The organism is Microvirga massiliensis, assembly GCF_001006805.1.
Taxonomy (GTDB): Bacteria; Pseudomonadota; Alphaproteobacteria; order Rhizobiales; family Beijerinckiaceae; genus Microvirga; species Microvirga massiliensis.
On the sequence record NZ_LN811368.1, the window covers coordinates 1 to 44,085 of the forward strand.

Consider the following 44,085-nt stretch of genomic DNA (forward strand, 5'->3'; position numbering starts at 1 on the left):
GGGGGGGGGCCATTAGCTTGGCCGTTCCCTGCCGGGTTTGCCGGCGGTTGATCGTACCCGCTTCTGAGCGCATGCCCCAGCTGATGGAGCTCGAGCACCAAGCCGTCGGCGGTTGATCGTACCCGCAGAGCCCATAGGAAGCCCAAGAAGTGCCTCAGACGCCGGCGCGGCTCCATCGGGCCAGGACGGCAACGGACGGCCGCCAGAGAGCCCCGAAATCGGGGTTTCCCAAGGATCTACAGAGGATCAGCCGCTCGGACCGACGCGATCGGCCGGAGATCCACCTGGCGAGCCTCCAGGAAGGCCCAGAAAGGACCAGGACGGCCAGAGACGGGTTCGGACGTCCAGAACTACCCGGATAGCGACGGAGCCCGTCAGAGGCTCCGAAATCGAGGGTTTACAAGGGGTTGAGCGGCGGCGCTTCAGTGTGGGTACGGCTCTAAATCCCATAGGGGTCGTGAGAGACGGCCTGCCCTCGAGGACGGATTCCTACAAAGGACGGCAGCGGCCCAGGACAGACCCACGGAGCTGCTCCCAGAAGGACGGCAAGGCGGATCCGAGCAAGGACGGAGCTCCCTAGACAGACGCCTGGTGCCCAGGATGCCCCACGGAGCCGCTCCCAGAAGGATCACAGAAGGCCCAGGAGGACGGTCCGCGTGGATGAACGGACGAAGCCCCATCCAGGCCCCGAAGAGCCTCCCGGAGAGGACGCAGATGGCCCCCGAAGTTGGACGAAAATGCCCCAGCAAGACCGGACGATTGCCCAGCGAGGCGGCCCGGACAGGCCGCAAGGGGTCCCGAAAAGTTGGAGGCTCAATACCGTAGTTTTTGTGGGTCCCCTCGGACGCCCCAAAAACTACTCGGATCCGAGATCCGTATTTCGGTCCCTGACCCACTTCCCGTTGCATCCCTTCCAGAGGTCATTGAGCCCGCCTTCGTGGTTTCATGACCCCGCCCACCTGCGTGGCGTCTCCACCGGCGTGTCGACTGGCTTCTGGAACCGTCCTGTCCGACCTTCGTCGGCCTGCCGGGATGCTTGACCCTCTCGGGTCTCGGTTGGTGTGACAGGGACAAGCTGACCAGAATTTAAGGCACAGAAAATACTCCCGAGCCGGCACCCTGCGGTGCCTCGATCAGACGTCGGCCGGCCTGCGCCTGACCCTCTCGTCTTGGGCTCTCCCCGACCCTCGGATCTCTGATTTTTGGTGCCTCATCGGACCTCTCGCGAGGTCCTCCCCTGGTCAGAACGACCGCACCGCGGTCGCCATATGAGCAGCGTCCGGAGCCACGCTGTTCCCCAAATTCAATTCGAAAATCCGAGGGATTTTTGCACTCCATTTTTGGCCCGTGCTGGCCTGAGGAGTCGCGGCCTGATAGAATACGGTCTCAGTCACCCAGACCTCTCATTATGTCCGTCACTACAAATCCCGGCCCGATCGTCCTCCTGACGCTGCGCGACCTCTCGCTGGCTCTGAACCGCGCGACGGCGCTTAATCCCTCGAAGGATTTTACGCGGGTTATTCCAAACCCATCCAAAGGCTATGTGCTCGGTGGCCTCGGCATCGCCACCGCCGGAAAATCCCTGCCCAGCCCGGTCCGCTACGGCGCAATCACCCTGACGCCCCGTCCGCAGGTCGCCCACATTGGCCAGTCGTCGGGGGTCAACCAGGCGCTGGGGCGCGCCTACGACCATCCCGGCGTGAGGTTCGGGGATCGCAGCAAGGGATCTGCACGACCTCTCTCAGCCGACGGGGCTCAGACCTTTCATTTCTCGCATTCGTATATCTCGAAGACCTCACCCATTCTCGAGCTGATCAAAGCGGCCCGGGGTGGCCGACGCTATTCGAACTCGAAGGCTACAGAGCATCTCCTCTACATCGAGCGAGACGGGGCGGCCGAGAAAATCGGCAAGGACAAGGAATTTCTGGAATTCGACCTTGACACCGAAGGAGACGAATTCGAGAAGCTCGCGAGAGCCGCAGCTGGAAGAAGCGCCGGGGGCCAACAGGACTACCTTGAACGTCCTGGCGCGGTCGAGCGCACCCCGGTCCACAATCTCAGCGACGACGAGCTCGACAAGCTCGAATATGCCTCATTTGGCAATATCGGCGACACGCTCGAGGAGCGCCGGCATTTTTGGAATGCCCTTGAAAGGTTCGAACAGGAACCGCAGGGCGATCAGGTCTCGATCAAGTTCGTCGATCATCCGGAGTGGTGGGAACTGGCTGTCCAGAACCTGCAGGCAGCGCCGACACATCTGAGGAGTGAGCTCGAACGGCAGGCTGCCGCCGGCGAGCCTGCTGATTTCAGGAAGAAACTCCCGACCCAAGCGGCTCTCGCGATCCATGAATGGGCTGTGGCGTTGGATCATGAAGCTCCTATCACCATTACACCTGGTCGTGGCGGCCGTATCCAAAATCGCATTATCGCGGAACTCCCCTGGGAGTTGGATGGCCGCGAGCGCCTCGAGATCGTCCGAAACTTCACGAACAAGCTGGCCGAGAAAGGTCTCCCATTCTGGGCCGTGATACACGCCCCGGACGACAACAACGACAAGCGCAACTTTCATGTCCATATCGTCTATTCCGATCGCCCCGCCGCTCGGATGAAGGACCCGGACAAGCCCAATGGCCCTGAGCTATGGGATTTTGAGATCCGGAAAGAGAAGGTTTACAAGAATTACACCCGAAGGGTCGTCCACCCCTATGCCCAGAACAAGTTGCCTGAAGTCAGCGTAGGCAAGGAGAGTGACGCCTGGGTTCCAATCCTCCGCGAGCACTGGGAGAAGGTTTCAAACGCCGTCATGGAGCGGGTCGGGATCGCGAAGCGCTACGATGCCAGGTCCTACGAAGCGATGGGCATCCAGTTCGACCCGCTGAAGCACATCCCGTCCAAGACCTTCAATAAGGAGCGAAAGGGAGAGTTGACGGAGGATGGAGTCGCCCTCGCCCGGCGGCAGTGGCAGATCATGCAGGATCGTCTCGTCGCCGCTCATCAGAAGCGGGCTGCCCGGCGGCAGCGCCTCCTCGACGATATGGCTAAGAAGGCCAAGGCCGTTCTGGCTGAGAAAAGCCCGTACAAGGACATAGCGCTCACCGAAGCTGATCGTCTGATCAAGCTCATGAATCGGGTTGGCGCGCGGCTCACCTACGATGAGTTGCATCAGGACCTCGGGCGGCTGATCGTGGACCGGATTGCCTCTCGCCCCAAGCTGATCATTGATGAGGATAGGAGAAAGGCTGAGAAAAGCCCGGGCCGGACCAAATTGAAAGGTGGCCAGGGCCACGGTCAAACCACCCGGGCCCCTGAGGACAAGGGTGGTGCGACACAGCCGGTCGGGCCGGCCGCTCGAGAGGCCATGACGTTCTTGCTGGAGGTCTTTGGCCGGGCAGTTTATTTGGACGGGCAGTCCCGGACCCAGGTTGATCAGACTCAGAGCCAGCTGAACAACATCCTGAAAAGGCTCGATCACCTGATCGCGCATCCGACCCGGCATCCGCTGGATCGCCGCGATCCCGGCTTCATTGACTGGAGCATCGTGGATCCGGCCCCAGAGGTCATCGCCGAGCGCAAGCAGGAGAAGATGGACAGGGTGATAGCTGGCATCCAGTCCTATGTTGAGGCGGCCCTGCCGAGGATCCAAAGCCAGTTCGATGCGCCCTCCCCGGCTCCCGCGCCTGGACCTGTCTCTGCCCCTGCCCCGATCAATAAGGACAATGCTCCGCAAGGGCCGGCACCTCTGCGGGCGACCAGCGCACCAGTGCGGAATGATCCGGCGAAGAGTTCGTCGACCCGCTCTGCTGCTCCCGCGCCGACTTTGGCTCCAGCCCCGGCGCCTTCTGTGCTTCGTGACCCAGTCCAGAAACCGGCAGACGTTGGAGCCGCCCAATCCCCTGCCCTCGGATCGCCTCCACCGGCCGCGCCGGCGAGACCTCTCGACCGAACCGAGCGGCCTCGCAAAGCCCGATTCCGGCCCGAGCCATTTTACAAGCCCGCGGAGAAGGAGCGGCCGCCCGCGGCTGCTCAGGCGAGAAATCCTGGCGCAACTCCAATTAATTCACCAGCCGCTGCGCCCGTTGCTGCGCCCGTTAATTCGGCAGTCAAACCCCCTGCCCCGAATAATTCGAAGCCGGCTGACGGAATTAAGGCGGGTGAACCAGGAAATTCCCGGAGCGCCTCCGGAGTTATTTCGAATAATTCGCCCGGTCAGGGAAATTCCGCGCCGGTGAACATTCCTGTCCGCGATAATTCGGCTGCTGCGGCCGCCACTCCGGGCTCGAGGGCCCCTGCCCCACAGACCGGGATCAATCCTAAAGGCCCGGCTGCTCCTGCAGCATTGTCGAGCACTCGACCGGCACCCGTGACCGCCCCGTCATCGGCGCCAGCGGCCAAGCCTCAGGTTCAGCTCACGCCCGAGCCCAAGGCCCAGCCGGGAGCCGCTTCGGAGCCCAAGAAGGAGCCTGCTCCGGTCAGGACTGCCCCGGCGCCGACACCTCAACCCGTGCCCGCGCAGCCAGGCCGCCCGGCCGGCAAGGACGATGCGCGACCCGCATCCGCGACGAAGCCAGCTGTTACCCCGGCGCCAGTCGCGCCTCTACGCCCAACGCTCAATCCGGCTCCTGTCGCACCCCAACGGCCGGCTGCCCCAGCACCCGCCCCTACGCGAGTGCTCGAGCCTTCCGCGGCCAGACCGCAGCCGCAAGGCACGATCGTGGTCGGCAAGCCCCTGAATCCCGCCCCTAAGCCAATTGAGCCGATCGTGATCGACGCCAGGAAGCTGCCGAAGAAGAAAAAGGGCCGGGGCAAGGGACGGGACGACGGGCCCGAAATCTAGTCCAAGCAGGCATCCCAGGACCGGACCGCTCTGTTGGAGGCACAACACTGTGCTCCCATACATGGTCACGGCTCGGTACTGGGAGTCTGTCAGATGCCGGAAATCAGAACACGCCTGACGGCCGGCCACGGATCAGGAGCCGTCGATCCGGTGCAGTAAATGCGGACCGAGGTAGAGTTACCTCAGGGTTCATCCATCTCGGTTTCGGGGCTGTTGAACTCTCGGGATATTTCCTCGGGCTCGACGTCGGCGGGTCTTGTCTGGACGTTTCCAGTCTCGCCATGGCCGACATCTCCCCTTCCGGCCCCTTCCGCTTTTCCCTCGTCAGCTGTCTTCGTGCCTTGGCCTCCCTCCAGAGTTCCCGACCTGGGATGTGCCTGGTCATCCCGAGCCGTCAGAGGGAGTTGCGCGTCGATCCCGGCATCCGTCGCTGAAGCACCCGACCGCCCGGCGGTCGCCCTGTCCGCTGGGGTCGGCGTACGGTTGCCGCTCCGGTCCGTTCCGGCCGAGACGTCCACGGCAGCGCCTCCGGCCGTCCCTTCAGTGCCTTCGCGGGGCTTGCTCAGCACGTTGGCGACGGCGCGCAGGACCTCGGCCATGAGTTCCCGGCCCTGCTGAGAGGTCATCATGGACTCGATGGACTGCATCCAGTTCGCCAGGGTGCCGCCCTCGGACCGGGTGCCCGATGCAGACCGCGGCCGGGAGGCCGCTCCCGCCCGGGCTGTTGCCGATCGTGACCGGGATGATGCCTGCTTCGATGCGACTGTTCTTTTCGAGGCGGCAGGGGAACGGGATCCGGACCGGCCTGACGTCGCGGTGCGGGACTGCCGCCCCGCGGCCTGGGACTTGGTCGCCGAACGGGAGGTTGCAGCCCGCTTCGTGCTGGAGCCCGACCTCTTCGATGCCTTGGATGATGACTTCCCAGGGGCCTTCCGGCCCCTCGAGGGCTGTTTTCCTCCGCTCCTTGGTGTTCTCGCCATTGTTTCCTCCCTTCAATTGGACGCGCTGGATGCCGGCACGGGCCCGCCGTGCCATAGCGCAGAGATACTCCGGCACGGTCGAGTGACAACTCCGTGCCGGATGACGATCGCCTGGTATTAGGCCGAAGAAGTGAGACACGGGGTGGCGCGGAGCACCCGCTCAAGAGACGGCGGATATTTCTCCAGCAACCTGGCGGGGCGGATCGGACGCGGCACGAGATTGCCGCCGCAGTTCGGACAGATCCCACCCAGAGTGGCCTCTGCGCAGCCGGTGCAGAACGTGCATTCAAAGGAGCAGATGCGCGCCTCCTCGCTGTCCGGCGGCAGATCGCGGTCGCAGCATTCACAGTTCGGCTTCAGGATCAGCATGTCAGCCCTCATGCGATTGGGGATCCGGGAGACGGGTCTCGATCACGGTTTTCACCGAGTTCGCGAGGAAGCACAGTTCGTGCGCCCGATGATGCAACTCGGCCTCGGTCGCGCGATCCGGGCCTTCGCCCGCATAGGTCACACGCGGGTTCAAGACGACACGCGTGACCTGCTTCTTTCCGCCGACCTCCTGCAACACGCCCTCCGCCACGTCCAAGTAGCATTCCACGACCAGACCCTGCTTGGCTGCCAGCGTGAGGAAGAACAGCATGTGGCAACTCGAGAGCGCTGCAACATAGGCCTCCTCGGGATCAACATTCTCGGCAACCGAGTAGGGCAGCGGCACGATGTGGGGTGACGATGATGCGGGGATGACCTGCCCGCCATCGAAGATCCACCGGTGGCCACGACTATAGCGGTTGTCGGTGAAGCGGGCCTCACCCCGCTCCCAGGCCACCTCAGCGCTGAAGGTGCTCATCCCGGCTCTCCTCCCTGGTGCTAGGCACGTGTCGTCACGTGAAGCGCGCAGTGTCGCGCCCACTCCGTTGATGGGCAAGATGACCATAAGACATGACGAGACGGTGTGCCATCCGGCGAGATCGGTGAGTCCAAAGTGGTGTTCCTGCCGACCGGTGTGCCCTGATCGTTGTTCGACTCCTCCTGGCTCATGCTGCTATAATAAACTAAGGTCCCGCAACGTCACCAGGCGATCGCTGGCTTGGTCCGTGCCCTGGACCAGCAGCTTTCGGTTAACTTGGTGACCGTCTCAGCCCTGCATACATTCCGGGAGGCGGTTGATACTTGAGTCTGTGGGAAATGCCGAAAGCGGTGCACAAGCCGGAAAGCCCGCTGCGCGTATAGTCATGGTGAAGCGTTCGCGCTCTCCGGCGCCGAGGCCCGGTTTTAAGAGCGCAAATCCTTCGATCGAGAGGTTGGGGAACTTGGTAAGGGCTTCTGAAACGACTTGGTGTGCTTCTTCGACCTGCCCAAGCTGCGCATAGCTGCCCGCGATAATCACGAAATCATTCCGGTTCCAGTCTTTGCGAGGCATTCTCATTCGATGTTGGAGAGCGCTCTCGTAGCGACCACCCATGAAGAATGCATACGCGTAATCGCGGTTCGCATAGTTCGGGAAGTTAGGGTTGAGCTTGATCGCGCGTTCCGCCGTCGCAACCTCCTCCTCGGATTTCCCGAAGCAGGCCGCAAAGCTGCTATACCATGTCAAGATGTCGGCGGAGCTGGGATTGAGGGCCAGTGCTCGATTCAACTCGGCTTCCGCGCCTACCAGATCGCCGAGTTCACCGACCGCGTGCCCGAGGACAGGATGCGCGTCTCCATCCGACGGATCGGTTTCGACGGCGCGCTGGGCAGCGGCAATGGCCTTCTCGCGCCATGGCCGTTCATCGTCAGCCCACATTGCCTCCAGCGTGTACGCCCAAGCGAGGCAGGTCCACGCGCGAGAAAAGCCTGGATCCTTCTCCGTTGCCTGCAAAAGGAGAGGAGTCGACTCGTCCACGCCTTCTCGTATCAGCTGGTGTTTCTTCTCGGTCGCAAGAAGAAACAGTTCATACGCGTTCAGGTCGGTTGGCCGCTTCCGCTTCACGTTCGCTCGGTCGGCGCTTGTCAATGCGCCACGATAGCTGGAAAGATTGTCGAAGGGGAGCACCGCAAGGACGGGCTTCTCCGTAGCTTGCGAGACAGGCCAGAGGGTCCACACTCCTGCTGTTATAGCGGCCGCGGACCCGATCGCCGCGGCTATCCGCCACCAATAACGTTACGGGCTCGATCGCCCATTATGTAACGGCATCCGACCAGGCGATCCGACACGATAGGTGCGAACGGGACGCTCGATGTTTTTCACATGCTGCTCGCCCGCGAACGTCAGAGGCACATTGAGCTTGCCTTGCAGATGATCGAAGGCCGTGCCGGAGATGAGGACTCCACCCGGTTCAGAAAGCTGTTCCAGGCGCGCGGCGATGTTCACCCCGTCCCCGAGTAGGTCCTCTCCTTCGACAACCACATCACCCAGATTGATTCCCATTCGTAAGACGATGCGATGCTCAGCCGGCACTTTCTCCTGTCGGGCTGCAACGCCCGCTTGAACCGAGAGAGCACAGGCGACCGCATCGACGACGGAGGCGAACTCAACGAGCGCGCCGTCGCCCATGAGTTTGACGATGCGACCCTCATGCTGCGCGAGGAGCGGGTCGATGACCTCTCGCCGGAGGTCTCGCAGGCTAAAGAGGGTGGCCTCTTCGTCTCGCTCGACCAGGCTCGAGTATCCAACCACGTCGGCAGCCAGGATCGCCGCCAGTCGACGCTGCGTGCGTGCGCTCGGCATGGTGGGCTCCGTCGCAACCCCCATGTAGAAGACCATAATAAGAAGAAGCTGCTGGTCGACGCCGCCAAGGGCCGGATAAACTGTTCCGACCTGCGGATGAGCGACTTGGCCGTGGCATTGCTCAAGTGCGCCTGCCCGACAGGTGCTAACCCTAGTGCCCCCCCAGAAACCGAGCCTGGATCCCTATTTCCGAACGACCTCAGTCCGATCGCGAGACCGGCCCCCAATGGTCGTCAGGGAAACATGGTCGTTTTGACCCGCCATAGGATCCCGTCCAGGGCCCGCCCCTCCTGATCTCGGACAACCCCTCCCTCAAGCCGGCCGAGTCCGACTGTCCGGAGCTCCTCCATGACCAGCACCAAGTCGCCCTGTTCCGGAGGCTTAGCCCGATCGACGAGCAATTGAGCGCCCTTGATCAGGAACGAATCGACATTCGCGATCAGGGAGGCATCAACAATCCGCTGGGTGTCGGTGAGGCCGTAGCTCTCTCCCGAATTCAAAACGAGATTGCTCGCCTTCAGGACCAGTTTGCCCGGGTTGGCCTGTTCGCGCTCCTTCTTGAGCTTCGCGGCCGCCCTCTGGCGGGCTTCCTGCCGGGCAGCCTCGTCGAGAGCCTCTTTAAGGGCCGTGACAGACGGCAGGCCAAAAGCCTTCGCGAGCGTCTTCAAGTCATCGGGCTGAGGCAGCCGGCTCCCGAGCTCGAGCTCCCGGACGAGCCACGCCTGCAGGTTCGCCTTTTGGGCGGCCTCTTTCTCGCAAAGCTCCCTGACGGACATATTCAAACCCTGGCGGTAAGCTTTGAGCTTCTGCCCGAACATCACCGCCGCGACCTCAGACGGGCGAACTTGCCCCATCAACGAGCGCCAGAGCTGAAAATGTCTCCTTATTGTGCCGAACCTGCAGGTTCTCTACTGAGGCTAGTAGCCAGAAGCGTTGAAGTGCGAAACACTTGTGTTGTGGCAAGTGCCGCGCCGCCGTTGGAGTTCCAGGATCCGATCTGTGGTCCGCCCTCCAATGAAAGTGGGTACTAGGCCACGTTCCCGTACCAAGGCTTCCTTGGTTTCGTCACTTGGCTTCCGATACCGATGCGCGGCTCTTTTCCCGCACTAGGTCTGTAAGGGCGTGGACCTTCTCACCACGGGTCACACTTACCCCTAATATCGCCTACCGCCCGGGCGATCTTTATGAGGGAAAGAAGCTCGACGGCACGACGGCTTACGCGTGGTTCGTTTGGGATCAAGATTACAGCGGCCCTACGACCGTAGATTGGATTGGACCTGAGCTGATCGAGCCCTTTATAGACGAGTCACGACAGCTTTCCCGCCTCATCGAGGCCAGGGCGGCCCGAAATTCGAACTCAATACACTTCGTTTGAGACAGCCATGACCGACGTTCCAATGAAAGATCTTGTCGCCGAGATGCGGCGGTCTCTTTACGATACCAGCCTTCGGAACAGGCTCGTAAATCTATCGCTCGATCGGCGAGCCAGAATTATTCGCTTCACAGGGCTTGCATCCGAAATTCGCGATCAGCTGAGCCGGGGAGACATTCTGGAGTTAGGTTCCGACCTGCTTAAAACCACGGGATCTGCCGAGGAAGCGCGCAGCAAGCTCAAGGACGTGGTCGTCGCCGACAATGCGTTGCGGGACGAGCAAGGTATTTCCTCTCTTCAAATCGGACTAGGGCTCCTGAAGTGGATTGATGAAAGTGGAAGTGATCCTCGGGAGCGCTACGCGCCCCTTCTTCTTTGGCCCGTCCAGGTGATTATCGGCCGAGATCGCATCACCATCAGGGCCACCGACACAGTCGGCGAGATCAACGAGACTTTTCTTGCCAAAGTGGGAGTGCCGATCGAGGCAATCCCGGAGGATCCCCTGGCTTATCGCCCCAAGGCAACCCATGCGCCGATCGTAGAGCTGCGAGACGACGCCTCACTGAGCTTGTTTAGCCAGGCACGCCGCGCCATGGCCCGCCGTATGGACCATGAGGCAAATCCGCGGCTGATTGAGCACCTAACCTTTGTAGCGCTGGTGGCTGCATCTCGGCGGCGTCCCGGGGCAAGCCCCCAGATGCCAGCCCCGTCTCGCGCGCCCTCCGAGCTCAGCCCCGAAAGATCCGCTAACGTCCACGTCACGCCGCCCGACACATCGCAGGATCGAGCCGTAACGATCACTCGGCAGGGGTCCGACCTCCTCATTCAAGGACCTCCCGGAACCGGTAAGACCCAGACCATCGTCAATATCATTGCCAACGGCATTGAAGACGGAAAGAGAATCCTCTTCATGGCCGAAAAAATGAATGCGATTGACGCGGTGTGGCAGCGCATCAAGTCGAGTCGGTATGCCAAGCGGATTCTGATGCTCCAAGGCGACGCACTAAACCGGAAAGCAATTGCCGAGCAATTGGACGTACCGGACGTCTCGGGGATCATCGACATTCTGCGCTCATGTCCGACGCAGAGATTACCTTCCGTCATCATGACCTCGCCGGCCGCTTATGCGTTGCACGTGCCCGAGGAATGGCAGTTCGACATGCTGATCGTCGACGAGGCATCCCAAATGCACCTGTCTGCAGCTGCAGCGGGCATTGCATCGTCACGCCAGATCGTCGTATGCGGCGACAGCCAGCAGATGCCGCCTAACAAAACGTTCCAGGCGGCCCTCGACGCTGTGGTGGACGGCAATCCCTCGACCAGTCTTCTGACGGCGGCAGATCTGGCGGGCATGCCGACCACGATGCTCGAACGCCACTACCGGTCGCGGCACCCGTCGCTAATCGATATGTCGAATCGGGTATTCTATAAAGGTCGCCTGCAACAGGTGCCCTCGCCGTGGCCCGCTAGCAATATCGGACTCAAGTATTACTACGTGGGAGGGACCTACGGGCGCGGAACGGACAATACCAATCCGACGGAGGCCCAGGCCGTTGTCGAGGCTGTGCGTCGCCAAGTTAAAAACGGGTCCTTATGGTCGATCGGCATCATTGCCATGAATGAGCGTCAACGTAGCCTCATCGAGTCCATGCTTCAGGATGAAATCAATGCTCATCGGGTCTCGGCGTCGGAGCCATTGTTTGTACGCACGGTTGAGAACGTCCAGGGCGAAGAGCGTGACATCATCTATATCTCGATGACCTACGGCCCTGATCACCGCGGCATCAGTCATTCCAATTTTGGTTCTTTGTCCGATCTCGGAGGCGAAAAGCGGGTCAATGTGATGATGTCCCGCGCCAGGTACCGTATGGAGATCTTCAACTCGATCGATTTCACGATCGCGAGAAAATCCGGAAACTTTGCCACCGAGATCCTTTGCAATTTTCTCTGGGCGGCCAAAAAGGGCTCGATATCGTTCGTTGGGGCATCCCACGATAGCCCACTTGCGAGAGTTCTTGGCGCCTATGACTACACAACGGAACAATACAACCAAGCCATATGCGTCCGCGATGGCACGAGACGTTACATCGGGGCAGTATACCTAACGGGAAAGTCGCATCCACTCGACGAGCTATCGGAACGATCTCAGCTGAAAGCTGCAGGCTGGAAGCTCGCCCGCTTTCGTGCGGAGTGTCTTGACGCCGATCACCCAGGCCATCGAGATGCCGTCGAGGCCCTCATCCAGGAACTCGATGGATTCAAAAGACCCAGTTTATCGTAACTTGCAGATACGATTATGGCCCGCGATCTCTCTCGACCGCCAAGCCGCCGGCAGATCCTGAGCGGCATTCTCGGCCTTGCATGCTGCGCTGTTCTAGACCAGTGCGTGCCGCTCCCGACGCCACGGCGGAAATAGCGCTTGCTCGAGTTTATACTAGACAAATCGGGAAAGACCTATTGGAACTCGATCGGACCGCGAGATCAACTACAGCGGGACTGCCAGACACTCGAGGGTTGTGGCTTCGTAACCTCCACACAGGCGAGGAGGTCACCACGCTGTTCTCGGTATCGGGGCTCTACGACAATGTCGGCTACACTGCAATCTGCACGCATATGCGCGACTAGCGCGAGAACGAGCGGGTCGCTATGGACCCGAAGCTACTCCATCTCCTATGGGCCGTTCAAAGGGGTAGTGGGTTCACCCGTCCATTGGTCATTAACTCCGGATACCGAGCCCCAAAGACGAATGCCAAACTGTGGGCTGAGGGCGCTGCAATCAACTCCCTCCAGATGCGCAAACAAGCTTGCGACATGGTACTCGATGGGATCTGCCGCACAAAATCGCAGAGTATATTCACTCTACGGAGAACGGGGGGCGTAGGGCATTATAATACCTATACCCATATTGATCCCGGCCGCGTTAGGACATGGCGAGGTTAATGCGCGGCCGTGAGATCAATAAGGTGAGACTAACGTTTCTATTTATCTTACTCCCAGTAAAATGCTCTTGTAAATGGTACCAGCTTCTGGCGTCACTCAGTCTCCACTCACACCCAGTCTGACGGTGCAGGCTATCAGCCTAAAGTGCTTCGATCGCAGCAAAGCTTGGTTTTCGCGATACCTTCGCTCCATATTCGCCCCTGTTTTCGATAGGTGAGAGGCCTCACTCGCAAACTCGTCGGGCTCTGGTCGATGCGGCGCGAGGCATTCCTCGCGCATACGCCTATGGCGCTCGTGGGAAACGACCCTGATCCGCTCCAGATCGCCGAACGTTTCAGTAACTCGAGGCACAATTAGGCCGCAGCAACTGCCTGAACGGTCTGCTTTGCCTTTGCACCTTCATCTTGCTTCTTAACCTCTGGCGGAACGAGCCCGGCGGAAACGAATGCTTTGAGCGAACCGCTGAGCCATTCCGCAAATGAGGCCTCAGCTCCAGATGCCGCAAAGAGATCGATCCCGAAACGATCGACATAACTGTCGAATGTAAGTTCAGCCATTTCGGCCAGCGGAATGAAATCGGCCTCAATTCGCTCCCAGACCTCGCAATCGCATTTGCGCAGCGAGATGACCGTAACCTGGCCGTCTTTCTCCATCCTTTGAAGATTGACAATTTCGGTCGGAGTGCCTCGGCCAGAGAATGAACCGTGGTACTCGTTCAGGATCGCAAAGCGCTTTTGCACCGGAAAATGGTCTTTCGCTTCAACTGAGCGCCGCAACATGTCGAGACCATCCATCATGGATTGGCGCTGCGCCGTGATAGGTACAACTAGCATAACGGGCGAATTCACAAGAATGCGTCCAGCTTTACGCTCGACGGCCCAGTCGAATACCAACGGCAGAATATTTGCGCCCAGATCGATGATTGATGACCCGTTACGCAGGTAGGTTCCAAGCCGATCCCAATACTGCACCGCTAAGTGATGGTTCTCCTTGATATCAGACAAGCGAGCACCGGTGCCGAGCTCGTCGACGCCACTCTGCAGAATCCTTCCAAGCTTCGACTTCTTAGCCTCCGCCGAGGTGTCGGCAGCAACGGCCTTCATGCTCACGCCAGCCAGACTGTAGCCGTAATGAAGCATCTGGGAAATAAGCGTTTTGCCCTGCCCGCCGGTACGGTTGCCGACGAGGATTGCTGGATGGTTCATTTAAATATACCTCAGACCTTGGTTAAGCGTGGCTACTGCCAATAATCCAGTCAGCAGTATTAGATGTGGTCACCGCCTGTTACACCAGTTTTCGGCATTTCGCCATGAAATTTTGGGTGCGCTAGATCCGAAAGGTTTTCGCCGACATCCTATCGTTCAAAATGACGGCGTCGCCTGGAATTTGACCATGAAGAACGTGAATTAGCGACGAGTCGATACGAGCCGATTGCGCGATCACGACCTTCCGGCGCCCTTGGGTCTCTGTCGCGTAATGATAGAAATAGAGCGACACCAATCGGGGGAACGGTCGAGATAGAGGATCGCACCCAGAGAGTCGCGCTCTTCAACCGGTCGCTCAGATCAGTGGCGAAACCCGGCCGTCAGGCCTGCCGACAACCTTCCGGGAGAGCAGGTTCGCTCGCTGGCACGAAGTATAAGTAAACCGAACCTCCGCAACAGCGCCACAAGCAGGTTTTCGGAGTGGCTACCAAGCGTGGGATTTCAATCACCCGGACATCCCTTAAGCCGATTACAGCTTCGGTGCCGGGGAGAGCATCTCACCATTGACCGTAATTCCGGCCGGCGTGAACGCGCAGGTCCAGATGGAATCACTGTCACCGGCCTTGCTCGCCAGAGCGTGGAACAGCGCGAATGCCTCGACGCCATCGCCGATCGTCGGATTGATGTCCTGGACAGTCTTCAGACGGTCCAGAGCGGACGAGCAACCCGAGCATCGGAGTGTGATCGTGCCGTCGGGTCGGTCCTCGCCGACCCGCAACTCACCTTCTATGATGAAACTCATCGCCTCGGCCGCAATCCGCGACGGCAGGATGCGCACTTTGAGGTCCTTCAAGTTCAAGGCATCCGCGATCTTACGGCTTTCATCCTCGGATAATCCCCCCTCCCCATTTAGGTCGACCAGCGTCACGGTCGTTCGCGCGGCCTCACCGACATTCAGGCCGTCGATCTGCACCGACAGGGATGCCGTATCCGGGACGAACTCCGACAGCTCGGAAGGAAGCAGCAGCGAGACGAGGCTTACTCCCGACAGGTCCAACCCTATGCGGAACGAGCTGCGATCCGATGCGTCACCGGATTGTAATGACGCAGAGACATTCGAGACCTTGAACTGTCCCACAGCCGAGGTCACCTGGAAGTTGCTAACGCTGCCCGACGCTCCCATTCCGGACCAGAAAGGCAGAACGTTCAGGAGCTTTGCTCGCAGGGTATCCTGTTCTCCGGCTAATGCCACCTTGTCAGCGTGAGCAACCGCAAACGACCAAAGATCGAGGACACCTTTTAAGGGCAGACCCGCGACCGAGAACTGGCTCCCAGCCTGGTCAAAGCCCGCCGTCACCATCGGTGCGCTCCCTTCAGGCGACTTGACCGAATAGCTGAACCGGCCCGCGGAATGGCTGACCTTCCCGGACACTAGATCGCTGTTCGCAGGATCCGGGGCAACCTCGAGGCTCAGGTTTTGACCGCTGTCCTCTACTGTTGCCACAAGATCGTTGCTGAGCTCGACCACGTCGGCCTTCTCATAAGCATAGCGGGCAGACCCGAAGCCACCGAGCCGCGGATCGAAGACACCCTGGAACCGATGTCCCTCGTAGGTCTGCCTGTAGCTCAGTGAGCCCTCGTCTGTTGTTGCCATGATCGCAAGCTTTGAGGGAAGTTCCACCCGAACCAACCAACGACCGCCCGTGAGCGGAGCCAGCTTCGCGACGAGCGGCTGAGGCTCCAGGACCACCTGAGCAACGACTTGTCGGTCCGAGAAAAACTGGGACAAGAGGTGGTTGGAATTCAACACCACCTCGTATTCCTTTCCCGCAGGCCGCACGACGATGGTCTTCTCAGCAAGGACTGTCCGACCAAAATAGGCTGCAAGCACGTTTGAAAGCCTTTCCGCCTCTTCAGCTGTGGCGTCGGATGTCACAAGCGATAGCGGCAGGTCGGAGCTGCCCTCGGGCTCGCCCGCCGCAAAGGTGGGCAAAGCTGCCATACCGCATAGAAACGCGGCAACCAGGATTGAACACTTCATAGGCTCCCTTCGGAAGCCTCCCGTCATCGCGCGATCCATTTGCATACCAAGTCTCAAGCTGGTGCATACCAAGTCTCAAGCTGGCGGAAGCCCTGCTCCGCTGGTCGAAACGCGAATTACCACGAAAAGATAATTCGTGTCATAGGATTTTTCGAATCTGCATCAACCCGAGACGGAAATGCGCCTCAATCTTGAGGGGCTACGAAGTCTCCTCAACCTCAGCGGGCTTTTCATCCGGTCAACTGAGCGCCGATTACCGTAACGACAAGCAGCCTCCTCCATGAAATTTAGATGGTGCGTCTCCAGCTTGACTCTATTACTCCAACCCGATGCCTGGACAGGATAGAATAAAACCCGGACTTGGGACGTGTGCCCCGAAGCGTACCACTACCTTGTTGATGGCCAGTGCGCTCTCTGCTCGCGCTGGGCTCAGTTCCTCACCAGATCCGACCGCCAATATCTTCTGTGGCTAAAAATCCTGATGCGATTCACACCATCGTCGAAAATCATCGCCTCAGGAACGCTACGCTGGATCGCGAACTCCTGTGCGACGCCGCTGGAACCCCTGGCGCAAAGAACGAATAGGGTCCGGGCAGGTCATCTTTGGAACGCATACTTCACAAAGCGGCTTAAAATCACGGTTTTGGGACGGGCTGGCCTTCCCCGATGAATCGAAAAGCCATATACAGGTTGCGGCTACTTATTCCAGTTGGCCGCAACCCGAAGTTTGATCCAGGAATTGCCTGATGTTCCCCCGCGAGCGCGTTGCGCTATTAATTGACGGCCCGAATTTTCATAACAGTTTCAAGGCCCTCAACATCACCATCGATTATTCCAAGCTGCTCGAGTATTTTTCGCAGAACGCGACCCTGGTGAGGGCCTACTACTACACGGCCCTCCGGGAAGACAACGAATACAACTCCCTGCGACCGTTGATCGACTGGCTTGACTATAACGGCTACAAGGTCGTGACAAAGCCCACGAAGGAATTTGTCGACCCCGAGGGCATCAGGCGTGTCAAAGGCAACATGGATATCGAGATCGCGGTTGACGCTCTCGAGATCACGCCCTTTGTCGACCGGATCTATCTCTTCTCGGGCGACGGCGACTTCCGCTCCCTCGTTGAAGTCGTGCAGCGCCGGGGAAAACAGGTCACGGTTGTCTCGACGCTCGCCAGCCGGCCTCCCATGTTGGCCGACGAGCTTCGCCGTCAAGCCGATGCGTTCATCGACGTCGCGCGAATCGCGGATTCCATCAAGAAGGACCGGGATCCGACAGTCCCGCAGGTTGTCCGGGCCGCCTAGGCCGCCGGCCTCCCTGTCCGGATCGGGCGCCTCGACGCCATCCTTCTCCGACGCCCGGGTGGAGAAATCACAGCCTCGACGAGAGACAGGCCGCTTCACAGCGGCCTTTTCGTTTTTGTTCCCCCATTCCCCCAGGCGATTCCATGCGACTCTACCGCAACATCTCGAACGACGGTCTCTGCAAATACTCCCTGATCGACAACCGCACCGGCAAGGTGACCCAGGCCCGGGTCGGGGATCCGGATGAGTTTTTCGCGATTAAGCTCAAGGATGAGTTCGCCGAGGTGGCCTTGCGCGCGATAGCTGAGGCTGCCCGGTCCTGGGACCCGGAATACGCCGCGGATCTCGACGCCCTGGCGGACTGCGCCGGGCCTCATCACCCCCTCTGCAAAAAGCCCGACCGACCGACCGCAACGCTCCAGATTATTTCGGTGTTTATTCCAAATCCCCAAGGACCAGAATATGGCCCAGACGCAAGAACCTTCACCGATTTTTTCAGCCCAGGCGATCCTTGCCTACGCGAACACCCTTTTGGCCGGACCCGGCTCTCGCCTCCGGGTGACCACGATCGCCGAGCAGGGTCATAACTATATTGCGTTCGATGCGCCCAACCCACGTTCCGGAACAACGAGGGTCGTCGCGCCCTTTTGCGAGCCCCGGCCTGGATTCCTGTTTTTCAGGTCTCTCCTCAAGGTGAACGACCCTCGCCGGGGCGGCAACGGGCAGGCGTCTCGGGGGACCAAAGAGATCAGATTTTTCGGAGAAGACGGCCTGTGGCTTGTCGCCGACAGAGCCTCTCTCGAGCGACACTTTCGATCGGTAGGCTCGGGCATCCCGGAAGACCGGCGCGCGGCGTTCGATCAGTTCGTGGAGGAGCGAATTGCACGCGCCCAGTCGTGCGGACAATTCACCGATCGGATCGAGATCATGGATCGCGGGACCGACGGCGATCGCCGCCCTCTCGAACAGCCGTAAGGCCATTACGCGACGGAACCATTCCGGGCAGCATGCTTTATCCGGCCAGAACGATCGATAGGCCGGTTTCGCGCAGCTCACGGGCCGACGCGCAAGCGGCGTTTCGGCGCGGCGGCTGTGGCCGCTCGATCGCCTCATCGATGGAGCGATTTGCCCCATCACCCACTTTGCCTGAGAGTTTCAGAACGATCTAATCTCAAATCAGCCATTTTTGATCTGCCGCGTTGGAAAGTTCTTTCATGCAGTCGCAATTGCGCACCACCCTGCCCGTCTTGCTGTCGCTTCTGTTGGGTTACGGTCTTCTCCAGATGGGGAACACGCTGCAGGGCACGCTCCTCAGCGTCCGCGGCGGCATCGAGAGCTACTCCGCGTTCGAAATCGGCCTCGTCGGAACGGGCTTCTGGATGGGCCTCGTGCTCGGGTCCTTGTACGCGGGCACCCTGATCAGGCGGGTTGGGCATACGCGGGTGTTCGCGGCACTCGCCTCGCTCGCATCAGCGGCGCCGCTCCTGCACGTCTTGTATGTGAATCCCGTTCTCTGGGTTCTCGAGCGGGCGCTCACCGGGTTCTGCTTCGCGGGCCTGTTCATGGTCGTCGAGAGCTGGCTCAACAGCGCATCGAGCTCCCAGATCCGGGGACAGGTCCTCAGCATCTACGGCATGGTCGGCCTGATCGCCGGAATTTCCGGCCAGATGTTGCTGCCGACTTATGATCCATCCCGATTCCAGCTCTTCTGCGTTGTCTCCGTCGTCATCTCGCTCGCGCTCGTGCCTGTCGCCCTCTCCCGGGCTTCGGCACCGTCCACCGCGACGGGTGAGGCACATATCGACGTGTTCCGGCTCTACCGCCAGTCGCCTTTCGGAGTCGTGGCGGCGTTTCTGTGTGGCATCTGCACGGCCTCATTCTTCACCATGGGCCCGCTGCTTGCGCAGCAGATCGGTCTCAACGAAACGAACACGGCCCTCTTCATGGCCATCGGGACGCTCGGCGGATTCGTGATGACCTGGCCGTTCGGTTGGATCTCCGACCGGATTGACCGCCGCGGACTCATCGTGGGCGTGGCCACTGTTGCGACAGTCATCCTGACGGTGTTCGTGACCATGCTCCCGGATGGCTTGCCCACGTGGGTGATCTTCGGGATCGTGGCCATTTTCGGGGCCGTCATCATTCCGACCTACGGCATTGTCATCGCCCACGTGAACGACTTCGTCCCCTCCGGGGAATTCGTCTCCGCATCGGGAGGCCTGCTGATCGTCCAGGGGATCGGCGCCGCCACGGGACCGCTCGTTGCAGGAGCCGCCATGTCGTGGGCCGGGCCGGCTGGCCTTGCCTATACAACGATCGCAGCCCAGGTCCTGATGGCCGTCTGGGGGATGTACCGGATGACGATGCGCTCCGCCCCGACCGCCGAGGCCAAGGAACCGTTCGTCGCGATCCCGACGGCGCCTGTCGGCACGTCCCTGACCCCTGCTCACGAGGCCGCCTAGCGCGGCCTTCGCGAACATGGATTGTTCCCGAACGGGGCCGACACCGAGTGACCGGGGCCGTCCGCCCCGATTACCCCGTCAACTCCCATACAGCTCTTTGATGGCGGTTGTCCGAGAACTGAGTTTTCGGACAGCGCTTCGGCGCGCGCATGTACTCATCGACCTCGCTGCACGCCACAACGTCATGGCCGCTGGGAGCCAAGGGCAGGCCCTCAGGCGCGCCGCTCGTCGTCAAGAATTGCGCACGCGTTCCACGTCAATCTCGCCGCAGCCTCTGGCGCACCACGACCCATTCCGCTCAGGAGCCCCTAAGATCGTGACCTCTCAATACGACACTCTGTCGGTTCTTCGCCAAGTCGCTCAATCGCCAGACCTTTCAACCGCGATCGCCCTGATACCCGACTGCTGGAATCTCGCAATCGTTGGGCCATCGCTCTATGGGCGCCCCAAAGCTTGTGCCTCGATCATTCCTGCTGGCCTGCCGGCCGATCACACGCTGATCCGCCAGCACGAAGACCGCGGCCGAATGCTCGGCCGTGGAAAAACGCGCCACGAGGCCATCGTCCAGGCAGCCGAATACGCGATCCGGACCATCGAGTTCCAGCGAGAACAGCCGTGAAGGCAAACGTCGCTTCGAGTCGCCTCCTGTTCGTGTCCCCCGGCATGCGTCTCGACGCCGAGTATTGGGACGTCATCTGTGCGGAAATCCGGGCGCTCGGGCTCGATCCCGCGACGGCCGAGCCGGAAGAGATCGCCCAAGCACTCGAGCAGGGCCATTCGAAGATCACTGCCAGCCACGGGCAAATTCGGGCCATGCGTGCGGAAGCCAGCCGGCTCTATCGCGAAGCAAAGGATCTCGAGCGAAGCACGCTGCACCACGTAACCCAGTTTGCCGGCGTCCTCAAAGACACGAAATAATCCCGGTTTCCACCAAACGTTCAGGTGGCGCACCCATCCTTGCGGCGACCCGCGGTGCGCAAACGAGGGGGGACGAAGAGCTTAGACGCCACGGTTTCGTCTTAGGGCGCCCGCAGCGTCGCTGACATCAAAATGGATCCCGCCTCTCCTGAGACGGGATCCTGCGGTGTAAGGCGATTACTCGACGATCGTCACCACCTTGCGTGTCGATGGATCGACCAGAACCACATCATCGTTATAGACGAAGTAGCGATAGCCCTTCACGCTGGGGAGGTCGGCCACGATCGTGTCCGGAACCGCTGAGAGTTCAACGTCCTGGGGCACCGTCCAACCCACCGTGACCTTTTCCTTCACGATCACGGGCTTGGTCGTCGCCAGCTTCTGGCGAATGATCGTCCGCTGCTCCGGCGCAAGCGAAATTGACCCAGTCGTTTCCGTCGTGGTCTTCGTGGTCGTCACCGAGGTAGACTGAGCGGAAGCCACAGAAACCAGTCCGAGAGCGGCCACTGTCGCAAGAACCATACGCTTCATCAAAATCTCCTAAACAGATTGCCTCTGCGACCCTCTAACGGCCGTGTACAAAGCTCGTTCCACATTCTCGTTAAATATTTTCGGCCCGAAACTCCATTGCCGGCAGCCTTGGATTCGCGATTCGGTCGTGAGATAATTGTCCCATGGGGCCGTAGCTCAGCTGGGAGAGCGCCTGATTTGCATTCAGGAGGTCGTCGGTTCGATCCCGATCGGCTCCACCAGAATATCAGAGCAAAATATTTCAGTGAATTGATAAGCCAAAATCCCCGAAAGTGGACAATTATCCGCCCAATCGCTTAAGCCTTTTATTTTACACACAGGCTTATATCCCGGTCAGCTGGAGGTCTAAGCTTCTGGTCACCAAAACCAGCCACGGTGGTTCGAATCCGCCTCAGGGTGCCATTTCGGAAGCCAAGAATCAATCAGGCGGAGAATACCCCTTTTCCGCCGCCGAGAAGGGAATTTTATTAACGGCGAGGCTCATGGTCCTGAATTGCGCTCTACGGAGGGTAAGGCCGCCAGCGATGCCGTTTCGTGAACAGAATGCCGCGAGCACCTGACCCGATTGCTCCTGATCGGGAACCGTGCCGGGGAGAGGGCTCAGGTCTCGCGTTCCCTCACCCGCCTTTGGCAGGATGCGAAACCGTCCTGTCACCTGAGCCCGTTGCCGCTGCGTCAGCAACGATGGCGGACCGAGCTTGGTAAGGTCGCGCATTCTGCCCATTTTTTCTCCAGAAACCGTCAGCACTCGTCAACAGTTGGACGATGCATAGTCACAAGCTCGGCGGTATTTCTCTCGCTGCGCGAACGGGACCGCGCTACGATCCGCGGACGTATGGAGACACACCTGATGAACCCGAGACGCTTGACCTTCGTCGCGCTTAGCCTTGCCCTGACCGCCAGCCCGGCCCTGTCGCAGCCGACCGACTTGCCTCCGCGGATCACGATCACGGGAACCGGAAAAGTAACCGCAACGCCCGACATCGCCTCGGTCTCGATTGGGGTCGTCACCTCGGCCGAAACGGCAAGTGAAGCGCTCAGGGCCAACAACTCGGCGATGGGCGAGACAACCGACATGCTGGTGCGGACCGGGGTCGAGCGCCGCGACATGGTGACAAGCGGTTTCTCGGTGCAGCCGCAGTATGACGGCCGTAGCGGCAAGCCCATTCAGGTCGGATTCAGCGTCACAAACTCCCTTTCCGTGCGCCTGCGGGACATCAGCCGCGTCGGCGATGTTCTCGACGCCGCAGTCAAACTCGGCTCGAACCAAATCGGCGGGATCGCTTTCGATATCAGCAACAAGGAACCTTTTCTCGTGAAGGCTCGCGAGGCTGCGGTCGCTGATGCAAAACAGGCGGCTCAGACCTTTGCCAGGGCAGCCGACCTGAAGCTCGTTCGCATTATCTCGATCACCGAATCGTACGACACCGGGGGGCCACGCCCGATGGAAATGCGAACAATGGCGGTCGCTTCCTCTGTGCCGATTCAACCAGGCGAGAATACCGTCAAGGCGTCGGTGACGATTGCCTGGGAGATCGAGCCCGCGCACTAGCGCGCTCATCGTCACCCTACGTCGTCGACGGAGCTATTCCGCCGGCGACTGCATCGGGCATCAATCGGACCAGCGTGCAACTTTCTGGCGACACCGACTCGGGGGCGGATGCAACAGATCCACCGCGATCCCACATCGTGCCGGTGTCCTGGAATTCACCTTAACCCAATGCGCTCAATACAAAAACCTCAGTCCGGCCGCACCACTCGTAAAGCCCGATACCGGAACTCGGTTGCGCAAATTTGGTTTCTTCATCAAGCGCGATTATTAATCGCCCCATTTTTTAACCGACCGGTCTCACGCAGTGCCGACCGAACTGGAGAAAGCCTCCCATGACAACAGCCAAGAAAGCTGCTCCTGCACCGAGATTTAAGGTGGGCGAAGCGGTGGTTTATCCCAGCCGGGGCGTCGGCCGCATCACCGCGATCGAGGAACAGGAGGTCGCCGGCTTCAAGCTCGAGATGTTCGTCATCTCGTTCGACAAGGAAAAGGCGGTTCTGAAAGTCCCGACCGAACGGGCTGCCAAGCAGGGCTTGCGCAAGGTCGCCGACGCGGCCGGCATTGACGCCGCGCTTGCGACCCTGTCCGGCCGCGCCCGGAGCAAGCGCGGGATGTGGTCCCGTCGGGCCATCGAGCTCGAAGCAAAGATTGCCTCCGGGGACATTTCGACGATCGCCGAGGTTGTTCGGGATCTTCACCGCGGCGAAGGCCAAGCTGATGCATCCTTCAGTGAGCGAGGCCTCTATGAGGCGGCCCTCAGCTTCCTTGTGAGCGAGATTTCGGCCTCGAAGGATATCAGCGAAACCGAGACCCTGAGACTGATCGAGGCCGCCTTGGCCAAATCGCCGCGGCCGGCAGCGAAAGCGCTTGTCGCCCCCGATGATGACGATATCGAGGATCAGGTTGCCTGATCGCTCGTTTCCATCCGCAGAGCGGTGGAAGGGGTCTACGGCTTCCGTAGGCCCCTTTTTTCAAGACAAGCCGCAATTGATTGCCGGATTTCGGCACCTTTGGTACGAGGTACCGTACGATTTTTGGTCCGCGAGGGTCGGGATTTTGCAAAAATTCAAATCGCCTCATTTGTGAAGGACCCTTATAGGCAGCAGGCCGATGCCCAGCATAAAAATTCCCAATATTGGGCCCGCTGTTTTTAGACGTTTCGGGGCTTTCCTGGTTGTCGGCCTTGCATCCTGCGCAGCTTATTTTGCCGTCCTGACCATCTCGATCGAAATTGCCGGCCTCGGCACGCTTCCGGGAGCCAAGGCGCCCACCTGTTTCGATCGAACGAGACCCGGGCGACAATGGCCGATCACCTTCGGCGCATCGCTGACCTGGCTTCCGTTCTCGGTGCCAGGGCCTGCGTGTTCGGCGCTCTGGGCCTTCGTGACCCCGGCGAGACCGCTCCACCGAAGGCACTGGAGATTGCCAGGCCCTTCTTTCGGAGCATCGCACCGCATTTTGCGAGTCGCGGCGTCAGCCTTTGCATCGAGGCCAATCCAGCCATCTACAACTACCGATTTCTGACACATACGCAGCAGGCTCTCGAGTTCGTCAGGGCAGTCGATCAGGACGGCATCACCCTTCAGTTCGACACTGGCACCGTCTTCGCAGATGCCGAAAGCCCTTCACTGGCGCCGGAGCTCGTTCGCCACATCGAGCATGTTCACGTCAGCCAGTCGAACCTCACCCCAGTCGAAGAAGGTGGGTTCAATCACGAAGCGATCGGCGCCGCCCTCCGATCCAGCGGCTACCGAGGCTGGATCTCGGCGGAGATGAAGGCGACTGGCGACTGGCGCGCTGCTCCGTCGAACGCTTACGCATTCGCCCATCGGTTCTACCTCTAATGATTTTCACGGAAGTCCTGTAACGGAGAGGCCACCGTGGTGAAAGAAGTCTGTGATCATCTCGGGTTGGCGCTGCAGGCGGCGAAACCGCGGTGGGCCAGACGGTGCAGGTCGGCAACCGATTGGGGCGGTGCCGCGCCCAGGTCGCACCCGGCCGGTTCGGAAGCTGTGGCCGGTTTCGTCCCAGAGGAGCAGCGTCCGATCCTCCCGCCGCGCTTTTCTGAGCGCCGCCCAGTCCCGCTTGGGCCAGACCGCAATCACGAGTTCATCGCGCTTCTCGGCACGGGTGGCGGGGCGCTGCACGCTAAAACCATGTGCCTTGCGGGGGCGTCCCAAATAACGCGGGTGATAGCGCACCCCGAACTCACGCGCGATCAGGGCTGCGACGCGCGTGAGGTTTCAGCGCGCGGTGGCAAAGCCCGCGGCCACCGTACCTCGGTCTAGGAGCCGCCCTGCCGCAAAAGCCTCGCGGCCGCCAGACGACACTCCTCCAACTGGGCCGGCGTCAGGTGCGAGGGCCGCCATATCTGCCGTCCATTGAGCATTCAACTTTGCACGGTCGCTAGGCGCTTTCACGCGTGGCGTGATCCAGCACACATGTCGTTGCCTTGGCCTGCACTATGCTGGCTCACGATGGCCGGAATTCTTGATTCGCTCGACCTCGGTGTTGCGAGGTCTGGATAGGGCAGCTTCATTCCGATCAGCCTCGCGTTTCCCATTAGGTGTGCAGTGCCGATCCTGACGAACTATGCAACTGTGACAGCGGGCCCAATCATCGCAAACGACATAAGCGCCCCGGCTCACGAGGTCGCACATCGCTGCAATCTCTGGCACTTTGATCGCAAGGGCAATCTGCTTTACCCAAAGAACTCGCGAACGCATCCCTATTGGCTAATGCGGTGGCAACGCAATTATCTGCGGGACTCACGGCATGTCATTTACCTGTTCTAAGATTTTGCTGTGGGCCCTCCGTCGGAGATCTCTGGAACCGCATCGCGGACCATTTCGATGCCTTCACGGCCCTCGGAATGCATCAATCACTTCCGCAATGCCGGATATATCTCACAATAGGTGAAACTGCTCTCGAATTTAAAGAGTATGACAATCTTTGTCGTGGTTCGGAGGCAACATGCAGCGACGCGAAGCTCCAACGTTCGAAGAAATACCGAAGGTAAGGACAGACGAGGCGGCCCGGCAGCGCCTCAACGTGTACGAGCCAAACTTCGGGCTGCTCGCCTCCGATTCGAGCTGGCGCAGGAGTTGGGAGCACATCCTCCCCGGCAAGTTCTCGCGCTCGCTCTACAGCGGTCTGCTGTTCGTCGAGCATTCCACAGGCTACGGCGAACTCTACGAAACGGACGGATATGGGCGCATCCGCACGCCGTTCCTGGGGCAATACAGCCCCCTCGGTGGGCGCGCTACATGGACGCACATAGTCCCCGGCTACTTTGGTTTGTCCGGCTTCACTGGGCTGTTGCTGTACGACCGCGCGGCGGGGTACGGCCGTTTCTATGACAGCGACGGTGAGGGCGGCTTCCTCCCGCGTAGTGAATACTCCGGCTGGCGCACGTCGTGGACGCATATCGTCGCCGGGCGCTTCGTCGAATCGTCGCCGTATAGTAGTGTGTTCTTCTATGACGCCAACGAGAGCTTCGGCGAGGTCTGGGCGACGAATGGAACGGGACTGGCAGGCGATGCGCCGCAGCACACGTTCAGGCACGACGCGGACGCATCGTTTACGCATGTTCTTGCCGGCGATTTTCACTGGACACCCGGCTTCATCGAAAACGTTCCGACGTTGAGTGATCTATTCTTCTACGACGCCCGCTCGGGGCGCGGCGAGATGTATCGATGTGACAGGTTTTCCGACGGTGTCGTGTTCGAAAAGACGGCCTCGGCCGACACGTTGCCGCGCCACGTGAGCAGCGTCATCGCAGGAAATTTCGGCGGGCTCGGCAACACCGACGTCGCGTTCTTCGACGGATCGACAGGGACTGTGGCCTTCGTTGCCTTCAAGGACACTAGCGACACCACGGCCGATATCATCGTCCGAGAAACGCAATCGGGGCTGCGGCGCGGCCCGACGATAATCGCCGTCGCAGGCAACTTTTGGATGGCGAACGAGGAGGATCACTGGTTCAGCGACGGGCCACCGGTGTCGTCGCCGCCGCAATTCGATCCCAACTGGCGTTTCGGTACCGGCACATTCTCCGATCTGCTGATCTACGATCGTGTCGCGGGCCGAGGCGAATTCTACTTCCACGAGCCACTCGCGCCTCCGCCGGAACCGCTCGAGGGCTATATCACATCGACCACGTCGCACAATGGATCACCCGCGCGTTCGACGGGAAGCGTGTTGCCGGGAGAAACCATCGCGTTTCATGTCAGCAGCCAGCACGGACCGTACACCATCACGATCTATCGCCAGGGCTCAGAGCACGGCCATCTCGAACAAGAGATGGCGACGATTGAAGGATTGCCGAGCAATCCAACGCCGCTTCCGATCGCGCGCAACGCGTACCGCGACGGCGCGCGGTGGCCCTCGGTCGCGACCTTCGTCATCCCAGACTGGTCGAGCGGCTTCTATGTAGCGCGGGTTAGCACTCAGAACTGGCCTATTTATACGGTGGACATTCCGTTCGTGGTTCGTGCGCCTTCCGCAACGACGAGCGGCGTGCTGCTCGTGCTCGGCGACGCAACCTGGTATTCGTACAATGATTGGGGCGGCCGCAATTCATACGGGCATCTCACAGGCAGCGACTTCGGCGGTGCGTATCCGAGCACATCGGCGTTGCGGATTCCCTTTGGCTTCCAACTATCGTTTGAGCGGCCATTGCACGGCGGCTTCGGCAATTCGCCGCAGACTTGGGAAATTCCGTTCGTGCGCTGGCTGGCGCGCATGGGGATCGCAGTGGACGTCTGCACGTCGCGCGACGTGCATTTCGAGCCGCCGAGCACGCGGGAGTATCGCTTACTGTTGCTGGTCGGACATCCCGAATACTGGAGCGCGCAAATGCGGAGCAACGTCGAGGGCTTCGCGAAGGCCGGCGGTAACGTCGCGTTCTTCGGCGGCAACATCGCGTGGTGGCAGATCCGCATCAGCGACGACGGGCGTCAGCTCGCCTGCTATAAGATCGCCGGGTTCGATCCGGTATCGACAGCGCCCGACCGCGCGCTCACGACCGTGCACTGGTTCGATGACCTCGTGAAGCGCCCCGAAACGAAGCTCACCGGCGTGAGCTGGCTCGGCGACGGCGGGCTCTTCTACGATCAGGACCATCGCTACACCGTCAAGCGTGCGGATCACTGGGCTTTTGCAGGAACGCGTCTGCGTAACGGCGACAAGTTCGGCGGCTATAGTAGCAAGCATGATGGCGTCGATGACAGTTCGGTGGCAGGCGCGGAGACCGACCGTGTTCAGACGAACGGACCAAATGGATTGAAGTCGCCGGTCGGTTACACACTCGCGAGCATCTACGACCTCCATTCGACGTCGTTTGAAGTCGGAACGATGGGCATCTTCAGGCCGGAGAGCGGCGCAGGCGAAGTGTTCAACGCCGCCACGAACAACTGGGCGCTCGGTCTCAACATTGCAGAGCCGCACTGGAATCTCATCGATCAAATCACCCATAACGTTGTCACGCGGCTGGGGTGGGGCCTGTCGAGCGTGTCGCAAGGCAAGAGCATTCCGGGCGCGCCCGTCACGGCCGTGCTCACGGCGTCCGACCGTATCGCGGTCTTCCTTGCCGACGATCAGGGCGAGGTCTACACGAGCGCCGGCCATCCCGATCATGGGTGGACGCCTTGGACGAGCGTATCCGAGGGCAGGACGGTGCCGGGCGGGCCTATAGCTGCGGTGCTCACCGGAACCGGTCGCGTGACACTATTCCTCGCCGATCCCGAAGGTGGTGTTTACACCACGTCAGGAGATGCGCGCGACGGCTGGGCACCATGGACGAGCGTATCTGAGGGCAGCACTGTGCCCGGCGGCCATATAACTGCGGTGCTCACCGGGACCGATCGCGTGACACTATTCCTCGCCGATCCCGGAGGTGGAGTTTTCACCACGTCGGGAAATGCGCGCGACGGCTGGGCACCGTGGACGAGCGTATCTGAGGGCAGCACTATGCCCGGCGCGCGCATCGCGGCCGTCGTGACCGCGCCGAATCGCATCGCGCTTTTCCTTTCCGATCCAGGAGGAGGCGTTTACACGACCTTGGGCAATGCCACCGAGGGCTGGGCGCCGTGGAGCAGCGTGTCCGAAGGCTCGACCACACCCGGCGGCTACGTCAGCGCGGCCGCAACCTCTCCGGATTGCATCGCGCTTTTCCTTTCCGATCCAGGAGGGGGCGTTTACACCACCTCGGGAAATCTCGCCGAGGGCTGGAGGCCGTGGGCGAGCGTGTCCGAGGGTAGCACCACGCCGGGAGCGCCGATTGCAGCGGTAGTTACCGGATCGAAGCGCATCACGCTGGTTCTCTCGGATCCAGTCGGCGGCATCTACACGACCTCGGGCAATGGGAGCGACGGCTGGCAGCCATGGACGAGCATCACGCATGCGCTAACGTCACCGGGCGCGCCGATTTTCGCATTGCCGATGCCGTCGCACAAGGTGCGGCTCCTCATTGCCGACTCGACCGGCCGCATTTACGCCACGACGAGCTATTTGCCACTCGCCTAATGTAGAACGAACCAGTCTCTCGATGACCCGCACCGTCACCGTCCCTCACGAGTGGATCGTTCCCGCTTCGACGAAATGATCCTTTCCCCGCGGCGCTATCAATACGCGCTCGTCATCCCGGTCATCAATGACGGGGATCGGATCCGGGGCCAGCTCCGGGCGATCCGAGATCTCGGTCTCGCGATCGACGTCATCATCACCGATGGCGGATCAACCGACGGATCCCTCGACGAGGCGTTCATCAGGACGACAGGCGTCAACACCCTCCTGGTCAAGAAGGGTCCCGGCCGCCTCAGCGCCCAACTCCGCATGGCTTACGCCTGGGCCCTCGCGCGTGGCTATGAAGGGATCATGACCGTCGACGGCAACGGAAAGGATAGTGTGGATTCCGTCCCGCTCTTCACCCAGGCCCTCGAAAGCGGATACGACCTGATCCAGGGCTTGCGCTATGTCGCCGGCGGGATTGCAGAAAACACGCCACTGGATCGCTTGATCGCCGGGAAGTTTGTGCACGCGCCGCTGATCAGCCTCGGCGCCGGATTCCGCTTCACAGATACTATGAACGGATTTCGGGGTTATTCCGCCAGGGCGCTCAGAGATCCTCGCGTAAACCCATTCCGAGAAGAGTTCCGCGACTACAACCTCCTGTTCTATCTGTCGGTTCGGATCCCGCGTCTTGGTTACAGGCCTGCGAGGTGCCTGTCTCCCGGCGCTATCCGCCGAAAGGGCGGACACCCACCAAGATCAGTGGCTTGAGCGGCCGCTTAGCGATGGTGGGCGAGCTGATCGGAGCAGTTGCGGGGCGGTCGAATCCGTGACCCCAACCAAGGCTTTGGCCGAGTGTGTGGCCATCTTGCACTTCCTTCGAACCGTCCCACCGCCAGGTCACGCGCCTCAGATCTACTCTTCGTGAGCGGTGTCGGCTCGGCACGATGGGATGCAGCCCCTCATTCACGCTGCATGGCGGTGTTCTTTAAGCCCATTGATCCCCGGAAGCGCGGACTCTTCCGCTTGTGAGATCGCTTGATCGCGCAGGAAGCGGCAGATCAAGCATTTCATCTTGCCCTGCGTCGGATCCGATACAGTTGTCACCCTGATCGTGAGCACCAGGCAGCTTGAGGAAAGCAGATGATCCTGGATCGGAGCAAGCTCAATGGCCTATGGTCCTTATGTTGCCCCCACGTGGGGAGTCGGCAGCCATGAGGGCCCTGCGGACCCTCGCTGGCTTCGCAATCCTCCTCGTCCTCGGTGCAGGAGCCTTTGTCGCCCATGCCTGGCAATCAGAGATTGACCCGATCGATCCGCCTGCGCAGACAAGCTTCGACCGAGCGCTCGTGACACGCGGCGCTGACCTGGCCGCCATCGGTAACTGCAACGTCTGCCACACGGCTCCGGGCGGAGAACCATTCGCCGGCGGCCTCGGCATCCCGACACCCTTCGGAACCATCCATTCGACCAACATCACGCCCGATCCGGAGACCGGCATCGGTCGCTGGTCGGAGGCCGCATTCATTCGATCCATGCGAGAGGGCGTGGATCGCGAAGGCCGGCATCTCTATCCCGCGTTCCCTTACGATCACTTCACCCTCGTGTCCGATGAGGACAACCGCGCCCTCTACGCGTTTCTGATGACGCGCAAAGCCGTTGCGGCAACGCCGCCTGCAAACGAGCTTTCGTTCCCGTTCAACTTGCGGATCCTTTTGGCAGGTTGGAAGGCGCTCTATTTCCGCGAAGGGCCGTTCCAGCCGGCCCCGAACCGGTCCGAGGAGTGGAACCGCGGGCGTTATCTGACGGAGGGTTTGAGCCATTGCGGGGCCTGCCACACGCCGCGAAACCGGTTGGGTGCAGAGAAGAAGGACGAGTATTTCGCGGGAGCGGAGGTCGAGAACTGGACCGTCTATGCGATCAACATGAACTCGCCAGCTCCTGTACCCTGGAACCAGGAGAGCCTCGCATTCTACCTGCGCCATGGTTGGCATGAGCACCATGGTGCCTCCCGGGGCTCGATGGCCCCGGTCACCGCCAATCTCGGCTCGATTCCCAAAGCCGACGTGAAAGCGATCGCAGCCTATGTGGCTGACGTCATGGGTCGTCCGAGTCAGGAGCGGATCGCCCGGGGTGAGGCTGCCTTGGCCACGGCTCGGAAGGAAAGCGAATCGCCTTTCGCTATATCGGCGAACTCGACGAACGGAATTGGCGAGGCCATCTTCCTCAGCGCCTGCCAAGGCTGCCATGACGGGCGCCGCCCTGTGCCGTTCGGAGGTCTCAATCTCCATCTCAGCTCCGCCGTCAACGCGCCCAATGCGCAGAACATCATCAATGTCACCCTCTTTGGCCTGCCTGCGGCCCGAGGTGAGCCGAGTGCCATGATGCCGGCCTATCGCGGCGTCCTGAACCAAGATCAGCTTGTGGCCCTGCTCGACTATATTCGCGACCGGTTCAGTGAGGAGCCGGCTTGGACCGACACGCGAGAGCGTGTCGCGGCGACGATGAACGGCGAACGCGAAGTGCCCATTTACAGAATGGACGGCACGACGCAGGCTCCACCGGAAACGAGCATGAGGACCGCACCATGACCGTGACCCTGACCGTCAACGGCAAGACCCAGCGGGTGGATGCCGATCCCGAGACGCCGCTGCTTTACGTGCTGCGCGATCATCTGGAACTCAACGGCGCGAAATATGGTTGCGGCGTCGGACAATGCGGTGCCTGCACCGTCATGGTCGATGGCGAGGCCGTGCTCTCCTGCGTCACACCCGTTCTGCTTCTGGAGGGGCGCCGCGTCACCACCGTGGAAGGCCTGGGGACGCCGGAGAAGCTCGGGCCGATGCAGCAGGCCTTCATCGAGGAGCAGGCGGCCCAGTGCGGCTACTGCATTCCGGGCATGATGATGCGCGCACAAGCCCTTCTGCAGGCGAATCCCAAAGTCGACGAAGCGGCGGTTCGCGCTCATCTCGAGCCTAACCTCTGCCGCTGCGGCACGCATATGCGGATCATCAAGGCCGTGATGCGCGCCGGCGAAATGATGCAACAGAACTCCCGAAACGGTGGAGCTTCCTGATGACCCGCTCCGATGTGACCAATCCCACGCGACGCGGCGTTCTCGCCGGGGGTGGCTCCCTGGTTGTCAGCTTCGCTCTCCTGACGCAGGCCTTCGCCCAAGAGGGCGAGGTACAAGCGACGGCACCTCCTGCCCAGCCGAAGCCGAAATTGCCCGGAAGCCTGTCGGGCGACCCCTTCCTCGATGCCTGGATCCGCATCGACGCCTCCGGCGAGATTTCCGTCTTCACGGGCAAGGCCGAGCTGGGACAGGGCCTCAAGACCGCCATCCTTCAGATCGCCGCAGAGGAGTTGGAAGTCGACCCAGCCACGATCCGCCTGGTCACGGCCGATACCGGACAGACCCCGAACGAGGGTTACACCGCTGGCAGTCAGTCCATGCAGAACAGTGGCACCGCTGTCCGCCACGCGGCGGCTCAGGTGCGCGAGATCCTCATCGGCCAGGCGGCAGACCAGTGGCAGGTTCCGGCAGACCAGTTGCGCGCCGAGAACGGGAGAGTGATCAGGCCAGATGGTCAGGCGCGCGACTACGGCTCCCTCGTCTCGGCTGAAATCCTGCATGTCGAGGCGACGCCACAATCGCGTCTCAAGCCGACAGACCGCTTCCGCGTCATGGGTAAGTCCATGGCGCGCGTCGACATTCCGGCCAAAGTAACGGGCACGCCGATTTACGTGCAGGATTTGCGCATGCCGGGAATGGTCCATGCGCGGGTAGTGCGTCCGCCCCGTCCTGGGGCAATCCTCACGGACCTGGATGCATCCGGCGTCGAGCGGATGCCGGGTGTCGTGGCCGTGGTCCGGAACGGCAGCTTCCTGGCCGTAGTGGCCGAACGGGAGTTCCAGGCGATCCAGGCGATGCGGGTGCTCGAGGCGAAGGCACGTTGGTCGGAGGGCATGAGATTTCCTAACCCAGCCAACTTCATCCAGTCCCTGAAAAATCTCCCCTCGCAACAGGGCGTGGTCGCCGAGAAAAACCAGGCAGCCGTTGCGGCAGCGCAAACCTTCCAGGCCACATTCACGCGCCCCTATCAGATCCATGGCTCGATCGGCCCATCCTGTGCGGTGGCGCTGTTCGAGAACGGCACCACCACGGTCTGGAGCCACACGCAAGGCGTCTATCCCGACCGTGCGGCCATCTCGGAAATGCTCGGCGTCCAGCCGGAGCAGGTGCGCGTGGTCCACGTGGAGGGCTCCGGCTGCTACGGCCACAACGGAGCCGACGATGCGGCCGCCGATGCCGCACTCATCGCCCAGGCGGTGCCGGGCCGGCCGGTTCGCCTGCAATGGATGCGCGAGCAGGAGCATGCCTGGGAACCCTATGGCCCTGCGATGCTGACCGAGGTGCGCGCTTCGCTCGATCAGACCGGGAAAATCGTCGAGTGGAACTACGACCTGTGGAGCAACACCCACAGCACGCGTCCGGGACCTGCCGGTTCGCTCATCGCAGCGCGTTCCCTGCCGACGCCGTTCCAGCCGCCGCCGGCACAACTCAGCATTACGCCCTCCGGCAACGGTGATCGCAATGCGGTGCCGCTCTATTCGATCCCGAACATGCGCGTGATCTGGCACTTCCTGCCGGAAATGCCCTTGCGCGTCTCGGCCCTGAGAGCGCTCGGCGCCTATACGAATGTGTTCGCGATCGAAAGCGCGATGGATGAACTCGCCCTGCTGACGAACGCCGATCCGGTCGAATTCCGCTTGCGCCACATGGAGGATCCGCGCGCACGAGCGGTGATCGAAGCCGCCGCCACTGGCTTCGGCTGGTCCAAAGATCCCCTGCCGGAGGGGCGGGGACGGGGCTTCGCCTTCGCTCGCTACAAGAATTTGGCGGCCTATCTCGCGATGGCGCTCGAACTAGAGGTGGAGCGCGAGACAGGGCGCACCCGTATCATCCGGGTAACGGCGGCAATCGATAGCGGCGAGGTGATTAATCCCAACGGGATCCGGAACCAGACCGAGGGCGGCATTATTCAGGCCGCAAGCTGGACTCTGTATGAAGCCGTCACTTTTGAGGAAGCCGGCATCACCAGTATCGACTGGTCAAGCTATCCGATCATGCGGTTCGGTTCAGTGCCGGAGAAAATCGATGTGCACATCATGGACAGGCCGGGCGAGCCTTTCCTTGGGACCGGGGAAGCCACTCAAGGACCCACTCCGGCTGCTATCGCCAATGCCATTAGGCATGCGACTGGAAAACGGCTCTACGATCTCCCGTTCCGGGCCGAGAAGGTAAAGGCCGCTATCGGCGTATGAGAACCGTGAGTGAGGCGTCCGCCTTTCAGCCGGTTCCCCCAAATTGACTGTCTCCTGATATTCCCGTCACGTCCGAGACAGTCCACGATCCTGTCGTTCAGTACTACGCTTGCTGATCTTAACAAATGCAGGCGGGGCTGCCTCTTACGCTACGTGCATCGCGGTTTCGCTGTCGCAGAGTTGTCCGGCGTATAGGCTGGATCCTCGATCGGGATCACCTGATAGGTCGCTGCCACCTGAATTGCGACGCCTCGATCCCGAGCGCCGACACGTCGATCTCAACTCATAATTCGGCGCGACTCTGTTTCGATTGCTCTCCCGCTCTCATCTCGAGCTCCCCAGCGATTCAAGCCGGAGCTTACAGAGAGAGAGTCGGATCAGACCAGGTCGTTTTATCTACCGAGTGCCACACAGAATCATACCCAGCCTCTGGTACCATTCAGCAGCTGTTTAGCCATCGCCAAATTCAAAATCCCAGAAAGAACCCTCTCATGCCTGTTCTCACCGACGACCAATACCGCACTATCGAGAATAATACTTCTGCCCTCGCATTTTCGATTGATGCGAACGCGATCAATTGGAGGGCCGTCGGCGAAGATGATCCCCTGGACAGGCTTCTGGCTACCGTCCTGATCGGAGTCTCATTTCACCACCTCGAGGCCCGCGAGATTACAGAAGACGAGGATGATGGAATCGGCTTCAAGTCCTATCCTGAGGACTACGACACCCTGCGCGAGCTCGCCGGCGGTCGCCCCTCCTCGACAATGTCGATCGAAGGGCACGACTATATTCTCTTTCTCACGCCCTATTGCGCATAGGGCTCATTGCGTTGAGCCGAACCGAATACGAGGCTCTTGGGGGCCGAACCGGTACGGTCGCCAGTCATCACCCTGACACACTTCACGGATCGATCCGGTCGCACCCTGATCTTTGGGGCAGGCTGAGATCGGTGCAGTGCTCAAACGACCCAGTACTGCCGCCATCCATGAACCTACGTTCTTGAGCGGACACTATGAGCAGCAATGGAAAAGACCGGCTTCGCAGCAATGCGGAGCTGGTGGCACGGGACTACACTCCGGATCTGCGAGCTCGCGGCAAGATCCAGCGGGCGATCGATGACCTCGATCGATACGGGCCACGCACGGTCGGGCGGCGCGACGCGAAGTTTGCCCTCGTGCAGGGTATCGAGGAACTCATCGACGCAAAAGTCGAGATGGCCATCCGCAAACTTATTGACAGGTAATCTTCAGATCGTCGTCTTGTCGCGTTGCGGACCCCTCCGCTTTTTTGGAATCCTGGCCGCAGGCGCCCGGATAAGGATCCCCGACCACGACCATGGCATAGCCCATACATACACAAGGCATCCTCCTACGACCGGCAAGCGGCGGCCCTGTCCGAGCTCACAGGCCAGCCGGTCAACACTTGGTCCGAGGAATGGCGCCTCGAGTGCGAGGCCAGAGCCGTTCTGGAAATGTCGAAGGAGCAGCACGAAGCCTATTTCAACGGGGCAAATGGCGACGCAAGCCAAAGGGGACTCATTGAGCTCCAGGAGATCCGGGCGGCCAAAGACAAACCGCGGTCAGCCTCCCTCTAAACTGGGCATTATATCAAACAAAAAGGGCGCCGGAAAAACCGGCGCCCTCTGAAATCGATGATGCTTAGATCGCTGATCCTCGTAGCACCATCGTGTCTTCATCAGCCGCGAGCTTGACCTGCTTGAGATTCAAGTTCCCGAGCGTCTTGGCATGGATCACCACCGTGGTGTCCCCGACCTTCTTCGCTTTCACACCGCCGCTGGTGGCGCGTGTGATCACGACCTCATCGTCCTCATTCCGCTCAATCTTGAGACGATCCTCAGGCTTGAAGCCCGACTTGTCCCATTCCTTGCGCTCGAGTTGAATCACGGTCGAAAACTTCTTCGGGCTCGACTGGTCCGGTTGCGAATAGACCGAGATGTGGCGAGACCACTCCTTCTCTCCCCAGTTGGCTCGGGTCAGGAGTTCGGCCGTCTTAGCCGCGGACGGGCTCATGCCAGCGCCTTCGCGTGCATCCTTTGCGGCCGAAGGTGCAGCACCTTGCGGCACTGCCGCCGCAACCGGATGCTTCCTCGGACGTCCACGACCGCGCTTCTGCACCGGCTCGAGACCAAGGTTCAACTCCGGCTGCTGCGCCGGCACGGTGGTGGTCGCTTGGGCAGCAACTTCCTCGGGACGCGGATGCTTACGCGGGCGACCACGAGGCCGCTTCACGACAACCGCTTCCTCGGTTGCAGTCGCGGGCTGCGACACAGCCTCCGAGGCCTGCGCTGTCCTTGCAGCGGCCCTCTGCGCACTCTGCTCCGGTAGGCTCTGCGGGGCAACAGCCTGCGCAGCAACGTCCTCGGGACGCGGGTGTTTACGCGGCCGGCCACGGGGACGCTTTACAACGACTGGCTCAGCCGTCTCGGCCTGTCCGAGTGTATGCACCGGTGCTGCGACAGGCGCCGCCTCCGCCTGAACAACCTGAGTTGCGACATCTTCGGGCCGCGGATGCTTGCGCGGCCGGCCACGCGGGCGCTTGACGACAACTTCCTCCGGTGCGGCGGCTGCCGCAACCGGCTGAGCGGGTTGAGGCGCGGGCGGCACCGCAACCGCCTGAACGGGCTGTGGAGCGGCGGCCGTCGCCAATGCACCTGTCGACGCTTGGGTGGCGAGATCTTCAGGCCGCGGATGCTTGCGCGGACGACCCCGCGGGCGCTTCGCAGCGGCTGGTTCCGGTGTGCCAGCTGCGGCAACCGACGGAGTGGCTGGAGTGGGCACAGCAATCGGCGTTTGAGCTACGGCCTCCTCTGGCCGAGGATGCTTCCGCGGCCGGCCACGAGGGCGCGTTACCGCGACCGGCTCGGCTGGCTCGGCATGACCAACTGTCTGCACTGGTGCCGTGACAGGCGCTGTCGCTGCCTGATCTGCCTGAGCGGCAACATCCTCGGGCCGCGGATGCTTGCGCGGGCGACCACGCGGGCGTTTAGCGACAACCGATTCAGGTGCCGCCTCTGCCACAACCGCCTGAACGGGTTGCGGCGCTGCGGGTGCCACAACGGCCTGAACTGGTTCAACTGGTTGAGGCGCGGCGGCTGTCGCCACTGCAGCTGTCGATGCCTGGGCGGCGAGATCTTCAGGCCGCGGGTGCTTACGCGGCCGACCACGCGGACGCTTGGCGACAGCGGGCTCAGGTGTGGCCACCGGCTGCTCGATTACCGGCTGCTCGATTTCGGCTCGCACCTCCGGCTCCGTTGGTACAGGTGGTGCAACCGCGCCGGCTTGAACTGCGAGATCTTCCGGCCGCGGATGCTTGCGTGGGCGACCCCGCGGTCTCTTGCCCACGACCGGCTCCGCCACGGCAGCAGGCTGCGGAGCTTCAGCTTGGATCTCCGGTTGAACTGCCACAGCCGGAGCAACTGCGCTGGCCTGGGCGGCAAGATCCTCTGCACGAGGATGCTTACGCGGCCGACCACGCGGGCGCTTTACTTCCACGGCCTCTCCGGCCTCGGCATGAACTGGCGATTGCGGAGCAGATACGGGCGCGGGCACCACCTGTGCCTCGGCCTGAGCCGGAGGCTGTGGAGCGGTAATAGTCTTCGGAGGCTGTGGAGCGGTAACAGTCGCGGGCACGGCCTGTGCCTCGGCCGCTGCCGGCGGCACCGTGATGATCTCGTCCTCAACTGCATGGTGAGCAGGAGCTGCAGGAGCCGCAGGATGAGAAACCTCCTGGATCCTGCTGAGCGCTTCCCTCACGCTGAACGACATGCCCTCTGCGGAACGAACCACAAGTGGGGCCAGATTAGCGACGGCTTGTATCTGCTGCGCCTGGAGCGACTTTTGCTCGTCCTGCAGCGAAACCATTTTGCCGATCTGCGACACCATGAGTTCCATGGCAGCCCGCATGTTCTCGATGTCCGACGCGATCGTCGTCATCACTTTTTCGAACTGCTGGCTCTCTCCGGATGGAGCCGTCGGGGCTTGAGGTGCCGCCGCGGGTGCTGCTGCTGCCGGAGCCGGCTGGCTTGCCGGCTTCCTGAACAATGCTTCAGCCTCAAGCGACGGCGAAGGACGCCGCCCCATTCCCGGCAGACCGAGTCTTTCACGCCTGACCGGAGAAGCCCCGGCCGGACCAGAACTCGTGCTTTGTTGACCGGCACTCGATTTTCCGAAATGCCGTTCGATGAGACGCGCTGTATCGTCCTTAGGCTGCTTCGACATAAACACCTGCTCCGCTAATTGTGCGGGAGACAAAACCGGGGTCCCTTGCTGGGTGACCTTGAAGCGATCCGCCAACCCCAGACATGAGGGGCAGACATCGTAGGACCGGGAGTTTCGGCCCAGGAGCCAGCCCTTCTGCTTAAACCACTCGTTCACAACCTCGTCCGAGACGACGGTTTTTCTTTCGAACGTGGCAGTCGTGGGACACTTAGAGCAGTGAACGGTGAATCGAACCTTAGACGGAAGACCACCACTCCGGGTGATCACAGGTTCGAACAGACGCACGCTTTTCAGCATACACTTTCCCTTAGAGGCGATTGCCTAGCCTCGACTCCGCTCAGGACTCGTCACCCCGATCCTATGCTTCGATTCGAGTGAATCAGTGCCAACGGGCCGGGGTATTAGCCTATTGCTCAGCCGTGTCCACCACAGCTAACCCCGATAGCATTGACAGGTTCCGACCGACCTGCCTAGTGGTACCCACCCCCGAGCAGGCGGAAATAAAGGATATGTGGGGAAAACTTCCCTAGCGTCAGAAACTTGGTTCCAATTGAATCCCAAAAAGTAAAGTCCGAGAATCTCCGGACCGTCCCTTTCTCCGAGTTTAGAAACGTCATTTAAGCGTGGATATATGGCGTCGAGCACCCCGGGCAGCAAGTTGCCGGCCTAATGGAGCTCCGGTTTTCATCGTCGCACCCTGCCCAAGCGCTGCCAGGGTCAGGCGACCTCACCTGTTCAAACGGTTTCGATCTGGAGATTTTAGTTCTTGGATGAGCGAGAGCTTCCTCAAACCCTTGAAGAAGTTTGAGAGATTGATGGATCACAGCCCGGGCCAAAATAGGTTTTCCAATGCGGGGGCACCTGCGGCGCAGACTCCCGAATAATAATAGTCCCCGGCACGAGGCTATTTCCGGGCGTCGACGGCCAAAAATAGGTGAGGATGGACGTCAATTTAGGCTAAGTATCGTCAAAGAAGTATTCCTATTCTCGCTAACGCGCCCTTTTGGCGACAAAATGACCAAACGTCATCAGCGACCTTTCATCGCTTGAAAGGACATTTGTGCCCTCTGGGTTGATCAATTCCTGACCGGATTTGATCGAGTCTCCTTCGCATAAGTCAGCAGACCTCTCCGCCACGACTTCTCTCAGAGTCGTGCCGAAGGGGCCTCAATACCCCTTGGGCCTTCAGGAAAGCCCGCTGGTTCCAGGAAGAGAACCTCTTCCGCGACCTGCTCTTGGTCGCAAAGCGAAGCCTGACCTCACCACCAACGCGAAACCACCCTGCTGAAACAACCTCGGCAGCCGGCTCGCGGCCAACGGAACCCCCGCCTCTTCAGAGCATGCCCGGCTGCCTCGATGGAGTTTTCAGCCAATGACATCACTGGCCATCCATATTGATCGTCTCAAGAAGAACCTTGAGAAGAACGGCGTGTCGTGGAAGCGGCACAAAATTCTGGAATTGCTCTCATCCACGTTCGGCTACCACAATTCGAATGAGCTGACCGCCGCGCATAAGCGGGGAGAGATCGACCCGCCCAAGGCGGAACCGATCGGCGAGATCGCCCTGCCCAGCGGCGAGAGCATCGTGGTCGTCCGGGACCCGCTCGCTCGGGCGCCCTACGCCATCGACCAGAGCTTTCTCGAGCGCGTCGTTGCCGAGGAGCGGGCCGAGACTTTTGGCCCGCCCCCCTATGGGCACCTCATTGACCTGTCGCGCCTCCTCGACGGGAATCTCGAAAAAATCGGCCCGGCTCTTAAAAGCGGCCCCGGTGCGGAAATGGTCAAAATAGATGTTTTCTGCGCCGTCATGTCGTTCCGGAATAGCGGAGAATCCGTAAATCTGTACCTCTCCGAGGACGATCTCTACTCCGAGGTCGCCGATCTCTGCCGTAATGACTGGCAGCTCAGGTCCCAGATGGGCAATGTCGGCGAGGAGGAATTCGACCTCGCGACCGCATCGGATCGTGAAATCGTCCGATTCTATTATCGTGACAATGAGCGCGAGGGGCTCACGATCGTCGAAAGCCAGCTTGAGGTCCCGGCCTCGATGGTCGGCGCGCTGCCGAGATCTGGTCAGCGGCTGAACCCCAAGGGCACCATCCCGGTCCGGCTCTACCAGGCCGAAACCACCCATCGCCACGGCTCGGATATCTACACCGAGGCTACTCAAGAGGCTCTCGACCGAAGGGTCGCCGCCTACTGCCGGGATCATTGGGGCGATTGGCGGGATGGTTCCGACGCGGGCGACGACGAGACCGATCCTCAAACCCTTTCTGACGAAGAAGTGACCAGAAGGTACTTCGACGCGATGGAAGGCGAATACGTCGAGGGATCCTTCGTCGATATCGAAATCCCGGTCGCCCAGCTCAACCTGCCGGCGTCAACCCGGTCGCAGTCACGGACGTCAAGGGGTGGGGTTCACCCGAGAGCCCGGAAACAGCCCTCGATTAAGTCGCGTCCAGACCAAGGGACAGCCGCAAATGCGCGGAAAGCCATGCTCACGCAGCTCGGGTTCAAGAACTACGAGCTCAATGATGAGCAACGCGACGTGATCCTCGCCGCGCTCCGCCTCTGGCAATCCACGGGTAAGGACCAGATTGCCGACGTCCTAATGGGCTACTCCTGCCTCTACAAGGGCCTCAAATTCGTGATGCCCTGCGCCGAATACTATTTCGGCGAGGATAGCGATCGCGACCAGGCCCTTGCCGAGGTGACCGCATACGCTACGGACATCCGTACCCGGATCGAGGCGATCGGGGGATATGTCTTGGTCGACGAGGATGACGGCCCCGACGAAGATCGGCACACCGTTCAGGTCCTCGTTCCCTTCGAGCATGCTCTCCGGCTCGTCCGGGGAGCTAAGACCGAAGAGCCGTATGACGCCTGGGTCTTGGCCCTGATCGATCTGCTTCTGCCGACCGACATGCCGCGGATCCAAGCTGCCTTCCGCCCGGAGGTTTGGGTCGGCGACCAGGCCATGACCGTCGAGCCGGCCGGCAAGAACACCTGGGACGTGACCGCCGAGATCGTTCAAATGGGCTCTGAGAGGGCTCTCGCGTTACGGGACAACGATTACCCGTCGGACGACCTTCGGAACTCCCGAAACGCCCCTGACTGGGTTCGGGATTGGAATGGACCGTTTCGGGTCGAAGTCGCTGGTGCCATTGCGATGTTCTATGAGCATCTCGACGGCCACGGCAACAAATAGCCCACGCTAGCCACACCACGGGGGCTCTGATGTCGACCTTCGTCAGAGCCTCCCTCAATTCCGAGGCTCATCCCGGTGTTCAAGTCCTGGTCGGCGCCGCGGGGTCCACCCACCCGCAGCAATCTCTCGGATCAGGAGGCTGTACTCGGCAAGGCCTGACCGGTCTCATTCGAGACCAGCATATCCGTGCCCGCCGTGTTCTTTTCCTCTTCTGATTCCGTCTCGTCCGGCTTCCCTGGTTCGACCGGAAGCCATACCCCGAACTCGGACCGGAGCAACCCATCACGCCGAAGATTGCTCAGCGTCCCTACCAGTGTGCTTTGCTTCTGGTCGGGGAACATGTCGCGGATCCGGGGCGTGGAGAGCCCCTCGGGGGCCTTTTGGATTGCAGTCAGAAGTCTGCTCCGGAAGGTGTTCGCACGAGGCTCCGACGTTCCGCCGGCCTCTCGCGGCTTTCGTGGTCTGCCGGGTCCGCGTTTAAAGACCATTGCCTCGGGCGGAGTCTTGGACTCACCCAGAAGTGCGCTGAGATCTTCCTCACCTTTGCGCAGCCACTCCCGTTCGACCTCCAGGGTCGCGATTTGCTCTTCGATCTCGGCAAGCCGAGATCGGATGGCAGCTAGCGCCAGACTTAGCGCCTTGGTATCCAGCATTGACGAACACGCCCCGGTTGAACGCGGGTGCTATCTGTAAACCTGCCAGGGCCAGCGTCAATCGGCAGCTAGGGCGAAAAGACCCTGGAAACTCGACATTCCGTATAGCCGCCGCCGCTACGGAATCGCCGCCGGATCGCTGACGCCTCTCTCTTTGAAGGCCGCCATACCTCCTTAGGTCCGGCTAGGTGACTGAGCGTCCAGTCTCTGGCCAGGAAGCTTGAGGCCCCCGGAACGCCCCTGATACTATTATTCCGAAAGTGTTCCCGCAGACGGGCAATCCTAGAACCCCGAAAGGGAACTCCATGACCTTCGATAAAAACCGATTTTCCCTTCTCATCAAGGCCGCCGGCATAAAGAGGCCCGAGCTCGAGATCCCTGAGGACGACCTGGTCCGGCGGGCTCGCCTGTTTGCCACCCATCACCACGCCGCGGTCGGGCAAAAGCGGAAATACAGCGGGGAAGACTACATCACCCACCCTGCCGCGGTCGTCGCGATCCTCAAGAGCGTCACGAGCGACCCCATCACCCTTGCGGCCGGCTGGGCTCACGACACCGTCGAGGATACCCACGCGACGCACGAGATGGTCCGAAACGAGCTCGGATCGGAAGTCGGCCTTCTGGTCGAAGGCCTGACCGACATTTCGACACCAGAGGATGGAAACAGGGCGACCCGGAAGGCGATCGATCGGGCCCACAGCGCGGCCGCCGACCCGCGGGCCAAAACCGCCAAACTCGCCGACCTGATCCATAACGGGATCGATATCATCGCCCACGATGTCAACTTCGCGAAGGTGTTCCTCCAGGAAAAGGCTCTTCTGCTTCCCGTCCTCGTCGAAGGCGATCAGACCCTTTAGAAAGCGGCTCACCGTGTTCTCGAGGCCGGCCAACATGCTCTCGTTCAAGCGAAACTCGCCGCCAAGGCTGGCTTGGAGCGATAACCCCTCACCAAAGCCGTCTGCCGCTCTCGTCGAGCGGCAGGCTTGATCCTCCGGTTCGAATGCTGTCTTTCCGTGACGTCCTCAAGGGCGAAAGGGCGGAGCGCCAACCGTCCAGCTGGCATGGCCGGTCCTCACGGGCGTCCGACGATATTCCCGGCTCCGAAGCGCTCCAAGAAAAATTCCTCTAACTGTGCTTTCCCATTATAGGCGTAATCAGGAATGTTCCATTTCCAACGCCCTCAGCCTCGAGATTCCCATGCGAATCTATCTCGTCGCGCTCACGACACTCGCCGTTTTTTCGACTCCCGCCGTTGCTCAGTCACAGCTCACGGCTCTCGCGTCACAGAAGGGGCGGTGC

32 protein-coding genes, 2 tRNA genes and 2 pseudogenes are annotated in these 44,085 nt (G+C 60.8%); 24 read left to right on the forward strand and 12 right to left on the reverse strand.

Annotated elements, in window-relative coordinates; genetic code table 11:
* Positions 1-1,408: 1,408 nt before the first annotated feature.
* Positions 1,409-4,834: a MobA/MobL family protein gene (locus BN1233_RS37495; RefSeq protein WP_046868777.1), complete on the forward strand. Its 3,426-nt coding sequence runs from the start codon at positions 1,409-1,411 to the stop codon at positions 4,832-4,834.
* A 182-nt stretch (positions 4,835-5,016) separates the two neighbouring features.
* On the opposite strand, the gene BN1233_RS37500 is transcribed toward BN1233_RS37495, so the two are convergent.
* Positions 5,017-5,463, reverse strand: a complete 447-nt coding sequence (locus BN1233_RS37500) for a hypothetical protein (RefSeq protein WP_147707760.1) — start codon at positions 5,461-5,463, stop codon at positions 5,017-5,019.
* On the opposite strand from BN1233_RS37500, the gene BN1233_RS37505 reads away from it, so the two are divergent.
* A complete protein-coding gene (locus BN1233_RS37505; protein ID WP_046868779.1) occupies positions 5,462-5,935 on the forward strand; it encodes a hypothetical protein in 474 nt (157 codons plus the stop codon). The genes BN1233_RS37500 and BN1233_RS37505 overlap by 2 nt on opposite strands.
* Here the strand turns inward: BN1233_RS37505 and BN1233_RS37510 are convergent.
* From BN1233_RS37510 to BN1233_RS37530, 5 genes are all read right to left on the reverse strand, one after another.
* A complete protein-coding gene (locus BN1233_RS37510) occupies positions 5,932-6,183 on the reverse strand; it encodes a DUF1272 domain-containing protein (RefSeq protein ID WP_046868780.1) in 252 nt (83 codons plus the stop codon). The genes BN1233_RS37505 and BN1233_RS37510 overlap by 4 nt on opposite strands.
* 1 nt (position 6,184) lies before the next feature.
* Positions 6,185-6,661 carry an OsmC family protein gene (locus BN1233_RS37515; protein WP_046868781.1) on the reverse strand — a complete coding sequence of 159 codons (477 nt, stop codon included), beginning with the start codon at positions 6,659-6,661 and terminating at the stop codon, positions 6,185-6,187.
* Positions 6,662-6,949: 288 nt separating this feature from the next.
* Complete coding sequence (locus BN1233_RS48830) at positions 6,950-7,849, reverse strand: tetratricopeptide repeat protein (protein ID WP_046868782.1); 900 nt, start codon at positions 7,847-7,849, stop codon at positions 6,950-6,952.
* Positions 7,850-7,957: 108 nt separating this feature from the next.
* Positions 7,958-8,524, reverse strand: coding sequence for an adenylate/guanylate cyclase domain-containing protein (locus BN1233_RS48835; protein WP_082145893.1), 567 nt, complete (start codon positions 8,522-8,524; stop codon positions 7,958-7,960).
* A 233-nt stretch (positions 8,525-8,757) separates the two neighbouring features.
* A complete protein-coding gene (locus BN1233_RS37530) occupies positions 8,758-9,378 on the reverse strand; it encodes a helix-turn-helix domain-containing protein (protein ID WP_046868784.1) in 621 nt (206 codons plus the stop codon).
* A 528-nt stretch (positions 9,379-9,906) separates the two neighbouring features.
* On the opposite strand from BN1233_RS37530, the gene BN1233_RS37535 reads away from it, so the two are divergent.
* Both BN1233_RS37535 and BN1233_RS51430 read left to right on the forward strand, forming a co-directional pair.
* Positions 9,907-12,177: a DEAD/DEAH box helicase gene (locus BN1233_RS37535; protein ID WP_046868785.1), complete on the forward strand. Its 2,271-nt coding sequence runs from the start codon at positions 9,907-9,909 to the stop codon at positions 12,175-12,177.
* A 356-nt stretch (positions 12,178-12,533) separates the two neighbouring features.
* Positions 12,534-12,836, forward strand: a pseudogene (locus BN1233_RS51430) (YcbK family protein); the annotation flags it as partial.
* A 353-nt stretch (positions 12,837-13,189) separates the two neighbouring features.
* On the opposite strand, the gene BN1233_RS37540 reads toward BN1233_RS51430, so the two are convergent.
* Together BN1233_RS37540 and BN1233_RS37545 are read right to left on the reverse strand one after the other, a co-directional pair.
* On the reverse strand, positions 13,190-14,041 hold the full coding sequence (locus BN1233_RS37540) for a hypothetical protein (protein ID WP_046868786.1): 852 nt from the start codon (positions 14,039-14,041) through the stop codon (positions 13,190-13,192).
* A gap of 529 nt (positions 14,042-14,570) precedes the next feature.
* Complete coding sequence (locus BN1233_RS37545) at positions 14,571-16,082, reverse strand: hypothetical protein (RefSeq protein ID WP_147707761.1); 1,512 nt, start codon at positions 16,080-16,082, stop codon at positions 14,571-14,573.
* 746 nt (positions 16,083-16,828) lie between these two features.
* Here BN1233_RS37545 and BN1233_RS37550 point away from each other — a divergent pair.
* From BN1233_RS37550 to BN1233_RS37575, 5 genes are all read left to right on the forward strand, one after another.
* The gene (locus BN1233_RS37550; RefSeq protein ID WP_046868788.1) at positions 16,829-17,386 is read left to right on the forward strand and encodes a LabA-like NYN domain-containing protein; all 558 of its coding nucleotides are present in this window, start codon (positions 16,829-16,831) and stop codon (positions 17,384-17,386) included.
* Positions 17,387-17,529: 143 nt separating this feature from the next.
* Positions 17,530-17,973 carry a hypothetical protein gene (locus BN1233_RS47815; RefSeq protein ID WP_147707762.1) on the forward strand — a complete coding sequence of 148 codons (444 nt, stop codon included), beginning with the start codon at positions 17,530-17,532 and terminating at the stop codon, positions 17,971-17,973.
* Between the two features lie 627 nt (positions 17,974-18,600).
* On the forward strand, positions 18,601-19,848 hold the full coding sequence (locus tag BN1233_RS37565; RefSeq protein ID WP_046868791.1) for an MFS transporter: 1,248 nt from the start codon (positions 18,601-18,603) through the stop codon (positions 19,846-19,848).
* A 316-nt stretch (positions 19,849-20,164) separates the two neighbouring features.
* Positions 20,165-20,467: a hypothetical protein gene (locus BN1233_RS37570; RefSeq protein WP_046868792.1), complete on the forward strand. Its 303-nt coding sequence runs from the start codon at positions 20,165-20,167 to the stop codon at positions 20,465-20,467.
* Positions 20,464-20,766 carry a hypothetical protein gene (locus BN1233_RS37575; RefSeq protein ID WP_046868793.1) on the forward strand — a complete coding sequence of 101 codons (303 nt, stop codon included), beginning with the start codon at positions 20,464-20,466 and terminating at the stop codon, positions 20,764-20,766. Before BN1233_RS37570 ends, BN1233_RS37575 begins: the two co-directional genes overlap by 4 nt.
* A 177-nt stretch (positions 20,767-20,943) precedes the next feature.
* Here BN1233_RS37575 and BN1233_RS37580 read toward each other — a convergent pair whose 3' ends face one another.
* On the reverse strand, positions 20,944-21,297 hold the full coding sequence (locus BN1233_RS37580; protein WP_046868794.1) for a DUF1236 domain-containing protein: 354 nt from the start codon (positions 21,295-21,297) through the stop codon (positions 20,944-20,946).
* Between the two features lie 145 nt (positions 21,298-21,442).
* Here BN1233_RS37580 and BN1233_RS37585 point away from each other — a divergent pair.
* From BN1233_RS37585 to BN1233_RS37605, 5 genes are all read left to right on the forward strand, one after another.
* Positions 21,443-21,518, forward strand: a tRNA-Ala gene (locus BN1233_RS37585).
* Between the two features lie 105 nt (positions 21,519-21,623).
* Positions 21,624-21,699: transfer RNA gene (locus BN1233_RS47820), tRNA-Trp, on the forward strand.
* 448 nt (positions 21,700-22,147) lie between these two features.
* Positions 22,148-22,849: an SIMPL domain-containing protein gene (locus BN1233_RS37595; RefSeq protein ID WP_046868796.1), complete on the forward strand. Its 702-nt coding sequence runs from the start codon at positions 22,148-22,150 to the stop codon at positions 22,847-22,849.
* Between the two features lie 332 nt (positions 22,850-23,181).
* Positions 23,182-23,760: a CarD family transcriptional regulator gene (locus tag BN1233_RS37600; protein WP_046868797.1), complete on the forward strand. Its 579-nt coding sequence runs from the start codon at positions 23,182-23,184 to the stop codon at positions 23,758-23,760.
* Between the two features lie 360 nt (positions 23,761-24,120).
* Positions 24,121-24,693, forward strand: coding sequence for a sugar phosphate isomerase/epimerase family protein (locus BN1233_RS37605; RefSeq protein ID WP_280139496.1), 573 nt, complete (start codon positions 24,121-24,123; stop codon positions 24,691-24,693).
* A gap of 6 nt (positions 24,694-24,699) precedes the next feature.
* On the opposite strand, the pseudogene BN1233_RS51435 reads toward BN1233_RS37605, so the two are convergent.
* Positions 24,700-25,077, reverse strand: a pseudogene (locus BN1233_RS51435) (winged helix-turn-helix domain-containing protein); the annotation flags it as partial.
* Between the two features lie 745 nt (positions 25,078-25,822).
* On the opposite strand from BN1233_RS51435, the gene BN1233_RS43820 reads away from it, so the two are divergent.
* The 8 genes from BN1233_RS43820 to BN1233_RS51440 all read left to right on the forward strand — a co-directional run bounded on the left by BN1233_RS43820 (position 25,823) and on the right by BN1233_RS51440 (position 36,281).
* Positions 25,823-29,374, forward strand: coding sequence for a N,N-dimethylformamidase beta subunit family domain-containing protein (locus tag BN1233_RS43820; RefSeq protein ID WP_048710472.1), 3,552 nt, complete (start codon positions 25,823-25,825; stop codon positions 29,372-29,374).
* 75 nt (positions 29,375-29,449) lie between these two features.
* On the forward strand, positions 29,450-30,130 hold the full coding sequence (locus tag BN1233_RS37620; protein WP_244471063.1) for a glycosyltransferase family 2 protein: 681 nt from the start codon (positions 29,450-29,452) through the stop codon (positions 30,128-30,130).
* A gap of 443 nt (positions 30,131-30,573) precedes the next feature.
* Positions 30,574-31,950, forward strand: coding sequence for a cytochrome c (locus tag BN1233_RS37625; protein WP_046868800.1), 1,377 nt, complete (start codon positions 30,574-30,576; stop codon positions 31,948-31,950).
* Positions 31,947-32,435 (forward strand): (2Fe-2S)-binding protein, encoded by a 489-nt coding sequence (locus BN1233_RS37630; RefSeq protein WP_046868801.1) that lies wholly within the window; start codon positions 31,947-31,949, stop codon positions 32,433-32,435. Before BN1233_RS37625 ends, BN1233_RS37630 begins: the two co-directional genes overlap by 4 nt.
* On the forward strand, positions 32,435-34,687 hold the full coding sequence (locus BN1233_RS37635; RefSeq protein ID WP_046868802.1) for a xanthine dehydrogenase family protein molybdopterin-binding subunit: 2,253 nt from the start codon (positions 32,435-32,437) through the stop codon (positions 34,685-34,687). Before BN1233_RS37630 ends, BN1233_RS37635 begins: the two co-directional genes overlap by 1 nt.
* A 491-nt stretch (positions 34,688-35,178) precedes the next feature.
* Positions 35,179-35,505 carry a hypothetical protein gene (locus BN1233_RS37640; RefSeq protein ID WP_046868803.1) on the forward strand — a complete coding sequence of 109 codons (327 nt, stop codon included), beginning with the start codon at positions 35,179-35,181 and terminating at the stop codon, positions 35,503-35,505.
* Positions 35,506-35,699: 194 nt separating this feature from the next.
* Positions 35,700-35,930, forward strand: a complete 231-nt coding sequence (locus BN1233_RS37645; RefSeq protein WP_046868804.1) for a hypothetical protein — start codon at positions 35,700-35,702, stop codon at positions 35,928-35,930.
* A gap of 24 nt (positions 35,931-35,954) precedes the next feature.
* A complete protein-coding gene (locus BN1233_RS51440) occupies positions 35,955-36,281 on the forward strand; it encodes a DUF7696 family protein (protein WP_425311784.1) in 327 nt (108 codons plus the stop codon).
* Positions 36,282-36,345: 64 nt separating this feature from the next.
* On the opposite strand, the gene BN1233_RS47825 is transcribed toward BN1233_RS51440, so the two are convergent.
* Positions 36,346-36,936, reverse strand: a complete 591-nt coding sequence (locus tag BN1233_RS47825; RefSeq protein ID WP_147707764.1) for a hypothetical protein — start codon at positions 36,934-36,936, stop codon at positions 36,346-36,348.
* Positions 36,937-40,297: 3,361 nt separating this feature from the next.
* On the opposite strand from BN1233_RS47825, the gene BN1233_RS37655 reads away from it, so the two are divergent.
* Positions 40,298-42,133, forward strand: coding sequence for a hypothetical protein (locus BN1233_RS37655; RefSeq protein ID WP_046868806.1), 1,836 nt, complete (start codon positions 40,298-40,300; stop codon positions 42,131-42,133).
* A 131-nt stretch (positions 42,134-42,264) separates the two neighbouring features.
* Here BN1233_RS37655 and BN1233_RS48840 read toward each other — a convergent pair whose 3' ends face one another.
* Complete coding sequence (locus BN1233_RS48840) at positions 42,265-42,786, reverse strand: hypothetical protein (RefSeq protein ID WP_046868807.1); 522 nt, start codon at positions 42,784-42,786, stop codon at positions 42,265-42,267.
* Positions 42,787-43,091: 305 nt separating this feature from the next.
* Here BN1233_RS48840 and BN1233_RS37665 point away from each other — a divergent pair, with 305 nt between their 5' ends.
* Complete coding sequence (locus BN1233_RS37665; RefSeq protein ID WP_082145889.1) at positions 43,092-43,643, forward strand: HD domain-containing protein; 552 nt, start codon at positions 43,092-43,094, stop codon at positions 43,641-43,643.
* Positions 43,644-44,085: the final 442 nt, after the last annotated feature.

What these genes read in the sequence shown, in the direction of transcription:
- BN1233_RS37495 (WP_046868777.1), top strand. Translation starts at nt 1,409, where the DNA reads ATGTCCGTCACTACAAATCCCGGCCCGATCGTCCTCCTGACGCTGCGC.
- BN1233_RS37505 (WP_046868779.1), top strand. Translation starts at nt 5,462, where the DNA reads ATGGACTCGATGGACTGCATCCAGTTCGCCAGGGTGCCGCCCTCGGAC.
- BN1233_RS37500 (WP_147707760.1), bottom strand. Translation starts at nt 5,463, where the DNA reads ATGATGACCTCTCAGCAGGGCCGGGAACTCATGGCCGAGGTCCTGCGC.
- BN1233_RS37510 (WP_046868780.1), bottom strand. Translation starts at nt 6,183, where the DNA reads ATGCTGATCCTGAAGCCGAACTGTGAATGCTGCGACCGCGATCTGCCG.
- BN1233_RS37515 (WP_046868781.1), bottom strand. Translation starts at nt 6,661, where the DNA reads ATGAGCACCTTCAGCGCTGAGGTGGCCTGGGAGCGGGGTGAGGCCCGC.
- BN1233_RS48835 (WP_082145893.1), bottom strand. Translation starts at nt 8,524, where the DNA reads ATGCCGAGCGCACGCACGCAGCGTCGACTGGCGGCGATCCTGGCTGCC.
- BN1233_RS37530 (WP_046868784.1), bottom strand. Translation starts at nt 9,378, where the DNA reads ATGGGGCAAGTTCGCCCGTCTGAGGTCGCGGCGGTGATGTTCGGGCAG.
- BN1233_RS37535 (WP_046868785.1), top strand. Translation starts at nt 9,907, where the DNA reads ATGACCGACGTTCCAATGAAAGATCTTGTCGCCGAGATGCGGCGGTCT.
- BN1233_RS37540 (WP_046868786.1), bottom strand. Translation starts at nt 14,041, where the DNA reads ATGAACCATCCAGCAATCCTCGTCGGCAACCGTACCGGCGGGCAGGGC.
- BN1233_RS37545 (WP_147707761.1), bottom strand. Translation starts at nt 16,082, where the DNA reads ATGAAGTGTTCAATCCTGGTTGCCGCGTTTCTATGCGGTATGGCAGCT.
- BN1233_RS37550 (WP_046868788.1), top strand. Translation starts at nt 16,829, where the DNA reads ATGTTCCCCCGCGAGCGCGTTGCGCTATTAATTGACGGCCCGAATTTT.
- BN1233_RS47815 (WP_147707762.1), top strand. Translation starts at nt 17,530, where the DNA reads ATGCGACTCTACCGCAACATCTCGAACGACGGTCTCTGCAAATACTCC.
- BN1233_RS37565 (WP_046868791.1), top strand. Translation starts at nt 18,601, where the DNA reads ATGCAGTCGCAATTGCGCACCACCCTGCCCGTCTTGCTGTCGCTTCTG.
- BN1233_RS37580 (WP_046868794.1), bottom strand. Translation starts at nt 21,297, where the DNA reads ATGAAGCGTATGGTTCTTGCGACAGTGGCCGCTCTCGGACTGGTTTCT.
- BN1233_RS37595 (WP_046868796.1), top strand. Translation starts at nt 22,148, where the DNA reads ATGAACCCGAGACGCTTGACCTTCGTCGCGCTTAGCCTTGCCCTGACC.
- BN1233_RS37600 (WP_046868797.1), top strand. Translation starts at nt 23,182, where the DNA reads ATGACAACAGCCAAGAAAGCTGCTCCTGCACCGAGATTTAAGGTGGGC.
- BN1233_RS43820 (WP_048710472.1), top strand. Translation starts at nt 25,823, where the DNA reads ATGCAGCGACGCGAAGCTCCAACGTTCGAAGAAATACCGAAGGTAAGG.
- BN1233_RS37620 (WP_244471063.1), top strand. Translation starts at nt 29,450, where the DNA reads ATGATCCTTTCCCCGCGGCGCTATCAATACGCGCTCGTCATCCCGGTC.
- BN1233_RS37625 (WP_046868800.1), top strand. Translation starts at nt 30,574, where the DNA reads ATGAGGGCCCTGCGGACCCTCGCTGGCTTCGCAATCCTCCTCGTCCTC.
- BN1233_RS37630 (WP_046868801.1), top strand. Translation starts at nt 31,947, where the DNA reads ATGACCGTGACCCTGACCGTCAACGGCAAGACCCAGCGGGTGGATGCC.
- BN1233_RS37635 (WP_046868802.1), top strand. Translation starts at nt 32,435, where the DNA reads ATGACCCGCTCCGATGTGACCAATCCCACGCGACGCGGCGTTCTCGCC.
- BN1233_RS37640 (WP_046868803.1), top strand. Translation starts at nt 35,179, where the DNA reads ATGCCTGTTCTCACCGACGACCAATACCGCACTATCGAGAATAATACT.
- BN1233_RS37645 (WP_046868804.1), top strand. Translation starts at nt 35,700, where the DNA reads ATGAGCAGCAATGGAAAAGACCGGCTTCGCAGCAATGCGGAGCTGGTG.
- BN1233_RS37655 (WP_046868806.1), top strand. Translation starts at nt 40,298, where the DNA reads ATGACATCACTGGCCATCCATATTGATCGTCTCAAGAAGAACCTTGAG.
- BN1233_RS48840 (WP_046868807.1), bottom strand. Translation starts at nt 42,786, where the DNA reads ATGCTGGATACCAAGGCGCTAAGTCTGGCGCTAGCTGCCATCCGATCT.
- BN1233_RS37665 (WP_082145889.1), top strand. Translation starts at nt 43,092, where the DNA reads ATGACCTTCGATAAAAACCGATTTTCCCTTCTCATCAAGGCCGCCGGC.